Consider the following 57671-nt stretch of genomic DNA (forward strand, 5'->3'; position numbering starts at 1 on the left):
TTCCCACGCAGTAATGCTGGTAAGCGGCAATGCTGCGGCTTCGCCATACGAAAGCGAACTTGGCATATGGCCAACAATACGCTCGTCAACTAACTGAAACTGCGCGTTACTGCCTGAGCGCGTAATGTCGCCTGCGTACCATACTTTGTCGCCTGGCTTAAAAAGCGATACGTTTTCGCCAACCGATTTAACAACCCCAGTTGCATCCCAACCAATTACTTTATACTCGCCCTCAGCTGCTGGCATTGCTTGGCGAATTTTAAAATCAACCGGATTAACCGATACCGCTTTAACTTCTACTAAAATATCGTGGCCGTGTGCTGTTGGCGTTTCAAGTTCAATGTCTTGTAATGATAATTCGTTTTCGATAGGTAAACTTTTTTGATATCCAATTGCTTTCATGGGAGTTGCCTCGTTAGCTAGTTAATACTCTGTGTTGATGACGCTATTTTGGCTTTATCAAGAGTATTAAAAAAGAGACAAAACACCCAATTATTATGGAAATAAAACTCCATAATAAAATAGGTAAATAATTAAAATTCCATTGCACATAGCTGTTATCGTTTTAAATTAGAAACGCCTCTTTAACTGTAACGGGGGTTTACAGTTAGCTTATATTTAGCTCAGTTAGTTTATTCCACACACTTTCGCCACCGGGGTGCAAAGCCGCATGGTATCTATACGCATAGTAAGTTATTGGCACGCAGTGGTGCTCACTCCCTACAACTACCAAGGTATTATTTTTAAGCTCGTTTGATATAACGTAGTCGGGCAGCCAGGCAATACCATTGCCCGCTACAGCGTGCACTTTTAAAAGCTCAGTCATGGATGAAACAAACACCTTTTTAAGCTTAGCGCCCGATATAATAGGCTCTAACTGCCGGCCCATGTAGGAGTCGAGGCTGTAGGCTAAATGCGGTATAGGCGCTGCGCTTTCTAGGTTATATAAGGCTTTGCCTTGCTCGTCACAGGCGCTAACAGGTAACAACTTAGCATTACCTATTTTTTGATGACTAAACGGCGGCAGTTTAAGGCGTTCGTTATCAAAGGCAATAAGTAAGTCGCATTCACCTTGCTCCAGCGCTTCGGTGGCTTTATCTACGTCTATAGCCTCTAAATTAAGTACAATGTCGCGCTCATCTTGCGTTTGAAAGTTAGCGAGTTGTAAGGTTAAAAAACTCGCTAAAGAATGTGCGGCCGCAACCTTTACAGAATAATTTTGCTGCACCGACAACTCCTCAAGCATGCTAACCGAGGTATTCATTTGGTTAACTAAATTACGCGCCGTTATATGAAATATTTTACCGCTTGGGGTAAGAGTAATAGGCAAGTTTTCTCGGTCGATTAAGGCTGCGCCAAGGGCATCTTCAAGGGCTTTTATACGCCGACTAAATGCAGGTTGCGTAATATGCCTAAGCTTTGCCGCTTGCGAAAAGCTTTTTGTGTGCGAGAGCGTTAAAAAATCTTCTAACCATTTACTTTCAATATTCATAGCGACCACTTAGTTATGCAATTTGTGCATGGGTGGTAAAATAATAGCATTATTCAAACTAAATAAAACACTATAAATTACGCCTATAAACTCAATAACCGGAATGCAATCATGCTTAGAACTCTTGGCGTATTAGGTGGAATGGGGCCTTTGGCTACCGCCTCATTTATGAATCAGGTAATTGCGCTATCGCCCGCTAAAAATGATCAAGAGCATATACCTATGTTTATAAGGAATATCCCGCAAATTCCTGACAGAACAAAATTTTTAATGGGTCTTGAAGATGAAAACCCATTTTTTGAGCTTAAAAAAGGCTTTAAAGAGCTAACAAGCTTAGGTGTAAGTTGTATTGTTATTCCGTGTAATACCGCGCATTACTGGTACGACGCGCTCACTAAAAATGCCGATGTACACACCATTAGCATTGTAAAAAGCGTTATAAAACAAGTAAAAGCCACGGGCAAACAAAAGGTTGGCATTTTAGCCACTACCGCTACGCTTAATATGGGCATTTACCAAAATGCGTTTAAGCATCACAATATTGATTTTGTTGAACCAAACACTCAGCAACAAGCAGCCATAATGGATGGCATAACCGCCGTAAAAGCGGGCGATTTAAATAAAGGTCGCCACTTGTTAAGCAAGGCATACGACTTAATGCTTGCTCAAGGTGCTGACTGCGTGTTGTTTGGCTGTACAGAAATACCGCTTGTGTTAAATGAACAAGCCAAACACTCGCCAGACACCTGCCTAGATACCATCGCTATTTTAGCGCAAGAGTGCGTTAATTGGGCATATGCAAACGCCCTTCAATCAACGCTTTCAAGTGTGGCATAGAAAATATCAGTTTAAACTAGAGCTAATTAATTTAGCTCTTTTGCAAAGCGTTTTCGATAGCGCTTTGTAAGCTTTGCAGCGCGTATTTGGTCACTTATTAAAGTAAAAATAGCCGAGGCATTTGCTTTAACGCGTTTGCCTTGGCCCACTCGGCGAATTTGCCTTTTTACCAGCGCCATAGTGGCAAGCCCTGCAAGGGTTTTGTCTTTAAAGGTAACACGCGGCATTAACAGCGGCTGCACTGAATTACTTTGCCACGCATTAACTAAATTAGGCTGATAAGCCAGTGCCGTGGCCATACCAACGAGCGCTACGCCTGAGCTAATTACTTTATTTGCCACATCTAATCGGCTAATGCCACCGGTGGTCATAATGGGTATGGTTGATTGCTCGCTAATAGCTTTGGCAAATTCCAAAAAGTACGCCTCACGTGCAAGTGTACGTTCATCACCCGTTGTTCCTTGCATTGCGGGTGCTTCGTAACTGCCGCCCGAAAGCTCTACAAAATCAAGCTTTAATGCACTAAGCATATTAACAACTGCTTGCGCATCATGCGGTTCAAAGCCGCCGCGCTGAAAATCGGCTGAGTTTAACTTAACCGATACCGAAAAACCGGCGCTGCATTGCGCTTTAATACTGCGTGTTATTTCAAGTAATAATCGCGCGCGATTCTCAAGGCTACCGCCCCATTCGTCATCACGCTTATTAGTTAGTGGAGATAAAAACTGCGCTAATAAATAGCCATGTGCAGCGTGTATTTGCACGCCATTAAAACCTGCTTTTTCGGCCTGTTGCGCGGTATGGGTAAAACGAGCGATAACATCACTAATCTCGCTTTTATCCATAGCTGTAGGCTGGGTAAATAAGTGAGAGTGCTTACCCATATTAAGCGCAATATCAGAGGCACTTAGCGCTTTACCACCCATTTTTTTAAATACTTGGCGGCCAGGGTGATTTATTTGCATTACAATTTTACAGTCGTTTTGCTGCCCTAAACGAGCAAGCTCTGCAAAAGGCGCTATATCGGTTTGCTGCTCAAGGGCAAGGCCGCCTGGCCCTGTCATTGCAAGGTGGTCAACCATAACATTGCCAGTAATAATTAACCCGCACCCGCCTTTTGCCCATTCATTGTATACATTTTTAAGCACTTGCGATGGCGTTAGGTCGGCCTCTGCGAGGTTCTCTTCCATAGCGGCTTTTACTACTCGGTTTTTAAGCGTTAAACCGCTTGGTAGGGTAAAGGGCGTAAATACAGCAGATTGTTCAAACTCAGACATAAATATAAACCATAAATTGACATTACAGGCACTATAACCTTAAAGTCAGCTTTAAGGTCAACCCGCTTTTTTATAGTAGAGGCAATAATGAAAATAGGTGAACTGGCGAAGCACTCGGGTATTGCAGCAAGCACCATACGGTATTACGAAAGTATAGGGCTGCTGCCACACGGTACACGAAATAACAACGGGTATAGACAATACGACAAAGCCAGTGTAGAGCAGCTTAAAATGATTAAGTTTGCACAAAGTTTAGGGTTTTCGCTTGAAGAAATCCCCTCCCTGCGTAAGCCTAATGAGGAGCTAGATCACAACGCCATTATTGAGCGCCTCACTCAAAAACAACATGAAGCTAATGCACTAATTGAGCAGCTACAGCGTAAGTCAGAGCGTATTGGTAATTTAATTACACTACTTAATGCAAGCTGGTCTAATGGAGAATGTATTGGCGATGAAAAAATAAATGAGTTATTAAATGAGGTGGAGTATTAAAGGCGTAAGCGAGTACATGTGAGCTTTAGTTGTTTTAGCTTTGCGGCGCTTTACCATGAAAATTGGTATAAAGCTTTGTAAGTTGCCAGGCACTAGAGGCAAACCAACCGCAATAGTATGAGAACTTGTGCCCAAAAATAATGTTTCTACGTAATATACGTCTATGTATTCAATTACTTTTGCCTCAGCGTTTGCTAGCTTTTCAGCCATAAAACTTAAATAACGCTATTTTTGCTCCACAGTACCAAGAGCAAAAATAGCGTCTCTATCCTCATAATTAATAGGGGTTAACGCTAACCTTTGCGAATTGAGTAATGGAGAAACCATTAACCTTCCTTTTAATGTATAAAACAGTAGAGATAAATCGAATTTAATCTAGCTCTAATTGGGCTTTTTCTACGCTTTCGTTTGGTAGCTCTTTTTGAACCGATACACCTAGCTCTTTAAATTCTGAAGCTTGTTTAATTAAGTTGCCTTTACCACGGTAAAGCTGTGAAAAGGCTTTATCGTAGCTTTCTTTGGCGCGGTCTAGTTGTTTGCCAACACCTTCCATACTCGTTAAAAAGCCATTGAGCTTGTTGTAAAAGCGCTCTGCACGATTCGCCAGCTCTTTAGAGTATTTGGTTTGCTCTTCGAAGCGCCACAGCTGTTTAACAATATTAAGGCTTGTAAGCAGAGTAGTTGGTGTAGCAACTAAAATGTTTTTTTCGATAGCTTGTTGGTAAATATCGCTTTGATATTTAAGCGCCTCTACAAATGCAGATTCTATAGGCACAAACATAATAACTACTTCAGGCGAATTTATACCAGGGAGACGATCGTACGATTTACTGGCAAGCTCGTTAATACGCGCGGTAACAGCATTTACATGCTCTTTAATTGCTTGGCTAGCCTCTAGCTCGTTTCCGGCATTAACGTAGCGGGTATAAGCATTTAGCGATGTTTTAGCGTCAATCACTAAGTGGCGGCCCTGAGGTAAATACACCACTACGTCGGGGCGCAGTCGACCGTCTTCGGTATTAAACGATACTTCGCGTTTGTAGTCAGTACCCGCGCGAAGGCCTGCGCTGTCGAGTACGTTTTCGAGCATTAGTTCGCCCCAATTACCTTGGGTCTTTTTTTGCCCTTGTAAGGCATTACTAAGTTTATCGGCTTGCTCGGTAATAGCTTGGCTTTTAGCTTGCAAGTGCAGTAGCTCAGTTTTAAGGGCAGCACGTTGTTTTAAGTCTTCAACGTGAATCGATTCCATTTTATCTCTAAAGCCTTTTAGCTCCCCTTGAACTGGCTTTAATAGTTGCTCAATGCTTTCTTGGTTTAGCGTTTTAAAGCTTTGCGATTTTTCTTCTAAAATTTTATTAGCTAGGTTTTCAAACTCTTTTTTAAGCACATTTTTGCTTTGCTCTATTTGTGCAAGCTGCTCGGTAAAGTTTTGCTGCTTTTGCTCAAGCGTAGTTCGCATATTATTAAGCTCAATATCGCGCTGGTTATATTGCTCTCGCAAGGCACTAAGTTCGCCTTCGGCTTTACGCCAAAAATGGTTGTATTGAACACTTTGTTTTTCTTGCTCGCTAAAGCGAGTTTTAAAATGCTGCGCTTCATCGCGTTGCTCTTGATGTGATTGCTCGAGCAGCTCGTGCTCATCAAATAAGGCGGTGTATTGCAGCTGTTTATTGTCGTACTGGTTTTGTAATAACGATAACTGTTGCTGTTGCTCGCTAATGTGCTGTTTTAATTTATTACGAGAAGGGAGCGACACTAGGCCATATAGTACGAGCCCTGTTGCAAGCCCTGCGCTGGCACTTAACCAATCTATATGCGTTAATAACTGAGTAAACATAAAATAAACTTATAAAATTTAGAGACATGCCATCATAACGAATAAAGGTAGTGGGGGGTAGGGCGTAACATTTACTAAAGGCATAAAAAAAGCCAGCTAAAAGGGCTGGCTCAATCATTACTAAATTTAGTAACCAATCAGGGAAATCAACATGAAGCTTGTGATAACTGCAATTAATCAACAAGCGTAATAGTAGACGCCACTCATTAAATTAAGTTCACATAAAAATATAAATAATTATAAAAACTAAAATGTGGGCATAAAAAAAGCCAGCTTAAAAGGAGCTGGCTCAATCATTACTAAAATTAGTAATTAAACGGGGTAAATCAACATGAAGCTTGTGTTAACTGCAATTAATCAACAAGCATAATAGTAGACGCCGCACACAAAATTAAGTTCACATAAAAATATAAATAATTTAAAAATTAAAATGTGGGCATAAAAAAAGCCAGCTTAAAAGGAGCTGGCTCAATCATTACTAAATTTAGTAACCAATCAGGGAAATCAACATGAAGCTTGTGATAACTGCAATTATTCAACAAGCATAATAGTAGACGCGCCCTTTTAAATTTAGTTCAAACAATTTATAAAAATGTATTTTAAGGTGTTAAATACAGGCATAAAAAAAGCCAGCTAAAAGGGCTGGCTCAATCATTACTAAATTTAGTAACCAATCAGGGAAATCAACATGAAGCTTGTGATAACTGCAATTATTCAACAAGCATAATAGTAGACGCGTGTTTTTAAATTTAGTTCAAACTATTTATAAAAAATGCAATTTAAGGTGTTAATTACAGGCATAAAAAAAGCCAGCTAAAAGGGCTGGCTCAATCATTACTAAATTTAGTAACCAATCAGGGGAAATCAACATGAAGCTTGTGATAACTGCAATTATTCAACAAGCAATATAATAGACGCCATTTGGTTAAATTAGTTCACATGCTAAGTAAAAAAATTAGCTTTTTATAAGTGATAACATTTGCTGCTCATCAAACGAAGTAAAGCTCATTGATTTATCGGTAAATAATGCATCAACAAGCGCTTGCTTATCTTGCTGCATTTTAAATACCTTTTGCTCAATTGAGTTACTCATAATTAATTTATAAACAAACACTGGATTTGTTTGGCCAATTCGATAAGCACGATCGGTGGCTTGTTTTTCAACAGCCGGGTTCCACCATGGATCAAAGTGAATAACGGTATCGGCTTGAGTTAAGTTAAGCCCAGTACCGCCTGCTTTTAAACTGATTAAAAACACCGAGGTTTTGCCACTGGTAAACTCGTCAATAACTTTGTCGCGATGACGCGTTTGCCCAGTTAGCATACTAAAGTTGATATTTATATCGTTTAAACGCTCTGCAATTAAATCGAGCGCAGAGGTAAATTGACTAAAAATAATCACTTTACGACCAAGGCTTAGCATTAACGGCAAATGCGTAGTTAGCCATTCTAATTTTGCTGAACCTGCTTGTGTTTCTGGCTCAATTAATTTTGGATGACAACAAATTTGCCTTAGCTTTAGTAGCGCTTCTAAAAATGCGAGCTTACTTTTTTGTGCGCCTTGCTCAGCAAATAAGTCGATGAGCTTTTCTTCTAAGGCGCGCGTAATACCTTGGTACATATCTTTTTGCTTAGGTTCAAACTCAAACTCTTTTAACAGCTCTGTTTTTTGTGGCAGCTCTTGAGCTACCTGCGCTTTTGTGCGGCGTAATATAAACGGCATAATAAGCGCTTTTAGTTGCTCAGCTCGCTCTGAATCGGCTTCGCGCTCAATAGGTGTTTGAAAGTGCTGTTTAAAGTGCGCTTGCGAGCCAAGTAATGAAGGCATTGCAAAGTCGAGTAACGATTTAAGCTCAAACAAATTATTTTCGATTGGCGTGCCGCTTAAACATAACTTAAAGTCGGCATTTAAACGCTTAACTAAGCGCGAGACTTGTGCAGTATCGTTTTTAATATATTGCGCTTCATCTAAAATAATATTTTCAAAATAAAGTGGCGAGTAATAAGCAATATCACGCTTTAATAATGGGTAAGTAGTTAAAATACATTGCGCTTGCGCTAAATGTTGTAAAGGCTCATTACGTTGTGAGCCAAAAATAGTGGTTACTTTAAGACTTTTAGCAAATTTGGTGATTTCGTTTTGCCAATTACTTACCAAACTTGTAGGGCACACTATAAGGGTAGGGCCCGCTTGCGGGCGATTAAAACTGCTGGCTAAAAAGGCGATAACTTGTAGCGTTTTGCCAAGCCCCATGTCATCAGCAAGTATGCCACCTAATTGGTGGCGCTTTAAAAAGCTAAGCCAATCAACGCCTTGTTGCTGGTATTCACGTAGTGTTACCGACTCATTTAAACCGTGTAAGGGCACCACTGGCATTGCCTGCTCGGTGTTGTTTAACTCATCAAGATAACGCTCAAGAGAGTCATCATGAAGGTCTATAGTAACTGCGGTATGCTTTACCAGCTCAGGTAAATAAGAAAGCGGGATATTAAATTCATCGCGTGTTTTTACAAATTCAAAGCGTTGTTTAAATTCGGTCAGTAAATTAATGGCGGCTTTACTAATAACACCAAATTGACGCCCAACAGGATAGTAATAAAACAGCTCACTTTGACGATTTAACGATTGATACGTGGCATCATCGGTATTAAAAAGTACAGCGGCTTTGGCATCGCTTAATTGCACTTTACAATGCATTTGGTGACCTGCAGCACGGTTTACATCGAGTGTAACGTGCCCTTGGGGGTCGGCTACATTTACTTTAGTTTGAGTTACCTGCCAGCCACGCTTTTTAAAGCCAGAGAATACTTCGTAAACAAGCCAATGTAGATGTATAGGTGATTGTTTATTAAATATAAACTCACTTTGTAAACCCCCTTTACAAAACTCAAAACCTAAATTTACTAACTCATTTGTTACTGTGTTTTCAAATGCACTATTTATTAAACTCGCGGGTGCTGTTCCCGCTAAATAATTTTTATTTTTATATTTAAATAATAGCGAAACTTTAAGCCCTTGCTCATCCATAGTGGCTTTTAAAACAGCATTACCAAGTTGCTTAACATTGACTTGTTCGTTATTCGGATGCGGAATAACACCGGCGCCAAAATTGTCGGCAAGTTGTTTATAAATGCGATCAAAATTAGCATCGTGAAGTGCGGGAATTGATTGTAAATGTGCTATTTCGTCGGCGCTAAGCTGTGTTCTGATCCGGCCTACTTTAAAGTGATCGAGGTCTAAATAAGCGGGCGGCGTGGTCTTTATCAATGCCCAATTTTTACTGTGTTCAAGCTCAATAATTAATTGCGATAACTCGTTTTGTTGCTGCCAATTAAAGTTAAGCGATTGCCCAGTTTGCGCTTTAATAGCAACACGAGAGCGTTGTAAAAATAATCGGTCGGTGGCAATTAATTGTTGTAAAGCGCTAAAGCCCCATTGACCTTTTAGCTCTAAATTACCCACTGCATTTTGTGAGCGAATCCAACTAAAGAGTCTAAAGTCGCTTTCGAGCAAATCGTTTGGCGTTACAAAGCTATTTAATTGTTGCTCAGTTAAATTGCGCCCAAGCGTGTAATTATTATTTTTGTCGTAATTGGCAATTTTTGGCGTTAAAAATACTTTATTGTTTTCAATGTCTAATACAAATAAAAGAACTTGCGAAGGAGCTTTAGCATCAACACTTTTAAGTGCTGTCAGCTCACTAAACCAATCGTTAATAAAATAGTCTTCTCCGTATTCACCTGAGTGCTCTATTTTAAGTTTAAATAATACAGCGGCTAAGTGCCTACATTTGGTTTTAGCATTACAGGTACAATGCGTATCAACAGAGTAACCAGTAGGTACTTTACTGATCTCAATGCGTTGGTTAAATGCTGATCCGGTGTCGCCTTGTACCGTTGAATCAATAACAGCAAAATCACTGCTGTGTTCTAACCAACTAATTTGGCCGTTTTTATAATACTCTTTGCCTTTATCGAGCACGTTTGGCCTAAACAGCTTTTTTATAAAGCGCTCAGAAAGAGGGAACAAGGTTGCCTGCTCATTTTTTATTTCTTCAAAAATAGCCAGTAAATCATTTTTTGATAAGTTAGCAGACATGTCACTCTAAGTATTAAATTTTTAAAATAATTCTGCCAGTATATTCTTTAACTGCGCACAGCAAAAGCAATATTAACGTTATATAAACTGGTTGGAGCTGCTAGGTTAGTAAAAAATCGGTTTATACGTACTTTATGGCACTTTATCTGCCCAAATGAGAATAGGTAAACAGCAAACACACATGTTACAAACAATTTATTAACAACACAGGGGCTTTACAGATCAGTTTTTTACTAACAAATTAAGATCCAGCATCAAATAGTCGTAAAAACTAAATTCAGTTAGTAAAAATGTGATCTTTAGAGCAAAAATGAGGGATTTATGGGTTATAAATAGCAAAAAAGATCAGGATTTTACTAAGTAAAAAGCCCATCAGATCAGAATTTAACTAACCTAACAGGCTTTTAAGATCACTATTTTACTAAGTAATACGGGCTAATTAAACGCGCTTAACAGCTTAGTAAGTTGTTCTAAGCGTTTGTCAGTCAACACTTTATTATCTATTTTAATAGATACGTCACCACTTTTTAAATTGCGTTGTACGTTTATAAAGTTGTTTTCAAATACAGCTTCACGTTTAGCAACCACGCTAGGCTCGGTAGTTAAACGTTTAGTAATTGCCATAGCGCGTTTGTCGTCGCTTGTAATGGCGTTAATCTCATCGTCTGTATGTAATTCGCTAACTAGGGCATTAAACGCCTGCTCGTCGCGCTCCTTTGCACTAACAAGCTTTTTAGCGACTTCTCTGCCTACGTGATTAGCCGTGGGGTAAAGTGAAATTACATCAGCGGGAATTTGCTCGTACGCTTTAATGGCATCTGCTATTGCGGTGTGCGATACACCTTCAATAGCGGCAATTTCGCGATAAGAGCCTTTTTTACCTTGCTCAATAAGATCGTTTTTAGTTTGTTGATAAGCTTGCCCTAGCTCCCAAAGGCTTGGGGCTATGTACTGATCTGAAGATACAGCTAAAATTTTAGCGTCTTGATCGGTAAAATCTGGAGAGCTTAAAACTAAATAATCGGCATTACCTAAAATACATGCCTTTCGACGACGTGAACCGGCAAGTACTAAGTTAGTATTTCCCTGATCCCAAAGTAAAGCAGGGTGTTGATTACGTCCATCTTCACTGATTGCAGGTAAAATATCAGAAACCGACTTTTCGTTTAATAGCGCTTGTACACGGCGATTTTTACCGTAAACCGTGGTGCTAGATTCAATATCTGCATGAGCAATAACTTTACACACTAAGGTTATTTCGCGTGTAGGGTCGCTTGGCGCTGGCATTCTTATTACATCACCAGCGCTTGCTTGCTCAAGTAATGCATCAAGGTTGCTATTGCCTACGGCAGTTGCAAATGGATCTAAGCGGGTGTCGTTTTTACGTTTTGTAGCCATTTTTATGTAACATCCTTACTTAGTGTTGTTAAGTGATGATTGGGTTGACTCCCAATTAGAACGAATAAGCATTTCTAATTCGTCCACAACATCTTTAATATTTTCTTGCGCGCGTAATAAAGACTCGCGACTTGCTAAACTATCCGATGCTTTTTGATCAAATATGGTATTAAAAGACGATGAACTAGCCGTAATTGCCGAGCTGTGATTAATTGGGTAGCTCATTACTTGGCGGCCAAACGCACTACGTACATCTTTAACAATATCGCGCTGTGAATGATTACCCTTAACGTAATTGGTCACTAAAAACTGCATAAAGTCCCAACCTTCATGACCAAGTGCCGCTACTGTGTGATAAATCTCACCTAAACGCTTTAAATATTTATTGTTAGCATCAAAATCTACAGCTTCTGGATGAACCGGGATAAGCATTGCCGTAGAGGCCATTAAAGCATTATAAAACATAAAGTTAAGTGTAGGAGCTGTATCGATTAAAATAATATCAAATTCGTCTTTAACCGGCTCAATAACCTTTTCTAAAAGCTTATGATAATGACGTGTTTGTTCGTAATTAGAGGTGTCTTTTAAAAGTGTTGCAGTCTCGTGTTCAAAGTAAAAGTCATCCATACCTGAGGGTAAAACACGAATATTTGGAATATGCGTAGTCACAAAAGCACTAGAAACAAACTCTGGCCAGGTTTCGCCTTCGTCTAAATCAATACAATCACGCATTAAGTCGCCTACCGTAACAGGGTCGTGATCGTTAGAAGGGAAAAAGCTAGAAGACGAACCTTGAGGATCTAAATCAATAATACCAATACGATAACGTTTGATATTAGTCGTCGCCAACGCAGCAGCAATATTAACCATACTGGTTGTTTTACCACAGCCACCTTTAAGTGAATTAATAACAATAACTTGGAGTTTATCGTTAGCAGTGCGGTGATCTGGCTGAATATCCATGATATCGGCCATCGCAAAAATATTAACTAACGTGTACGCATAGTGCCCATTTGCACCACGCTTAATATTTAAATCATCAAAGTCACCATTGTCATGACGACGTTTTAAGGTACGATTATTACACCCTAATAAATCTGCTGCCGCTTTTTGGGTGTAAGTTCTTAATTCTTTTTCTTCTGATTTAAGATGAGCGCGATAGTGTTGTATGCGTCCTTTTAAAGATTTTTCAGCAACTTCGGCTGTTGCTTTTAAAAGCCGGTAAGTACTTAGCGCGTTATTATTGATAGACATACTTTCTTCCTCAAAGTTAGGCAGTTAGTATAATGTCCATTCAAATAGCTGTAAACAACTATTTAAGGCGACATGCATTTTAATAACAAGACATTTAAAAATATTTTTACACCTTTAAGATTGCTTAGTATAAATAAAGAAGTTTAAAGGTGGTTAAATATATAAGGTAATAAAGGTTAAGGGTGTATAATGGCTATATAACTATATGATATTTATAAATAATGTTTAAAAAAGCAGATCACCTTTATACTTGGTTAAGATCAGATCTTTATCTACATGCAGATCAGCTTTTTACTAAGCCTTATTTAATTATTAGAGTTATACACAACTTACTCAATAAGTTATGTACAAAATGACTGTGTGAGATCAGTTTTTTACTAAGTAAATTATAAAGTTATACACTTAAGCTTACGAAGAACAGGGCGTTTTATTGGTATAGATCTGATCTGTAGTAAGTACAGATCAGATCTATGCTAACTCGAAGTACTGTTATCCACAGCAGGTATTTATTTTACTAACGTTTGTCGTGTAAAAAGTTTAAAAATAGCGCTTTTAATGGACAAAAAATAAATTGAGTTAGTAAAAATTTAGCTTGAGAAGCTTATCTTAGTAAAATAGTGATCTGAAATTAAGCTTATCACTCCCTACTTAGTATAATAATGATCCGTTACGTTTATTTATGCTCGGATCAGTTTTATACTAACTTAAACATTTAACTTTTGTTGCTTAATGTGTTGTTATTAGCTGTCGCAATAAAAAATGGAAATCAGAACAATGAGCCGAAAGGTCAACATCTCGGTAGATAACTTGCCCGATACACTTAGGGGCCAAATACACGGGGTGGAAAGTGCAATAGATAACGAAAGTTTAGCACTATTTACAGATAACAAAGATGTGCGAATTTCTATCGAAAATGCCGCTCATGGGTTACGTGCTTATTCAAACACGTTTAACCACTATGATTTATGGGGGCGTTTTGTACGTTCTGGGCATAAAAAATTGCCATTGGAAGAAGCACCTAAAAAAACAATTATTACGCGTAAAATATCCGAAAAAGTAGATGGTATTTTATATGACGGCGAAATAAAAATTACACCGGCCGTTGTAAGCACGCGTAAAGATGGCGAAGACGTAGAATATTTAGTGTGGCCATCGGATAGAGAAGAAAAAGTTGAGCGCGCGTTAATTCGCCTTGCATCGAAAGGTAAAATCGTAAAAATCAATTTTAAGTCCGGTATTCAATATGCCGTGGTTTTTTCGATGAACGAATTAGCCCAAGAACTTAAAGCGGTTGGCCAATCAATGCCATACCCACAAATTAAAGAATCACTTGAAGCACTTCAAGGTTCTAAACTTTCATTTAAATACTCGGCTACTGATACTAAAAATACAGATATTGATGACTCTTTTTATGAGTCAAACATGAACTTTTTATCATCTCTTCATTTTAGTGGTAAAAAAGGCCAAGGCGGCAACGTTAAATGTGTTGCATGTTTAAATGCATTTGTTCATAACATGATTGATAACCTTGAATACAAAGGGTATTACTTTAACAGTGCGCAAGAGCTAAAACGTGGTTTATCGCGTTGGATGATGCTGCGTTTATACCACCTTTGGCGTTATGCCGCGCCTGGTAAAACGTATCATTTTAGATTGCTATCTATTATGGAAAAATACGGCTCTATTTATTCAACCGACGATATCACAGAAAACAAATTAAAAGCATTACGCCGTGATATGACCACAACAATGAAAGATTTGATTGAAAAAGGGGCTATTTCAGAATACAGCATTACTAATGTAAAAGATGATAAAACCGGTAATATTATTGATTACACCTATGAAATGCATCCTTCTGATCAGTTTTGTGATGAGATACTCACGCTCAATAAGCACAATAAGCGTATTGAGATTCAAGGTGGTAAACGAATTGTCGAAAACGCAGTTTTAATTGATGAAGATAAAATAGAAGAAATAGTCGAAAAATAACAACGGTTAAAATAATAGACTACTTACCAAAAAGGCCACACTATGTGGCCTTTTTAACATAATTATTTATCTACTTGTTCTAAATAAAGTCTATCCACTAAAAAGTCATACTCTTTTTTTCTCGGGTGAGACTCTGGTTTTTGATAATCTGGCAAAGTACCTAACTTAACATCGGGCTGTGGGTTAATTAAAATAAACGGCAATGCTGCACTTACGTGATACCTATTTTCTGCGGTATACCTAACATTAACTTGGGGACTTACTCGGGTAGGGCGGCGAATTCTTAACTTTTCTTTTTCACCTAAACTAGCTACTCGCATTTGCTCTTGTGCAACAAGGGACTGCCATTTTTGTTGGTCTATCATTCTTGGGTTTCTATAACCTGCGGATTTATCGAGCATTTCAAGCGCCATTTTTTTAGTTAGAGTTTTAGTCGCATGCTTATGCATCCAAGTAAATCGCACTGAAAAAGGGGACTCACTTTGAAAGTGAATTTTTCGATAAGCTGCAAGAGTGATTAAATTTGGAACCGCGTTATGAACAGCTTCAAATCGAGCATCGTTATTATCGATAGCCAAAACACACTCCTTAAAAGCAGCCTTAGCTTTATTAACTTGTTGTATTCGGCTAGTTAATGCTGCGACCTCTGCATTTTTTAGAACCAAAAGCCCAGGATGACGCTTTAGTACTCTACTACTTAAACTTTCTTTTTTATAAATATCAGTAAATGAGTTTAAAATTGCCCTATGAGCAATTTCGCCGGTTAATTTTTTTACAGGAATTGACTCGGGAATTATATTTTCATCAACACTATTTATATCTGGTAGCTGATAATACTCAGCCTTTGAATATTCACAGACACGTAATTCATCAATCAACAACGACGTTAATTCATTCATTAAATCAAACTGACTTCTTATTTGTACTTTAGAAACCATAACCACCTTAAGAACACATCTTACTTATCTAATTATCAAGTTTAACCTTTTGCTCTGGTTCTTTAAAGTTAATTTATTTTATTAAAGCTAAGATTACCATTAAATCAAATTAAGTATGATGTGTTCTTTAATGCTGTTTACTTATGCTAGTGAGATTCGGTGCTTGAATATTTGCATATAACATAAAGAATTAGTGAACCCAGGCGTGATCAATACACTTATGTTTATTTAAAAATTTGTTGTAACGCAGGTAATTGTCAGGGCGGTTTATGCTTTTATATATTATCGCTCTGTGTAAAATAGTTATTGAGCCTTTAGTTTAAGGCCAGAAATCAATTTTTTGGTTCGCCACTTTAGATAGTGTTGGGCACTCATTGTATAATGCTTATAAGTGATACTTGTAATACAGCGCTAGGCCCCTGTGATGGGGAAGGCTGCTCTGTCAAGATGAAACTTAGTATTTAAAGTAGTCGTTCATACAGACTGTTTTTAGTAGCCCTAATTAGAGTACTGGCATCGTCTAACAACCTGATCACAGCTGTACAGAATAAAGTGGACTTATTACTATAGCCTTACATAACCCTGAATCACTTACCACACACTCAAGATAAATTCTAGCCACTTGATTGATTTAATTGAATCACCACTGTAAAGCTAAGATTACATTTAACCCACTTTAAGTATGATGTGTTCCTAATAAAACTGTTAACTTTAAGGCTTTGAATTCAATTTGGTTTGGGATGGTTAAAAAAACGCCTTCATATATTTAACTTATTGTATTTAAATAAAAATAGTAAAATTAAAACGCGCTTAAAACTAAGCATGAACAGCCTTAAAATCACAAATAACCTTATATATATTTAACTCATAACAAATTAGTTGGTAAATAGTGAATATAGTCCTTGAACTTAGGGCCATGCATACGTTAATTTCTTTATATCAGGTAAAGTAGGAATGAGGAAAGAACATGCAATCGTGGAACCCAAATAGCTGGAGAGAACTGCCAATACTGCAGCAGCCACAGTACCCAGATCAAGAAGAACTGAAAACAGTAGAAAGCCAGTTAAAGAGTGCTCCGCCACTTGTTTTTGCAGAAGAAACAAGAAGCCTCTTTAAGCAATTAGAAGATGTATGTGAAGGTCGTGCATTTTTACTTCAAGGTGGCGACTGTGCCGAATCATTTAGCGACTTTAATGCCGCTAATATTCGCGATACATTTAAAACCATTTTACAAATGGCTGTAGTTTTAACATACGGCGGTAAATGCCCAGTTGTTAAAATTGCACGTATGGCAGGTCAATACGCTAAACCACGCTCTGCAGATTTAGAAACTATTGACGGTGTATCTTTACCATCTTACCGTGGTGATATTGTAAATAGCTTTGAGTTTACAGAAGAAGCACGTATTCCCGATCCACAACGTTTAATGAAGGCATACCACAACAGTGCTGCTACATTAAACTTACTTCGTGCATTTGCACAAGGTGGCTTAGCAGATTTACACCAAGTGAATCGCTGGAACATGGGCTTTGTAGCCGCTAATCCGCAAAAAGAGCGATTCCAACAGCTTGCTGACAAAATTCAAGACGCACTTGAATTTATGGAAGTATGTGGCATTAATTCTACTATTGCGCCAAGCCTTAAAGAAACCGACTTATACACGTCTCACGAAGCGTTATTGCTAGGCTATGAAGAAGCACTAACTCGTCGCGATCACCTTTCAGGTGACTGGTACGACTGTTCTGCGCACTTTGTGTGGATTGGTGAGCGTACTCGTCAATTAGACCATGCACATATTGAGTTTTTCAAAGGCATTAAAAACCCTATTGGTGTTAAAGTTGGCCCAGGAATGGACCCAGATGACCTAATTCGTTTAATTGATGCAGTAAACCCAGATAACATTCCGGGTCGTTTAACGCTAATTACACGTATGGGTGCCGACGTACTGCCGGAAAAACTTCCAGCACTTGTAAGACGTGTTCAGCAAGAAGGCCGTAAAGTTATTTGGAGCTCGGATCCAATGCACGGTAACACTGAAAAAGCGACATCAGGCTATAAAACGCGTAGCTTCGATAATATCATGCGCGAAATTAGCCAGTTTTTTGCTGTACACAAAGCTGAAGGTTCATACGCAGGTGGTATCCACTTAGAAATGACTGGCCAGCACGTTACAGAGTGTACCGGTGGTGCATACGGTTTATCTGATGATGACCTAGCGCAACGTTACAAAACACAATGTGACCCGCGTCTAAATGCAGACCAAGTATTAGAAGTAGGCTTTTTAGTAGCTGATTTATTAAAAGACGCTCGTAAGTAATAAATATAAACTAAAGCCGCATATAGCGGCTTTTTTTAGCAAAACAGTAAATTAGTTGGTTAGTACTTACGTCGCTCAAGGTTACTGTCAATTAAGATTTTTGCAGATATTTCTTCTACAGAATGATGGGTAGAATTAAAGTATGCAATTTTATGTCGCTTATAAAGCATTTCAACTTCACGTACTTCAATTCGGCATTGTCTTATTGATGCGTATTTAGAATTTGCCATACGGCGATGCCTAATTGCAGCCAAACGCTCAGGGTCAATAGTTAACCCAAATAACTTATGTTTGTAAGGGAGTAAACATTTAGGTAGCCCCTCACTCTCTAAGTCGTCTTCAGTTATTGGGTAATTTGCAGCCTTAATGCCGTACTGTAAGGCTAAGTACAAGCTTGTTGGTGTTTTACCGCTTCTGCTAACACCTACTAAAATAATATCGGCTTCAGAAAAGTTTTTAATATTTCCGCCATCATCATTCATAAGGGCATAGTTAACCGCATCTATTCTAAAGTCATAACTTTTTTCATGAATAGAGTGGGTACGATGCATTTTTGGCACTGGCGCAACATTAAGCTCTTTTTCTATTTTTTCACTGTAAGTAGACAAAAAATCATACGCGATTGCATCGGCCGATTTAATAATTTCACTTAAGTTGTGATTTACGAAGGTAAAGAATACAAATGGCTTCTCACCTTCTTTTGCAGCAGTTGCGTTTATTAACGCTTTAATTTCATTTGCTTTTTCTTCTGTTTCTACAAAAGGAATAGTTTTATGATTAAATTCAACCGGAAATAACGACAAAGTCGCGTGACCAAACACTTCGGAGGTAATAGCAGTGCCGTCTGATATATAAAAAGCAGTTCTCATAGTTAACCTTTTTATTACGTTTAATCCCTAAAATGGCTTACTCACGGTTTACGTGAGGTCTAATGCCAGTGTAGAATGAAGGTGACCTTTATAAAAGGTTTTCTTTCTTAACTCTCACAGTTACAACTACAATTTGTTTTTTGGAGAAAGACCCGTGCAAGAATACGTTCTCTGGTATCAAGAGCTTGGTATGCAAGATGTTCCTCGTGTTGGCGGCAAAAATGCCTCACTGGGTGAAATGATTTCAAACCTCGCTAACGCAGGTGTACAGGTTCCGGGTGGTTTTGCCACTACAGCCGACGCTTTCAATGAGTTTTTAGAGCAATCTGGACTCAATGCAAAAATTCACGACATTTTAGATACGCTTGATGTTGATGATGTAAATACACTCGCTAAAGTCGGTGCCGATATCCGTCAATGGATTATCGATACCCCATTCCAACCTAACCTAGACCAAGCCATTCGCGACGCATACAGCCAACTTCATGGCGATACATCAGCCGATGTATCATTTGCAGTACGCTCATCAGCCACCGCTGAAGATATGCCAGATGCATCATTCGCAGGCCAACAAGAAACCTTCCTTAACGTTCGTGGTATCGACTCAGTGATGGTCGCTATTAAACACGTATTTGCTTCTTTATTTAACGACCGCGCCATATCGTACCGTGTTCACCAAGGTTACGATCACCGTGGTGTTGCACTATCTGCTGGTATTCAGCGTATGGTACGTTCAGATAAATCAGCATCAGGCGTTATGTTTAGTATTGATACAGAGTCTGGTTTTGAAGACGTTGTATTTGTTACTTCAAGCTACGGTTTAGGTGAAATGGTTGTACAGGGCGCAGTAAACCCTGATGAATTTTATGTTCATAAACCAACATTACAAAAAGGGTTGCCATCAGTAGTACGTCGTAATATTGGCTCAAAAGCCATTCAAATGATTTACTCAACAGATGAGGCACACGGCAAACAAGTAGAAATTGTTGACGTAGAGCCAAGCCTTTCAAACAAATTTTCAATTACAGATGAAGAAGTGCAAGAACTTGCAAAACAAGCTGTAATAATCGAAAAGCACTACGGTCGTCCTATGGACATCGAATGGGCAAAAGACGGAAACGATGGCAAATTGTACATAGTACAAGCGCGCCCAGAAACCGTTCGCTCAAACGAAGATGCCAATATTATGGAGCGTTTTCAATTAAATGGCACAAGCAATGTCATTGCTGAAGGCCGCGCAATTGGTCATAAAATTGGTAGTGGTGTTGTTCGTGTACTTGATTCAATTAAAGAAATGGACCAAGTACAAGAAGGCGACATTTTAGTTACCGACATGACCGACCCAGATTGGGAACCTATCATGAAGCGCGCCGCGGCTATTGTTACAAACCGTGGTGGGCGTACGTGTCACGCAGCAATCATAGCCCGTGAACTCGGTATTCCTGCGGTAGTTGGCTGTGGTAACGCAACCGATTTAATTAAAGCAGGCCAAGAAGTAACGGTATCATGTGCTGAAGGCGATACAGGTTACATCTACGAAGGTATTTTAGATTTTGAAATACTGACGTCGCGCGTTGATAAAATGCCAGAACTGCCAATGAAAGTGATGATGAACGTAGGTAATCCAGACCGCGCGTTTGACTTTGCACGTTTACCACATGCAGGTGTTGGCCTTGCCCGTGTTGAATTTGTAATTAACCGCATGATTGGTGTTCACCCTAAAGCGCTATTAAATTTTGATGCCCAATCACCTGCGTTACAAGCAGAAATTACCGACATTATTGCCGGATACGAATCACCGGTAGAGTTTTATATCTCTAAATTAGTAGAAGGTATTTCAACGCTAGGCTGTGCCTTTGCACCAGAGCGTGTAATTGTTCGTATGTCTGATTTTAAATCAAACGAATATGCAAACTTAGTAGGTGGTGAGCAGTACGAACCTGAAGAAGAAAACCCAATGATTGGTTTTCGTGGTGCTGCACGTTATATCTCTGAAGACTTCCGTGATTGTTTTGCCCTTGAGTGTGAAGCAATTAAACGCGTAAGAAACACGATGGGTATGACCAACATTGAAATCATGATCCCATTCGTACGTACCCTTGAAGAAGGTAAACGTGTTATCGAATTACTAGAAGAGCATGGCCTTAAACGTGGTGAAAATGGTCTAAAAGTAATCATGATGTGTGAGCTTCCTTCAAATGCATTACTTGCCGATGAATTTTTAGAGATGTTTGATGGTTTTTCTATCGGCTCTAACGATTTAACTCAGCTAACACTTGGCCTTGACCGTGACTCAGGCCTAATCGCACATCTATTTGATGAGCGTAATCCTGCGATTAAAAAGCTACTTTCTATGGCAATTAAAACCGCTAAAGAAAAGGGCAAGTATGTAGGTATTTGTGGTCAAGGTCCTTCAGATCATGAAGACTTTGCAGCATGGTTAGTAGAGCAGGGCATTGATTCTGTTTCACTAAATCCAGATACAGTACTAGAAACATGGTTATACCTAGCAGACAAACTTGCTAAGTAATCATCAATATCCGTAACAAATAAAAATGCCAGCTATTAAGCTGGCATTTTTGTATGTGGCATAATTTAGCGTGCTAATTTTTTATCTAAATAATTACACGATTTAGTTAAGGCTTTTTGGCAAAGCTTTAAATAATGCCTGGCTTTTGGGTAATAAAACGAAAAACACAGTAACCCCGCCATAAAAAATATCAGGGAGGGGCCTGGCACCAGAGAGAAAAACAACCCCAGCAAAATAAACAACACACCTATGATCTGTAATAGTAATTTTTTCATATAAACCTCTACACATTGGTTTAACTTGATTATAAATACAGAACCTCAAATTACGATAAAAAGAGTGTTACAAACTGTAAAATCTTCAATTTCTATTAGCCATCACCATGATATAATTACACAAATGCCTTAAATTATCGCCGTCATGATAGCAACAATTACACAGCAAGATGCAGCGACAGAGCTTGTCGCAAACTACTTAAGTACACTTAAAAATCAGGGATTTAGTGGAGACACCGATGCAAGCTATGCAACACGTTTAACCGCCTCTACTGATAACAGTATTTATCAGCAAATCCCACAAGGTGTTATTTTTCCTAAAACCGAAAAAGACATTCAACTGGCATTGCAAACAGCATCTCGCGACCCATTTTTGTCGCTTACTTTTGGCCCTCGTGGTGGTGGTACAGGTACTAATGGGCAATCACTCACACCAGGAATAGTGGTTGATTTGTCTCGCTACATGCGTGAAATACTCGAAATTAACGTTGAAGAAGGTTGGGTTAGAGTACAAACAGGTGTAATTAAAGATCAATTAAACGACTTTTTAAAACCGTACGGCTTTTTCTTCTCACCCGACTTATCGACCAGTAACCGAGCAACCATTGGCGGAATGATCAGTACAGATGCATCAGGTCAAGGTTCATTAGTGTACGGTAAAACCAGCGACCATGTTTTAGGACTTACTACCTATTTAGTCGATGGCAGCCCAATGGTGACATCACCAATAGACATAGAAAAAGCCAAAGTAATAGCCGAGCAAGAATCATTAATCGGTAGCCTTTACAAAACAGTATTGGAGATTTCTTTAAATGAGCGCCAAGCTATTTTAGACAAGTTTCCTCGCTTAAATCGCTTTTTAACAGGCTACGACCTAGAGCATGTGCTAAGTGATGACTTACAAACTTTTGATATGAGTAGGCTAATTACCGGTTCAGAAGGCTCACTTGGTATAGTTACTGAAGCTAAATTAAACTTAACTCCCATAGCCGAATTCAAAACACTGATAAATATTAAATACGACAGTTTTGATTCGGCACTTCGCCACTCTCCATTTTTAGTTGATGCGCGTGCAACATCGGTAGAAACAGTCGATAGCAAAGTATTAAACCTGGCTCGCGAAGATATTATTTGGCATTCAGTATCGGACTTAATAACCGATGTACCAAATAAAGATATGCAAGGACTCAACATGGTTGAGTTTAATGCAGTATCACCTGAAGATATAAAAGACAAAGTAAACACACTTTGCACATTATTAGATGAATGCGTAGCAAATCAAACCAATGGTGTCATTGGCTATCAATTAACCAGCAGTAAAAGTGACATTTTAAAAATTTATGCAATGCGTAAAAAATCTGTCGGATTACTCGGTAATGTTAAAGGCAGCCAAAAGCCATTGGCCTTTGCTGAGGATACCGCTGTACCGCCAGAAAACTTAGCCGACTACATTGTAGAATTTAGAGCATTACTCGATAGCCATAATTTACAATACGGTATGTTCGGCCATGTTGATGCGGGTGTTTTACATGTACGCCCGGCGCTAGATATGTGCGACCCAGAACAAGAAAAACTGCTTCGTAAAATTTCAGACGAAGTTGTAAAACTCACCGCTAAATACGGCGGCTTAATGTGGGGAGAACATGGTAAAGGTTACCGCAGTGAATACGGCCCTGAGTTTTTTGGCGAGCATTTATTTAAACAACTACGTAAAATAAAAACAGCGTTCGACCCTAATAACAGAATAAACCCTGGGAAAATATGTACTCCCATTGAAAGTGAGGACTCACTAGTTAGTGTAGATGGGCAAAAACGTTCGTACTTCGATAAGCAAATTTCTATCGATGTAAAAACAAGTTTTAACAATGCAATGACCTGTAATGGTAACGGGATTTGTTTTAACTACGACGAAAATTCTCCCATGTGTCCTTCATATAAAGTAACCGGCGATCGCAGGCATTCGCCAAAAGGCCGCGCAACATTAATGCGAGAATGGTTACGACTTCAAGAGTCAAAAAATGTAGATTTGCTCGAAGTAGAAAAAGAGCTTAACAAAGGCGAAGTTATTACCTGGTGGGAGCGTTTTGTTCATAGTCGTGAAAAAAATAAAGGTGTTTACGATTTTTCTCACGAAGTAAAAGAGTCAATGGATGAATGTTTAGCGTGTAAAGCGTGTACAACATCTTGCCCAATAAAAGTGGATGTACCTACTTTTAAAGCACGCTTTTTAAATTATTATCACAGTTATTACGCGCGCCCACTTAAAGATTATTTAGTCGCAAACATTGAAAGTTCGGCGCCTGTAATGTCTAAATTTGCACGCGTGATCAACCCAATTGTTAAAACAAACTTAGTAAGTAGTTTAATTAAAAAAACAGTAGGGTATGTGGATACACCCCAATTAAGTGTGCCTTCACTTGAAAAGCGCGTAGCAAAAGCACATAAATTTAATTTTGAATTATTAAATTCACTTTCAAGTGATGAACAAAATGACTATGTGCTAATAGTGCAAGACCCGTTTACCAGCTTTTACGAAGCCGAGTTAGTGCTAAGTTTTATAACACTTATCACCGCGCTGGGCAAAAAGCCGATGCTATTACCGTTTAAACCTAATGGTAAAGCCCAACACGTAAAAGGGTTTTTGCATGAGTTTAAAGTAACGGCAAAAAATGGCGCAGATTTTTTAAATAAACTCGCTGATATTAATTCGCCTTTGGTTGGTTTAGATGCATCGTTAGTTATGTGTTATCGCGATGAATACAATACCATTTTAGAAAATAATCGCGGCGAGTTTCATGTTCAACTTGCCCATGAATGGTTACAAACTCAATCGTTTAAATCTCTATCGGCTAAACAAAAAACTGATACTGAATTTACATTACTAAGCCACTGTACAGAAACAACCGCTTTACCAAAAGCGGCAAGTGTATGGAAAACAATTTTTACTGATATTGGTTTAACCCTAAATACAACCAATACCGGGTGTTGTGGCATGGCCGGTACTTATGGCCATGAAGCACAAAACCAAGAAAATTCCCGTGCACTGTACGAAATGAGTTGGAAACCAATAGTAGATAAAAATAAACCAGAGCAACTTTTATCTACCGGTTTTTCGTGTCGCAGCCAAGTAAAACGTTTTGAGCAATTTAAACCAAAGCACCCAATAGAGTTGCTCGCTCAGGTACTTAGCTAGTAAAAGTTAAAAATAAAAAAGGTGTAACTTAAAAATAAGTTACGCCTTTTTTATTAATACCAATTCGCTTAGTTAAGTGATTTATTTTAAAGCTAAAAAACGTGTTGATAGCAAAGCAATAAATTCGCTAATTTTTATAAACGCTATTTAGATTTTTTAACGAAGCTATCTGCAATTGGCTTTGTACTTATACCATGTATAAACACGCTAAATAAAATAGTGGTCATTGCAATAGTGGCAATATCGTATTTATTTTCTATTTGCGTGTCTATTACCATTAAAGTAAAAACAATAGATGCCAAACCACGTGGCCCAAACCATGCAAAAGTAAAACGTTCCTTCCAATTAAGTGCTGTAAATTGTAACGATAACATAACCGGAATTATTCTAATTAATGTAGTGCTTAGTAAGGCATACACAATTATATTTGTATTTAATTTGGGTATTACTAAATACGCACAAACAAATCCAAATAAACACCAAATCATTAACGATGTAAAATCAGCAATGTGCTCTGAATCTTCTATTAACTCAGCGCGAATGTCAGTTTTAGAAAATTTATCAAATAACAAACCCGCAATAAACACCGCTATAAACCCGCTGCCATGAAAATACTGTGTGATAGAAAACACCGCCATCGCAAAACCTAAAAGTAAAAATGGGCTGGTGCTTTTTGCAAAGTAATGGCGCTGCATTGCAAAATTTAATGCCGGAATAAATATCGCTATAGAAAAACCAGCAATCAATAATGCTAAGCCAAGCTCTCTTGAAAACACACCTAATGTATGTGAAGCAGTAATAGCAGAGTCAGGGTTTTTAGCTAATAAAATAAAAATTAAAAATATGGGTACACATAAGCCATCGTTTAATCCGCTTTCGGTATTTATACCTTCCCTGATTTTTTCGGGCACTTGTGTACTTTGCAATAACCCTTTACTCAAAGCTGCATCGGTTGGTGTAAGTATAATTGCCAGCAGTGCCGATTGAATTAACGACAACTCTGCAAATAAAAATAAGCTAACACCAATACCGCACAATAAAGTTAAGGGTAGGGCAACGAATAGTAATAGGCTAGGGTATTGAAAACTATGCCTCAATACACCTAACTTAGATTTAGCCGCATCAGAAAATAAAAATATACTTAGTGTTAGCTCTATCAGTGGTAATAAATAATCTATTCCTGTTTTTAGTTTTTCGCCTTCATTAGGAAGTAAAAACGCCAAAAACATGCCGCCAATAACAAAAAACATAGAGCCTGTTATTTCTGTGCGCTCTAACTGCCTTATTGAAATTGAATAAACTAAAAATAAAAAACCAATAAATGCTATTACTAAGTATTCCATTAAATTTTCCTTTTAACGCCTGATTTTGCTCGCTCTTTAATATTTGTTTGAATGTAAATTTGATCAGTTGTCGCAATTTTAGAATGGCCTAAATCTTCCGATAAATGTTTTAGCGGTCGAGTTTGCGCATCATGTGTTGCACCCGTGTGGCGAAGCCAATGGGCAGTGGCTGCTTCAAGTTGTTCAGCATCATCTTTAAACCCGTCATCAAGTAACGATTGCTGAGCTAAATCAAAACTTTGCTGCACTAAACGCCTAATTTGCCTAACCGTCATCCCACCTTGGCCACGAATTTTATGCACCAATGGCTCAGATTCATCAACGCGTGGTAGGGCGGGTAACCCTCTGTATAATCGGTAACGTTTTAAATACTCAACAAAATCATCACTTAACGTAACATCTCGCAGCTTATTACCTTTGCCCATAATACGTAAAAACCAAAAGCCGTCATTATCTTGCCAAAAGTGCGACATAACTGGCGACCACTGCGGGCGCTCTGATAATTCTGATATACGTAAATATAGCCCTTTTAAACACGCGAGCGTAAATAGGTTACGTTCAAGCTCTGGTTTTTTTTCACATAAATCGCGTGTTACGCCAAATACATATTCCCATTGTATGTCACTTAAAGTGTCTGGGATCTGAATTTGAGATTGAACTACTAAATAGGGGCTATTTTTTTTCACTACAGGCACAAAGTTAGCAAACGTTTTTTCTTCTAAAATAGAAAACTTATAAAATACATTTAGCGCAGTAAACATAGCCGCTAATGTTTGCTGGCTCGCGATTGACTCTTTTAATATAAAAGGGCGCCAATTTTGATTTAATCGACGAATACCTTGTTCATCTTTGTAACGCCATTGCACCGAAGTTGAAGCCCATTTTTTATCTGGCTCAGCCATAAAATCAACATACGCTTCAATGTCTTCGCGCTTTAAACTAAATACAGATTTTTCGGCAATTAGCCAAGACCACAAATAAAATCGTTCAAGCTCATTACGAAAACGATTAAATGTTGCCTCAGATTTTCGGCCGTACACATATAAAAATTGGTATAAAAATTTAAGATCGTCCTTTGATTCAGTTACAGTCAAGCCAACTTGCTGTATAAAGGATGCAAGTTCTGGGTATTCTGAGTTTAGAGTACCGTCGTCAAGATGAGCAATTTGGTATCTTAATTGTTTTAACGTATCAACTAAAGCAACAAGCATAATGTATAAATATTCAATAAAATAATAGACTTACAGCTTAACGTTAAAGTCCGATACTGTCTAGTATTGGACATAGTGAAAGTATATTTATTTATACATAGTTGTGTATTGGTATAAATCTTATTAAGGAAAGTTATATGAAAAAATTTATAGTGTTAGGCCTAGTTACAATAAGTGTATTACTAACAGGTTGTGCTACTACAGGTAGTGCTTCACCTAGCGAAAAACGTGCTTTAGTACAAAGCATGAAAAACAATACCCTCGACAAATTATACGCACAAAAACCCGATGTTAGAAAACAAATTGCCAATTCTGCCGGTTACGCCGTATTTGATAACGCAAACGTAAATGTAGTTTTAGCTAGTTTTGGTGGCGGGTACGGTGTAGTAAAAAATAACTTAACGGGTAAATCAACCTACATGAATATGGGTGAAGCCGGTTTAGGGCTTGGTTTAGGCGTTAAAGATTTTAACGTTGTTATGGTTTTTCATAACCAAGCGGCAGTAAATAGATTTATTGAACACGGTTGGGCCTTTGGCGGAAATGCAGATGCAGCAGCAAAATACGAAGATAAAGGTGGAGCACTGGTTGCAGAAGCCATTGCCGACCAAGTTACCGTATATTCTTTAACCGAAAATGGCCTTGCACTTCAAGCAGTACTAAAAGGCACTAAATTTTGGGTAGATTCTGAGCTAAATTAACACCTAATTACTCTCCTAAAAGCGGGCTGGTTTGTATAATCACGCTCGCTTTCTTATAAACCAGTTAATTTAACATAACGTAATTTATGGGTTGTTACTTAACATAGACTTCTTTCTCAATTCCTATAATATAATACTAATTAAATCGCCTTCTAACTCCTGTAGCCATATGACTCTAATTGATAAAAGTAAAAAGCATCACTTTATATCTCAAGCTGAGCAAAAGTTAAATGCTATTAACCCTAATGCTTGTAATAATTCAAATATGAAAATTTACAGTTTTAGTATTAAAGATAGAAATAATTATGAGCTTTCTCTAGGGAATAAAAAAGGTATAAAGATAAGCAACAACTTAAAAGATATAGATATTTTCAGCTTTGATATTTTGGATAATTCTCTTAGGTACAATTTCGAATCTTTATTTTATAAATACGAATCAGAGATACTGCAAAATACAAATTCATTACTTAAAAAGATATCTGAGGGTAATAGAAACGTCTCTATAGAAATTACTAACATATTTTTTACCAAATTTTTAAACTTCATAAGAAACCCACATTCAATCAAAAAAGTTCTTAATACTTTTTCTGATTTAAAATACCTTCAACCTCTAGACCCAGTAGAAAATTCAAAGTTTCAAAAAATACTTACCGGTAACCAACCTCATTCAACATATATCTGTAATTTATATAGCATAACTAATAAAGAATATCAGGATTGGCTTTCAATCATTTTTCTTTTACTAAACCCTGTTAATAATTCTGGCAGAGTTTTAATTGAAGATGTTGTTAAAGACTTGTTCGAAAGTAAAAATAACTTTTTATTCGTTTATGTTTACACTTATTCAGAAAAGACTTGTGCCTTATCTGATCGAGGCTTTAGTGAGCCTATTGCTAATAAAAAATCAATAAATTTTGATTTCAACTTAAGTTCAAATAGCTTTATTCGCTATATTTTTTCAGACATAGATATTTTAACCTCGAAAGACATTATTGATGTTCATAAGCGTATGAAAAAGACTGTGATATATAGTCCAATCCATAATGATTTGAATATACTGAAAAATTATAATCAATGTGTCGCTTATCAATGTTTTAATAGGATATATAATTCTGAAAGAGAATGTTATGGTTTAACTATTACCTAATATTGCCTTTATTTAGCTTGTTATCAAACGCTTCAGCCAACTTTTCAGTTTCACTGAAAACGGTATTCCAATATTTAATACGTGTGTCTGCATCAAGATCTGTAAAGTCGTTTCTGTCTGGAATTTTTCCGTAAGGTAAACCGGCTATAAATTCTTTTGATGGGGTGATCATCACCACGTTATCGTAATTTTGTGCTGCTACTTTACGTTTTAAATTTTTATCAAACCACCCTGCTTTTGGCTCGCTATTAAAATGCGGATATAAAATTAAGCCTGGGTTATTAATTTTTAAATCAAAGTGGTAGTCAATTATTCCGCCATCGCGATAAATACCGGGTGGCGAGCCTGCAATATTTTTTATGCCTTGCATAACAAGGGGTATAGAGCCTGATGCAAGTAAGGCATCTTTTAAATTTGTTTGGCTAAGTGGTATGTTTTGGGTTTTAAAATTATAACTGTCGGTTATTGATAAATTGCTGTTGGGTGCGCCAAAAATAAATCGCTCGTATTGCGAGCCTAATAATTTTCGGTTAACCCGATTAAGCATATAGCTTTTTGATAAACCTAAAAGCTGTATTAATTTATTTTCACTGGCAATAAAGCCATTCGATTTAGCCACTATAAAATGCGCTTTAAAAATAGGGTTATTTAAAATTTCGGTTACGCCGTGCTCACCAAATACATCATCTAATAATGCGCGGGCTTTTAGTGTAATTTCAGCAGGTGTTGGTTTATTACTAGAATAGCGCGTTTGCGAATACGATTTTGCTAAACGCTCAATGGCAGCAACGGGGTCGTTTTGTGCAAAACAGGCTGATCGAAATGCGCCAGCAGAAGAACCAATTAAGTTAAGTGGTTGGGTTCGGTTTTTAAAAAATTCACCAAAAATATATTTGTCTAAGCCAAATAATGTAAACCATTTAGGCCCGCCACTTGCCCCTAAAAAAGAAGTAAATAACTCGGGTTTAAAGCCCTGCTCGTTAATAATTTTTGCTGCTGTTTTACCTGCGTGAATGTTGATCATTAAATCAATTTACCTTGTTATTCTTATATTTTAGTGCTGTTCACACAATCTAAATTTGAATAATTATGCAAAATTAAAAAGCGGTTTTATGTTGCCATAAAACCGCTTTTTATCGTTAAAATTGCTTAAAATACGGGAATCAACCCCAAATGCCGCTTTCGCATTTACCCTGTACTTTAACGTCTTTTACTTTAAATTCGGGCTCTATGCCTTTTTCTCTTTGTGTGTTGTAGTCGCTATTAACAGACAAAATAGTTGGCGTGAGCAATATAATAGCGATTACGTTAACCACTGTCATTAACCCTAATGCTATATCAGCTAAATCCCAGACTTCTTTTAGAGACGCAGATGCGCCCCACAGCATCATTGATAAATAAAGTAATGTATAAATTGTGCGCCCTACTTTGTTATCGAGCTTAAATAAATGCAGGTTACTTTCGGCATAAGCATAGTTTGCCACCACCGAGGTAAAAGCAAATAAGGTTATGGCTGCTGCAACAAAATACACACCGCCTTGTGCTAAATGTGCGGTCATGGCGCTTTGGGTTAAACGTATGCCTTCCATTTCGCCGCTTATATCTACATCGGCTAATAAAATAACTACCGCGGTACAGCTACAAAGTACAATTGTATCGAAAAACACGCCAAGCATTTGTATATACCCTTGTGTAACTGGGTGATTAGGCATTGGGCTAGCGCTTGCTGCAGCATGCGGCACACTACCTGCGCCGGCTTCGTTAGAATATAATCCGCGTTGTATACCGTTTTTAATGGCAGCGCCCATTGCTCCTGCGCCGGCTTCTTGTAAACCAAAGGCAGATAAAAACACATCTTTAAGCATGGCAGGCACTTGCGGTAAATTCATAATCGTAATAATAACCGCCGCGGCTACAAATAATATGCCCATTAGTGGCACTACTCGCTCGGCAAAGCGGGCAATGGCTTTAAAGCCACCTAATATAATTGAGCCTGCTAATACGGTAATAACTAATCCAGAATAAAAGGTAGGTACTTGAAAAGCATAGTTAAGGGCGTCGGTTATGGTATTGGTTTGCATAGCACTAAAAGTAAAGCCATAACCTAAAAATAAACACGCGGCAAACACAATAGCAAAGGCACGGCTGCCCAAACCTTGTTGAATATAATAGGCGGGGCCGCCTCTAAATTCGCCACTACTATCGCGTACTTTATACACTTGCCCTAATACACTTTCGGCAAAGCCGGTTGCCATGCCTAGTATGGCTATAACCCACATCCAAAATATGGCGCCGCTTCCGCCTAGCGAAATTGCAACAGCGACCCCAGCTAAGTTACCTGTACCTACACGGGCACACAAGCCAGTACACAATGCTTGAAATGATGAAATGTCGTCTTTTTTACACTTGCTACTGCCTTTTAACAGGCTAAACATGTGTTTAAATTTTACTATTTGAATTGCTTTTAAACGTACCGAAAACCAAATACCTGCAAACAGTAGTATGTAGATTAGTATTTGGCCTTCTCCCCATAATAGGCCATTTACACTTTTTACTACGGTATCGAACATGGGCTAATCCTTTTGTATTTATTATGTTTTTACTCAGCGCGTAGTTGAGTAATTGGCATTTAATAATGCATGTTAGCCATAGATTAAGGCAGCTAAGCTGCCTTAGGATGTTGACTTAGTGGTAGGTTATTTACTTTGCAGGTGTATGCCAGCAATCATGCATCTAACCGAACCTCCCGCCGACTCTATGGTTGGTATAGGTAACGGAACAAGTTTAGCTGTTTTTTGTATTGCTGCTTTTTGCTCGGTTGTAAGTGCATTAAACGCCGTTTGTGAGAGTGCTAAAATACGACCATTTGTACCTTGTAACTCTATTGCGTTGCCGCAAAAGCTACTTATTTGCTCATTAGATAAGTTTATTACTTCTAAATGGCTTTGTATAAAATGGCTAGTTAATTGTTTGTGCTGACTATTTGGCACCATATTTAAGCTGATCATGGCAAACTCTGTGGCTACACACATTAATACATTAGTATGATAAACCGCAGTGCCTTGCTCATCGTAGGCGTTAAATACAACAGGTTTTAGCTTTAATTGCTCGCACACTGTATTAACCACGGTTTTAGTAGTGCGCTTAGATTCTACTGCATAAGCAAGCTTATGCGGGTGGTCAATAACAAGCGATCCTGTGCCTTCTAAAAATGCATTTTCTTTCGCTAAAAATGAATAATCAGTCACAGACAACACTTTATAGTGATTAGTCAAAAAATCAATAATATCTTTTCGATATTCTAACCTTCTGTTTTCTGCGTACATTGGGTACATAACTAGTTCGCCACTTTGATGGGTAGAAAACCAATTATTTGGAAACACAGAATCGGGCGTGTGTGTATGTTCGTCTTCAAAAAGATGAACCGTTACGCCCTCGTTTTGTAATAATTTAACCGCATTAGTGACTTCGTCAAAGGCAAGCTGACTCTGATTTTGTGAGTTACAAGTACTTTGAAACGTGTTGTCTAACATGGTTTGTGGGTTAGATGTAAAGTGATGCGGGCGCACCATCACCACCGCTGTTGGTGCTTGCTTTATGTGGCTCATGCGACTTGCTCTTGCTTAGGTGTTTTTGATGGTTGTGTACTATTAAGTACCGAAAATAAATTACGTGGATCGGCTTGTTGTGTAATTAAATCAAGTAGTTCAAACTCACCCGCAGCCACCAGCGCGTCTTTAATATACACCAGCGCGGTAAAGTCTTCGCTTGCAAAGCCTACCCCATCAAAAATAGTAAGCTCGTTGTTACTTGTACGCCCAGGTGTTTGTTTATTAATTACTTTATGAAACTCTGTTACGGCAAAGGTTTTGCTCATTTGCTGTATTTCGCCCTCTATTCTGGTTTGCGGTTCGTACTCTACAAACACATTTGCGCGCGTTAATAATTGTGAATCAAGCTCTGTTTTACCAGGGCAATCCCCACCAATGGCATTTAAATGCACGCCCTGGGGGATCATATCGCTGGTTAAAATAGTGGCATTTTTTTTATCGGCTGTGCAGGTGGTAATAATGTGCGCGCCTTGTACGGCTTCTTCTGCGCTATTGCATAGAGTTACATTTAAGCCGTAACCACTTAAGTTGTTGTAGGCTTTTTGTGAGGCATTTTTATCAATATCGTATAAACGAATGTGAGTAATGCCTAATACGGCTTTAAAAGCCAATGCCTGAAACTCAGACTGTGCACCATTACCAATTAATGTAAGCGTTGTTGAGTGCTTAGGCGCTAAATACTTTGCCACAAGCGCCGATGTAGCCGCTGTACGTAAGGCTGTTAGTAAGCACATTTCGCTGATCATGACCGGATAACCGCTATCAACATCCGACAAAATACCAAACGCGGCCACGGTTTGAAGTTCCTTAAAGGTGTTTTTTGGATGACCATTTACATATTTACAGCTAAACATTTTACCGTCGCTTACGGGCATAAGCTCTATTACGCCATCAGGAGAGTGCGCTGCATAACGTGGCGATTTATCAAATTCGTCCCAGCGAGCAAAGTCGTGTTCTAATCTATGGGTAAGCTCAAGCAATACGTTTTCTATTCCGACTTTATTTATAAGTTTGGCCATTGCCTGTACGCTAACAAATGGAACACCTTGTTTAGGTTGTGCGATAAAATGACTCATAAATACCTCTTTAATGACTAAATAAATTAATTGAAATAAGTTTATAGGCCAGAGGTGTTACTTAAAATGCCAAAAGTTTATACAAATAATATTATTTTTTAGCAAATTGCTATGCATTAAAGTACAAATTTAGTAATTTGTAATAAACACATAACCCAAGGCGTTTTATGACCCCTTACATTTACGACTCATTAGATAACGCATTAATAGCCGAATTACGAAAAGATGGCCGCGCTTCTATTTCAGCCCTAGCCGATGTTTTAAAAGTGTCGCGCGGGACAGTGCAAAACCGCTTAGACCGTTTAGTCTCATCGGGCGCTATATTAGGCTTTACGGTGCGTGTACACGAACACATAGAAACCGAAGCTGTAAGAGCAATAATGATGGTGGAAGTGGTGGGTAAATCTACATCGCAGGTAATTAAAACCATGCGCGGCATACCTGAGCTAACAAAGTTACATACAACCAACGGCGCTTGGGATCTAGTGGCTGAAATACAGGCGGCAAATTTAAGTGAGTTTGATGGCGTACTCAGGCAAGTACGCGAAATAGAAGGCATTTTAAATAGCGAAACCAGTATATTATTGTCATCTACTTAGGTTTAATCAACGCCATGTTTTACTTAAAGTATGTTAGGCAATACTCGGTTTATGTATTAGGTATTGGAGTAGGCAATGAATAAGCTTTCTATTCGGTATTATTCGCAAGATATAAAGCGCCACCAGCACAATTACCATCAACTCGTTTTACCCCTACACGGGGAAATTTTTATAACGTTAAATAATGACTTTAAAACAACGGTGAGTACGGGCAGTTGTATCGTTATAGAGAAAAACGTAGTGCATGCCTTTACGGCCGATGAAGCCGCGCGTTTTATTGTGGCAGATTTAGACGCGCTCCCTGAAAACCTTATTAACCTTTTATGCCCTAAAATCTCAATAGATGGCCGTTTATTAAGTTACTTACAGTTTATAGAGCAGCAACTGCTCGTTGTTAGCGGTGAAAAGCTTACTAATTCAACTTTTGATTTATTTTACTTATTACTTTGTGAGCAAAGCAGCCACAGTAATACTGATAAACGAATAGATAATGTAATAACCACTGTTAAGCAAAATTTAGCCTACCCCTACACGTTAAAAGAGCTGGCCGATATAGCCTGTTTAAGCGTTACACAATTTAAAACTGTGTTTAAAAAAAGTACCACTATGAGTGCGCTGCAATATTTAACTATGTTGCGAATGCAGCACGCGCGCGCTCTTTTAACCCATTCAGATTTACCGATTGCTTTAGTAGGCGAGCGCATTGGTTATAACGATGCCTCTGCGTTTAGCCGCCGGTTTAATTTATATTTTGGGCAGCCTCCTAAAGCGTTTGCAAAGCAGTAATATAGATAACCTAAACACGAGATAATAAAGCAAGCTCAAGCAGAGCGTAGGTTAAATAGCGTCAGAGCAAACAATAACACCGTCTTTTTAGCACATTTTTAAAAACCTATATTGATACACTCAGTACCTAGTATTTACGGAGGGTAATTAATGGCAACACACATAGGGTTTTTAGCAATATTTTCGTGGGGGCTTTTAGCATTACTAGGTAATTTAACCAAAGCACTCCCGGCTTTTCAGTTACTTTTTATGTGCTTTGCACTTTCTTTTATTATTTTATTAGTAAAACGTTTTGCTACAAAACAGCCATTATTAACCCCTCCAAAGCTTTCTAAAAAACAAATGATAATAGGTGTGACTGGCTTATTTGGTTTTCACTTTTGTTATTTTATGGCTTTAAAATACGGCCCTTTAATAGAGGTAAGTTTAATTGTGTACCTTTGGCCATTATTACTGGGTGTATTTGTGGCTACCCCTGGGTCTAAATTTAAAGCAATATTGGGCGGATTACTGGGGTTTTTAGGCACGCTTAGTTTAATTACCGATGGCAGTGGGTTATCTATCAATAGTGAGTATTACTTAGGGTATTTTTTTGCAGGATGCTGCGCAGTATTGTGGTCTAGTTATTCTTATTTAATGTCGCAATTTAATAGCCAAGTAGATGACATAGGCTGGCTTTCGCTTATTGTAGCTGTGCTTGCCCTTTGTGCACATTTTTATTTTGAAACAACCGTTACTAGTTTGTCTGTTTCACAATGGCTAGGCGCTATTTTATTAGGGTTAGGCCCAGTGGGAGGTGCATTTTATTTATGGGATTATGGTTTAAAATTTGGTAACCGCTCGCTATTAGCCTCGTTAAGTTTTTTAACGCCAGTGCTTTCTACTTTTATTTTAATACTCGCTTCGCAGGCTCCTTTTAGTTGGTCAGTATTTATTGCTTTAGCGCTTATTTTATTAGGCGCGGTAATTAGCAATAAAAAGCCATCGATAAGTTTAAAAAAAGCAGAGCTTTAATTTTGCCACGGCACTTTACCAACGCTTAAACTTAAGTGGTAATTTAAGTTTAAGCGTTAATATACAGCTACATAGCGTAGCTGTGTGCGTAATCTACTATACGTGCGTTTTGGCTTTTTAAATAAGCGCGGCCTGCTTTTACACCTAGCTTATGATCAAAGCGTAAATCATCATTCGAGCTACCTAATAATTTACTGTGTAGCTTTTCGTCTGCAAAAATTTGTATAATTTCTACATCACTAGGCGGGTTGGCAATAAACGTTAGCTCGTCTAGGTATGCTTGCTCGTGTTGAATCAAGTAATCAAGTGTTTTTGGGCAGTAGCCTGATGCACATGCAAATGTTCTAAGCTTTTGAACCCATGCAGTTTGCGCCTGAAAATGCTCATCAACGGTTCTAATTACCACGATTTTTCGTGCGCCACGGTTATAAGCTTCGCGTACAGGCAGTGGCGCAGCTAAGCCGCCATCTAAATAAAAATCTTCACTCGATTGCTCTGCAGCTAAATGTGCTTCGTTTGCCGCTTTTGTACCTAACCAAGGAGTAAGTTTAACGCCTTGTTTATACAAAAAAGGTAACGCGCTCGATGCTTTTAACAAATCGCGCCATTGCTTACCCTCGCCTGTAGGTGAAAGGTAATAGGCTTTTCTGTCGCGTGCATTGGTTGCCGTTATAAGCAGCTCTCGCTCGCCTAAGCTGGTTTTTGCTGTTTTAAAATCAAGAGCTCTGTTTACTTCGGTGGTTTTTTCAAAGTACCAGTCTAAATCAACAATGTGCTTGCCCATTAAACCACGCCCTAATTGAAAAAAGCGTTTGTTACGCGAAAGCCCTCTAATTAAGCGTTTAGCGTAACCTTTTTGACGTGCTAAATAGCTTGTTAAATTTTGCGAGCCGGCAGAGGTGCCAATAAATAAATCAAATGGGTCGTAGTTTTGCTCTAACCATGCATCTAATACACCGGCTGTGAATATCCCTCGTTGTCCGCCACCTTCAGCTATCAGAGCAACTTTTGGCTGCGCTGTATGAGTAACTGAATTAGCCGATGCGGTTGTTAGAGCGTTCACGGTGTACCTTCCTTTAATTTAATGATGTTTGGTTAATAACTACATTATAAAAAATAAAAGTGATGTCTTAAAATTGATTGTTTAAATCAGTTTGATTGAAAAAACAGAACGATAAATAATGCAAAATGGGCCTTATCCTTGGCAACCTAAGTATGTTTAATTATCGAAAGTGTTTGTTCAGACATCACTTAAAGTTAATAAGTTTGTATTCACTTTTAATGATGTCTACATAGTAGCAAGGCTTGTGTGTACGCTTGCTTAACTAAACACTTCCTTTTTTAATTAATGCTTTATTTCCATTAAAATTTCTAGAGCTCGGTGGCGTTTTTCGCTGTCGTAAACATCGTTGGTAAATATAAACTCATTCACTTCTAGCTCTTTCGCTATCATTTGTAATTTATGTTTTATACTCACATGCCCGCCAACAACGCTTAAGCTTAAAAAGTTTTCTACGTGGGCGCGCTCTTGCTCACTCCATAAACCTTCCATACTCTCTACCGGTGGCTTTAGCCATAGCTCTTTGCCGCGTATTAATTCAAGCACGCGTTGCTTTGAGGTGGTAGATAGGTACTGCGCTTCTTCATCGGTTTCTGCTGCTACCAGCGGTAAGGCAAGCATTACATAGGGTTTATCGAGTACATTTGAGGCTTTAAATTCTCGCTTATATAGTGCGATGGCATCGTGTACAAAACGCGGTGCAAAGTGCCCTGCAAATACATAAGGCAACCCTTTTTGCGCGGCCAATTGGGCGCTAAACAAACTTGAGCCTAATAACCAAAGCGGTACGTTTGTGTCCTCCCCCGGAATAGCACGTATAGGATGTGTGCCATTGTATGGGCCTAATAATGTTTGCAGCTCTGTTACCTCCCCCGGGAAGTTTTCTGCGCGGCTCATATCATTATTTAGCGCACGGCTGGTTACTGGATCACTACCTGGAGCGCGGCCAAGGCCTAAATCTATTCGTCCAGGGTATAAACTCTCTAACGTACCAAATTGCTCAGCCACAACTAAGGGGGAATGATTCGGCAGCATTATTCCGCCAGAGCCAACCCGTATACGCTGAGTTTTACCTGCAATGTGACCTACTAATATTGAGGTGGCAGCACAAATTATACCGGGCATATTGTGATGCTCGGCTAGCCAAAAGCGATTAAACCCTAATTGGTCGGCACGCTGGGCGTATTTAGTGGTTTTATTGAGCGTATGAGAAACGCTGTCCCCTTTGATCATGGGGGCAAGCTCTAATAACGAAAAGGGAATGGAAGATAACAAAATAGCAGCTCCTTAAAATGCATGCTAACAATGGGCTTCATCATCAGCATAAAACACTTAAATGGGTCTGCTATTTATTCAATTCAAGTTAGGTAACGGATAAAAGCAAAATAGCGTTAGGCTGTTTTGCTCTAAGGTATTTATGCAAGCTCAGGGCTTTGCTGGCGCTCTTTTTTATAACCCTCTGAGTCTACGTCTTTTTTCCAATAACCAGAGGAAACTATATTACTGCGCGGTATATTACAATCCTGGGTAAGTAAGGTTTTTGCTTTACGTACTAACCCTGCCTCTAATGCCATAAATACAATAGGTGGCTCGTTTGTGTGTGGCAAATTGTTAAGCGCGCTGAGCATATCGGTATCTGGGGTATCTGTAATTAACCAATTAACATCGCGCTGCGTGTTTAAATCAATAATGTCTTGCTCAGTAGGGGCATGCACAAACGCGTCAATTTTTGCGCTGGCGGGTAACTGCTGCATGTACCCTTTTATTGCATTAACTGAGGTTAAATCGCCTAGCAATACATAATGCGGATGCTGGTAATTATCAAGCTTTTTAGGGCCTGGGCCCGCTATGCCAACCTCGTCACCTACTTTTGCAGTTATAGCCCATTGCGTAGCCGGACCTTGGTGCATGTTTATTACAAAGTCGAGCGTTAACGCGCCCGTTGCATCATCAACGTCTCTTATTGTGTAAGAGCGCATGCACGCGGTTTTTAAATTAAAATCAACTTTGCCATTTTGGGGAATAAGCACTTTTACATAGCTGCCAATATGCGCTTGCGTTAAATCCGAAAACTCATCTGAGCCTACAACAATGCGCTGTAAATGCGGTGTTATTTGTTCAGTACTTAGTACCGTAGCTTTGCGAACTTGTTTACCCATTTAAAATCACCTCGTTTAACAAAATAGTTAACTGCTTTTTAAAGCAAGCATTGCACAACGCCCCATTGGTTGATAAAATCAACTATAACAAACTAATTGATATTGTCAACCATTAGAGAGCTTATGAACACGCTTTTATCAAATACCCTATTTGAGCTGATGCAAAATTACCGCGTAACAATACGCGAGGCTATTAACGCAGGCGACCTTGGTATTAATGCTATGCACGTGCGTTGTATACACATTATTGCCAGTACATCTAACTGTACCGCTAACGACATTGTGACTAAAACACAGCGCGACAAAGCCCAAATTGCCCGCTTAATTAAAGATCTTATTGCGTTAAACCTTATTAATAAGCAAGCAAGTGAGCACGACAAACGCTGCTTTATTTTGTCGCTCACCGAACAAGGCAACACACTTTTTGATAAGTTATTAGCCTCTGAGCAGCAAATAAATGATCAAATGTGTAAAAACTTAAACCCGCAGCAAATCAAAGACTTTTTAGATACCGCGCAACAAATGATCAAAAACATGGCGTGATCTGTCTTTCATTTCTTGGCATAACTTACACAAAACGCATATACTGTACACTTATACAGTATATGCGTTTTAGGTTGTGTTATGTTTGTTATTCCCGTTTATATAGAAGCCGGTGTGTGTGGGTTTGAATCGCCCGCGGCGCAATACGCCGAGCTCGGTGTTTCTCTTGATGAGCTATTAATAAAGCACCCCGACGCCACCTTTATTGGTATTGCCTCGGGTAATTCCATGCAAGAGGTGGGGATTTTTGAAGGCGACTTACTGCTTGTAGACCGTGCTGAGCAAGCCGATAACGGCGATGTTATTGTTGCTAACTTAAATGGCTTATTTGTGTGTAAGCTATTAGATAAAACCAATGCACGGTTACTCTCTGCATCGCCTTTACATAAGCCGGTACAACTAACCTCAGCTGATGAGTTTCAGTTAGAGGGAGTGGTTACACTATCGATGAGAATGCACCGCCCAAGCCCTGAGCTATTAAAATGTACGCCTTAGTCGATGCCGTTGCATTTTATGCCAGTGCCGAAAAAGTGTTCGACCCCGCTATTCGCTCTAAACCTGTGGTGGTTTTAACTAATAACGATGGCTGCGTATGTGCGGTATGCCCGATAGCTCGGCGCTTAAACATTCCTAAATTTGGCCCTTACTTTAAAGTTAAGCACCTGCTTGAACAACACAAGGTGGTTGTACGTTCGAGTAACTATGAGTTGTACGCCGATTTAAGCGCCAAAATGATGAACGTAATTGGCCGCTTTTGCGACACACAATACATATACAGTATTGATGAATCGTTTTTGCACTTTAATGGCTATACACCCCTTATACAAAACTGGCACGAGTACGGGCATACAATAAGGCGTACCGTTTGGCGCGAAACTAAACTCCCTGTGGGTGTTGGTTTTGGCCCAACCCCTACTTTGGCAAAAGCCGCTAACCATGCAGCTAAAAAGCTAAGCGGGTTTGATGGGGTGGCCGTTATAAATAACGAGCAAAGCCGCCAAGCCATTTTACAAAGAATGAGCTGCGCCGATGTATGGGGCATAGGTAAGCGCCTAGCTAAAAAGCTTAATATAATGAACATACATACCGCGTGGGATCTGGCACAGCAAAACCCTAAAACCATGCGCCGCGCGTTTAGTGTGGTAGTAGAGCGTACCGTAAGTGAGCTAAATGGTATTGCGTGCTTAACATGGGACGATGTACGCCAAGATAAGCGAGAAATATATTCTACTCGCAGCTTTGGTGAGCGGATCAGTGAGCCTACTGCACTTAAAACCGCCCTTACTAACCACGTAACCACGGTTGCCAGTAAACTACGAGGGCAGCGCTCATTAGCAAAACAGCTTTATATATTTGCCGCCACTGGCAAACACGAAGACCGCTATTGTAAAAAGTCGTTTATATATAAATTTGCCACTCCCACTAACGATACCTGCGTAATGGCCAATGCTGTATCAGAAGTATTTACTCATATTTACCAACCCGGTGTACGGTTTTATAAATGTGGTGTAGGCGCTTTAGAGCTTACCTCGGTGCAGTATCAGCAAACTGATTTATTTAACCAAAGTGCCGATAACCCTAAATTAATGCAGTGTCTTGATACAATAAACAACCGCTACGGAAAAGGCATACTCACCCTAGCCAGCAGCAAACTAAATCAAGACTGGCATATGAACAGAGATTACTTATCGCCCCAATACACAACGCGCTGGCACGATATACCGCAAATTCATTGTAAGTAAGTTAATCAACCTGCCTTGCAAATGTGCACTCTACTGCAGGGGTATTCTGCGTATATTTGAGCGTTGTAACACTGGTAAACTTAATGCTTTGTCTGATGGTTTTTTCATTATTGGGGTCAATACAGCGGCTCATTTTTAAGCTGTTATCAACACCATCACTTTTGTATTTATACGAGCTAGTTACAAAACAAAAATTTGGCTTTTTAGTTGTACGGGTGCCGTTGTGTAAACTTTCAAACGCAATATGCTCGCCTAATTTAAAACCCGCGTCTGGGTAAACTGGGTTAATTAAACTCAACTGACTATCCACACACAGTGGGGAGTTAGCAGTTACCACCTGGTAATCGCCAAGCATTGTTTTTAATAACGGTATAAAACGGCTTTTATTACTCGGCGTAACAGTTTTAGCAAAAAGTACATTACTTAGAAATAAACAGCTCATACATAATAAAATTTTACGATAACTCATTAAAATTCCAACTCATTACTAATAAAAATAGCATAACACACTCAACTCTATACTTACTTAAAATACATTTGGTTCATAAAAGAAAAAGCCCCTTGAATACATCAAGGGGCTTTTATCAATATAAGAATATATTTATTAGTAAGTGTTACTTAAAGCACTGCGCTCTTGTGTACACAACAGAAAATGCTAAAAGCAGCAAAATGAAGGCTAATGAACCACCGCCACTGCCCTTTTCACTACTTGTGCCAGATGCATTAGTGACAGTCACAGCTAAACTTTGCTCAATCTCACCTTCACCATCAGATACAATAAGCTTAAAGCCCAGCTCTGTAGTTTGCGACACACTCGGCGCTGTAAACTTAAGTGTGCTGGAGTCAACATCGCTTAGCGCCACTTCTACACCCATTGTTTGAACCCACTTAAAAGAAAGCTCTGAGGATTCTTTATCAGTTGCAGACGCTGTCACTGAAACTTCCTGACCTTCTTTAACCGAAACCGCAGATGTACTTAATTCTACACTTGGAAGCTGATTAACATGTAAAAAGCTAACGGTGTATACTTGCGTAAATTGCTCATAGCCATCTGATACCACTAACGTAATATCCGCATCAACCGTTTGCTCAAGCTCACCCACGGTAAGTACCGCTTTACCTTGAGTATCCTCAGCTGTAATAGATAACTGAGAGTGTTCAACACGCCATTCGTAAGATAACGTATCTCCATCAGGGTCAGTAGAGCCAGAAGCATCAAGCTCAATAGTAGCAAGCTCTTCTATTGTGGCCGGCATATCTACATCTAATACTGGCGCCTGATTTAGACTCTCCTGCGCTAGTTTTGCCACAACTTCAATAACCCCATTAACCTCTCCATCAAGGTCGAATGCGCTACCATCTGCGACTGCAAAGCTAAAGCAGCGTGAACACACTTGCTCATATACATTACCTGATAATACAGTGGCCGACTGCCAACCAGCAGCGGTTAGTACTCTTACTTGCATGTCTGAGCTTAAAATTGCATTTACATACTCAGGTAGTGCAATTTCTGCGGTGCTTGATGAATTAGATAACGTAACACGAAGGTTAATTACATCACTTTTAGCTTGGAAGTGAGGTTCTATTATATCTAAATCTGAGAAATAAGTGCTTAGTGCTTGTTCAGAAATAGACATATCAGCAATATAACCCGCTGCGAGAGCCTCTTTAATGCTACCTACAGCTAAGTGATTAAACTCATCAATACTGTGAGCACTATCACCTGAAGCTAAGATAGCTGTATTAGTAGTAGAAGTGCTATCTAGGTAATCAGCAATACCATCTTTATCACTATCACCTACCCCTTCCTCAATATCAGGTATACCGTCGCCATCAGTATCTAGCTCAGGGTCATCAAATATAACGCTATCAACAATACGTAAACTAGTTTGCTTAGTTGCTAGTAGTTCATCACCTTGTTTTACACGTAAAGTTAAATCTATATTATTGGTTTGCTCAGAAAGATTTGCGCTAAATGAAACATCCCACTGTGAATCAGCTGTTTTATAAATGTAAAAATCAACACCTGCGGGGCCAATAAGCTCAAGTGATACATCACTACCTGTACTAGGTAAATTTACTAACTTAATGGTGGCATTAAAGTCAGGTAAAGAACGCTGAATAGTTTTATTAACTGCTTTACCATTTTGATAAAAATCAGTAATAAACTGCGCCTGTGCCGCTTCACTTAAGTACACTAGCTGGCTGTTATCATTTTTGTCTATAAACGCATTACCATTAGATAGGACACTAATACTTGCTGCGCTACCTACAAATTCTCGCGCTAACTCAAGCTTAATAGGTCCATACTGATTAGTAGTAAAATACTGGGTGCTATTATTAGCTTGTAAATGAAAGCTAGAGTAACCGTATGGGTTAGCGCCGCTAATAAAAACATCTACAAGCACATTACCATTTTGATACACATACGTAGTAGGCTGAATACTGATTTCAGGGAAAATCATAGCCCTTACGTCGCCTGATACATGATTTCCAGCTTCATCAACAGCAGATACAGGAATAGATACATCACCCGTTCTAAATACAAAGCTATCATCAATTTCCAGAAGCGTTATAGCTGAAACACTATCGTAAATAACACGATTATCTACAAGTGCATTTTTTATAGCCGTGATCGTGCTGCCATAAACACTAAAAGTATACGGTTGGATAATCGGGGCAGTTGTATCAACAAGTGTGACTGTTTGTATCGCCGATGTTTCGTTACCAACATTATCTCGTGCAATCCATGTAATCTGGTGCTCACCAAGGGGCAAGTAAGACCCTGAGCTTGTGTATACTTGAGGCTCTAAATGACCGTTATCTCTAGCCTCTGGAATATATAGACGGGTAATATTAGTAATTTGTGAAGTCGCTTCAAGCGTAACCGGCTCAAGACTCGATATAAACTCAGGCGGACTATTTTCACCGCGGCTTGCATCATCTGGGTGGCTATCTTCACTGTCTTGAACACCATCACCATCTGAATCTGAGCTAAGCGGATTACCCGAAAGTTGATACTCTTGTAAATTAGTCAAACCATCATAGTCGGCGTCATAATTAGCGTCGTAGGGTTCTAAAGCATTTAGCCCATATTCAACTTCCCAAAAATCAGGAATACCGTCCGAATCATAGTCGCTGGTGAGGTCTATATCTGCAGACCAGGTAATGTTATCAACTGATAACGGTTGCTGCTGAAGGTATAAGTCCTCATATTTAACTTTAATAATGTTAAAACCATCATCTACCGGTAACAATAAACGAGACTGGCTACCACGATTTACATCTATAGGGCTACCATTTAAGCTTATTTGCAGCGCTGGAGAGCCATAAACCAAATAGTCTAAATTAATAAAACCGGCTTCAAATAACCCCGCAATGGCAAACCCCCCAACCTTGCTAGTAGGCGTTAATGCTAAGCTAAGGCTTGCATCGCCCAAAGTTGACCAACTTGTATTAGCTTGCCAACCCCAAGAGTTAACGGCAAGTTCGGTAAACTTAGTCGGAAGAAGGCCATCTTCAAAGCTTTCATTTAATTGCGTAAAAGATTGCACTAATGATGAAGCATCGTTAGCTAGACTCTGAGAGTAAAACTCCTGAATATTTGTATAACCATCTTCATCGTAATCTAAATTAGCATCTGCAGCATCTAAAGGTAAAAGATCATTACTTACCTCATAGCCATCACTTAGTTCATCACCATCTGTATCTGCTGAGGTTGGATTTGTTCCTAGGTTAAATTCTTCTAGGGCTGAAAGACCGTCAGTATCAGCATCAGATGCAGCATCACTTGCATCAAGGCGATTTAATCCATTAACTAATTCCCAGTAATCTGGCAGTTGATCGTTATCAGTATCTGTTAAATCAGTTGGAGAAAATAAAGCAAAGTTATCAAGCCATACAGTATCGGCACCGAATGAGACAGAACCGTCTTTATAATATTTAAATTCAATATTATGAAGCCCTTCGCTTAGGTTAAGCACAATAGACGTTGCTTCTGTGGTATTTGAATTACCTCGGTCATTACGCTCAAAAACGGGTTGTCCATCAATAGTAATACTTAAAAAATCGCAGCAAGACTCTGATTCAATTTTATAATCGAATGCTAATACACTCTCTTCAAATAAACCTGTTACGGTGAAGCTGCTAAACTGTGAGTGACTAATAACGCCTGAGCGAATACTTTGTATACCGTCGGTCGCAAAATCATTCGTAATAAACCAAGGAGCACTAGAACCTTCGGCTTCAACCATCCAACTAGGTAGTGCAGAGCCTTCAAAAGAGGTAGTGAGGTTTAAAGCAACAGGGAAAGAAGTATCTGACTGCGGATCAGTGTTTGCTAAATACTCGGTTAGATTTGAAAATCCATCATTATCTGCATCTTCTGCTGCATCAAACGAGCTGGTTAAATCTAAACTATTATTGTACTCCCAGCCATCAGGGATAGTATCGCCATCTGTATCAGGGTTATTTGGTAAACCCGCGTTTAAAAACTCTAAAAGGTTAGATAAGCCATCCGCGTCAGCATCAAGTGATGCATCTTCACTATTATTTATATCAAGACCATGCTGTAATTCCCAAGAATCAGACATACCGTCATTATCAGCATCAGGAAAGTTAGGCCCTATATATAAATTATCTATATATACAGCATCTGCAGGAGTAGAAACGGACAAATCTTTAGAATAAGTAAACTTAACAGTATTTAGTCCAGCAGGAACTTGGAAAGACGCGTCCTTCCACTCGCTTATTCCTGACTCATCTAAAACAATTGAACCATTAATATAAACAGTAAAATAGTCATAACCAACTTCTGTGTCTAATGCGTAGTTAAAGTTTACATAGCCTTGCTCGCTATTTAAAAAGCTAAACTCAACACTGGTTGATTGGTTGTCTGTAATGTCGTTATTAGTCAACACAAAGCCAGAATCTTCATTAATTTGAGTTGTTACCCAAGGCGTTTGTAAATTTGACGAAATAAGCAAATCTGGAACAGCTGCATCATCGAAGTCAAAGGTTGTTTCAGGAAAAACGACCGGCTCAGAGCTTGCGTCTGAAGGGTCACTGTTACCAAAGAACTCGATTACATTACTCCAGGTGTCTGAATCTAAATCAAGTTGAGCATCATCTGCATTTAATGGGTTTAATGAAAACGAAACTTCCCAGCCATCAGACATGCGGTCAAAGTCAGAGTCTGCATTGTTAGGTTCCGTAAGGTATACATTAACTTCATCATAATCTGATAGATCATCTGAGTCGGTATCCGTTACATTAGGGAAAGTATTCGCTAAGTATTCTTCAAGGTTTGTTAAACCATCTTGGTCTAAATCAAGTCCAGCGTCATCACCATTACTAGGATCTAATCCGTAAAACAGCTCCCAGTTATCATCCATTAAGTCGCCATCGGCATCTATAAACTGAATGTTATCGCAAGTAACACCTACTTCATTAAATGCTGCAATGACATCGTTAGCTTCATACCTTAAATCAATAGCAGAATTTATAGCACCACAGGCACCATCAATAAAATCACTAGAGTTAACCCAATAGTTTTGATTTGCAAAAAGCATTATCTCGAACGCTTTTTTAGGGTCCCAACCATCAGTGTTCGAAAGAAGGAAGAAAGCACGATTAAAAACACCACTACTAAAGTGAACATCCATACCTGAGTAATATTCACTTGCGTGGTCAATCGAAAGCCCATCTAGTGATGGCGTTTCAAAATAACGAAGTGCGGGGCTAGTTTTTGAAATATCAGCGCCAGATAACCAATCAGTCTCTGCGCGTAAAAAATACTCGGCTGTTTCACCCGCCATATCAGAGAAAGATTCGTTTATACCACCAGATTGTTCTGCATAAATTAAATTAGAGTTTTGACTAGTAAAACCATGGCTTACCTCATGAGATACGATATCAAGTGAAACCAACGGGTAAAACCTATCAGCGCCATCACCAAAGGTCATAGCCTGACCATTCCACGTTGCATTTTCCCAGTTGTTACCACTGTGAACACGCATCAATAATTGAAAAGTAAGCGGAGCCGTGTTGTACCACTGTTGATACATATCAAATACCGCAGTACCAAATGCATGGGCATCATTTAGCGGGGAGTAAGCTCCATTTACTTCTTTGTAAGTATTCCTATCACAGGCAAAAGAGTAAGCTTCACTTGGCTCAAAACCCGACTCCATGGTGACAGTTTTAACTTTCTCGTTTTCTAAAAAACACATCTCACCACGCTGTGTCACATCCAGTGCTTCAACGTCAGTGCCGTATTCATACTGCCCTATTTTTGTATTACCGCCAGGGCCTGTACCTTGGGCACTTTTAATATTATTCCACTGTTTGAATACACTGTAATCAGATTCACTTACTAAACCTATTGGCTTTTTTTCAACGCCATTTTCAAATACATTTAATTCAATTAAGCGAGCAAAATGTGCGACTCCGTTATCAATATAAACATAACGTTTGTTGTTTAATACTTGATAAGCGGTAGATTCATCAAGTTTAGCGTTTACTAAAATAGATTTAACCGCAGAAAATTCGTCAAACTGATTATTAGCCGTTTTATTTAAAGATATAGCATCGATATTTTTCGCAAAAAAACCACTTATGTGTTGATTGCTAGGTTGCACTCGTATTTGCTGCCCCCAAATAGGCACACCTGCAAAAAACTGCTGCATCTTTTTAGCTGATGACCGAGTTTGTTTTGCATTTAAGGCTTGAGGCGTATCTAACTCAATAAAGTAAGAATGGGTGGATGCCTGATTAGTTAAACCTACGCTTTGATTTAAAAGTAAGTTAACTTCTGATAAAGATGATTTGTTTACTCGTTGCGAAACCGCCGCGTGTGCACTTAGCGAATTTAAAAAGCAAAACGCTATCAATCCTGATGTGAGTGTTTTATACATAACATTCCTATGTCGTATATTGTTATTATTCAGTGTTTGTTCATTTAAAAACACATTAATGTAACATAACTATTAACATAGAGTCATTAAAAAGTGAATAAATGGGTACGATTGTGAACAACTGTGAAAGGAAAATTCAAGATGGTGGCGTTAAATGCAACCATCTTGAATGTAAATAACGTTGAGTATTACTGCCAGTATTTTGCAAATAATTGCGGATAGCTTTGTTTTAAAAACTTGGGTTTGTCTTTAAAGCGTTTACCTGCCGGTTGCTCGCCTGAGGGTACAAAAGGTAATTCGTCGTCATTACGCTCTTCAAATAATAAACCGGCTATTAAGTCGTATTCATCAATATAAGGATAAGGTTGCTCATTTAAATAATACACAGGGGAGCACTGTGCTAGTGAGTCGGCATTGCTTAATGCGTTATTAAATACCGTCTCCCCGCGGGAGATGAGCCAGCACCTAAATTCGCTAAAACCGTATTCGTCGTTACAGCCAGCCATAACAAATGCAGCACCAAATAAATCCCAGGTAAAACATTTGCGCATGTGAATACCAAAAAATTTATCAAAAGCAATGAGCTGCTCGTCGGTTAAATCGCTCAATTTAGCTTTTAAGTTGTCGCTTACGCTTTGTGGGTCGAGCCCTAACTCAGGCGTGGTCACTAAATCCCAAAATTCCTGCTCTGTTAACGCTGTCATTATAAAATCTCTTTTACTCGGCCGACTTGACCATCTTCTAGGCGTACTTTAATACCATGCGGGTGATTAGGTGATTTAGTTAATAAACGCTCAACTACACCTTGAGTTAATGTGCCGCTGCGTTGGTCTTCTTTTAATACAATATTTACGGTTGTACCGGGTGTGATTTGCGAGCGCGATGGAACAGCCATGCTTTACATCCTAAAAATAATTTTGGTAATTATAACGTCCATAGCTAGTCAAACCAATGTTAATCAACTAAAAACGCTATTTGCTTAGCCGCTACCGGTAAGCTTATTTTGCTAAGCTCAGCGTTAATAATATCGACTAGCTGAGAAAAATGCGCTTCGGTGTCGTTATAGGCTATATCATCTTCAAAATAGCAGCTTATGTTTAGTGACTTTGCTTCATTTTTTAAATCAATGGTGTGAGTTAAATAAGCAAAACCATCATGAGTCGCTTTTATTTGCTCACAGGCGTTGGTGAGGGCTTGGCGTATTTGTTTATCACGCAATTTTTGTGTTTTAGTCATAAATTATTGTGTTTGTTCACTTTGCTGTTTTTTATACTCTTCAAAATTTTTATCTTGATTTTCAAGGCACTCGTAATACTCTTTATCAGCTTTATAGTTACATTCATCTAAACGTGCTGATTGAATTTCGTGAAAGCGAGCGTCGGAGCTGCACCCTGCAAGTAGCGAAAATCCCACAAACAGCAATGCGCTTTTAGTTATTTGACTGATTAACATTAGAATTCCTTACACTTTCGTTATCGAAAGCAACAATATTATTGTATATTAGCGTCATAAAAACCTGACTTTGCATAGGACCCATAATTATGATGTCGCAGTTACAAAAGCTGTTTCAGCGTATAGACAAAAGCAAGATATTTCAATCATTTGTTATAGCTGTCATTGTTGTTTCTGCCCTCACCGTAGGTGCTCATACATATTCTCTTCACCCCACTGTAGAATTCATTCTAAATTGGATGGATGTAGGGATCACAGCTTTCTTTTTAATCGAACTCATTATTCGCTTTATTGCAAGTAAAGGAATAAAAGACTTCTTTTCAAAGGGCTGGAATATATTCGATACCATTATTGTACTTGGCAGCTTATACCCAGCTGCAGGCTCAACCATGTTACTTGCCCGATTGCTGCGTATATTTAGGGTACTGCGTTTAGTATCTATGATCCCAGAGCTGCGTTTGCTTGTAAATTCGTTGCTTAAAGCCATTCCGCAAATGGGCTATATAGCACTGCTTATGTTTGTTATTTTTTATATTTACGCAGCCATGGGCAGTATGATGTTTGCCGATATTAACCCGGTACTTTGGCAAGATGTATCCATTTCAATGTTAACGCTATTTAGGATAGCTACCTTTGAAGATTGGACCGACATTATGTACGAAACCATGGCGGTGTACGAGCTAAGCTGGATTTACTACCTCACGTTTATCTTTTTAACTGCGTTTGTGTTTTTAAACATGATGGTAGGTGCCATTTTAGAAGTAATGAGCGAGGAGCATCGAAATGCCCGTGAGCTAAAAGCGGATAATAACTCACTTCCTGCAACGCAAGGACAAGTGGTTGAACTACAAGCGCAAATAGCTGAGCTGAAAACGTTATTAAGTAAAACCTCAGATATTACCAACTCCAATAAATAGCTGATCTATTTTACTTGCTAAAACTTAAAAAGCCCTTTGTATTGAGTTAATACAAAGGGCTTTTAGTTACTCACCTTGTTGTTCTTGCGTGCTTTCAAACGAAATAACATTATCAACCTTCATTTTAAATGCTTCAAAAAACGCATTTTTTAATACAGAAACCACGGCTTCAAAAGTAGATACATCAGCGTTATCTAACTGCCCGTCTATGGGCACCCGAGCAGCCACCAGCTTTGACTCGTCGTTTTCTAATAACGAGCTGAGTAAATCAATACTGCCTTCAAAAATAGCGGTAAATAGACCGTCATCATCTTTTTCTATATCTTCGCGCCACGAAAAAACACTTAAATCGTGCACACCCGCTTTTACATATCCATTTAAGTTATTATTGTTAGCGGCCAATTCCATTGCGCCATCTATTCCGCCGGCTTCAATGTCAAATGGGGTATACACTTTAAAAACAGTTTCGAGATTTTTAACCGAAAAACGCTGCACTTCAACATTAAAATCAAAATTAGCTTCATCACTAAAGGGGTCTAATTTACCATTTAAAGACAGCTTAGCTTCGCCCATTAGCTGCCCCTCTACTTTTAAACTCGTGACTAAGGTTTTAGAGAGGTTTTGTGCATTAGTAATATTGTTAATGTTAGCGTTTATATTTGATACGTAAGTAGGCTGCTCTCCTTCGCTGGTGGCGTTAACTAAGGTTACTTTACCATTGTCTATACGTAGCGTATCGATAGAAAAAGGCACGAGATCATTAGCAAGGCCTACCCAGGTGGTTTCATCTTTCACCTGTTGATTTTGTTCAGCGGTAGTTGGGTCTTTATCGTAAATAACAATTTCTGGGCGGGTAAAAGCCATGTTGGTGACAAAATTACCGTTTAATAAAGCAGACCACGCAAGCGAAAAATCAAGTGTATCAATAGACAGTAACGGCTTAGGCACCTGCGTGGCATCTACCGCGTAAATTTCTACCTCATCAACAGCGTAAGCGCCTCGGTATAAGTACAAATCAACATCACCCACATGCCCTGTTATGCCTTGGGTTTGTTCAAGCTGCTGATTTACATAATATTGAACCGCATAAGGGGCTAAAGCTCTGAGTAAAATTAACCCCAAGGCTGTAACCACTAAAGCATAAAACCATTTTTTGCGTGTATTTTTAAAAGTAGAAGCCATTATCTATCCTTATGTGAAGGCTTAGCATCTCGGCATAAGTAAAAAATACCTGCATAAGTGAATTAAGTACCCACAAAGCAGCGAAAACCGAGCGAATAAAGGTGTAATAGATTAGTACGAGCAAAAGCTATACCAAAAAATGCAATTCATAGGAGTTGTGGGTACACACAATACATAAATATTTACAAATAGAATTTTTAAATACATAGCTTTACTCGAATTCCCAAGCAACCTCAACTACAGTAAAAAGTAACTAACACAAGAACATATAACCTATGAGCCCAGTCTTTTTTATTTTAATTACTCTTTTACTAACCAGTATTGTTTGGTCAGTTATATTTTTAATGGCGTGGTATACGTTAGGGAAAAAATCATATTCGTTATTTTGGGCCTGCGCATTTATGTGCTCTGCGTGTCAATGGGGTACAATATTATTGCGGCCCTACTTCGAATCAGAAACCTTCTATTGGCTACTGGCTGTTAGCTTTTCTATGGGGTCTGTTATTTTGGGAACATGGGGACACAGTATACGTGCCCGAAGCCCTATCAAAATCGATTATTTGTTAGCTTTAGCCGTGATTACGTTAGCTGCAGTTTATTATTATAAAGCCGTGAACGTTCATGTTGGTTTGTTTATGTCTTTATATATTTATTACGATATTTTACTGCTGCTAATAAACGCCGTCATTATAATAAAACATAAACCTAAGTCGCTACCCGCTGAAATTGGGGCTGCCATTACTTACACTTTGTGCGGCGTATGTTTATTTATTGCGGCCACTATCGCACTAATGCAAGGCAGCCAGGTTAACCAAGCTTACTTAGATTTATATACACTCATTAATTTTATAACAGTCCCAACTGCACATGTTGGTATGGCTGTATTTATTATTTTTATAATGGCCTCAGATTTAGCGCAAGAAATGCAAAAACTCGCCATGACCGACGTACTCACACAATGTATAAACAGACGTGGTTTTTACGACGTTGGCCAGAAAAAGCTTGAAAATAAATTAAGCTGCGAACAACACGTATCACTTATATATTGGGATATAGACTCGTTTAAAAATATAAATGATGAATACGGCCATGCAGGTGGAGATGAAGTACTAATCCAAGCAACAAAACGGGTAAGAGCGTGTTTAAATAAAGAAGATATATTTGCCCGTATAGGCGGAGAAGAATTTGTAATACTGATAGCCAGAGATTCAGAGCTAAAAGCAAAGCAATTTGCTGATACTCTACGTACTACTCTTGCAAGTAAGCCCATTGAATACAAACAACAATTTATAAATGTTACAGCAAGCTTTGGCGTTATAGGCATTAAATGTGCAACTATTCAAATAGACAAAGCGATAGATTTAGCAGATAAAGCATTATACATAGCAAAACACGAAGGAAAAAATAAAGTAGCGTATGCAATGCCGCTTAACTAAAAAAGGGGTTAGCAATACGCTAACCCCTTTTAATATACACTTTTAAATGCAGAAATTATTCACCGTCTACAATGATGCGAAGCATACGACGAAGTGGCTCTGCTGCGCCCCATAACAGCTGATCGCCCACGGTAAATGCGCTAATGTATTTAGGGCCCATGGCTAATTTACGAATACGACCAACAGGAATACTTAAAGTACCTGTTACTTTTACTGGGGTTAAGTCAGTTGCACTAATTTCGCGCTCATTAGGGATAACTTTAACCCACTCGTTGTGCGAAGCTAAAATTTCTTCAATTTTTTCTATGCTAATGTCTTCACGTAATTTAATGGTCATCGCTTGGCTATGACAACGCATTGCACCAATACGTACACATAAACCATCAATTGGCACAGGCTGTTTAGAAGAGCCTAAAATTTTGTTCGCTTCAACCTGAGCTTTCCACTCTTCTTTAGACTGGCCACTTGGCATTGGTACGTCAATCCAAGGAATTAAGCTACCGGCTAGCGGCACGCCAAATTGGTCTTGTGGTAAATCGCTTGAAGCCATTTTTTCGCTCACTATTTTATCAATTTCTAAAATAGCTGAACTTGGGTTATCTAGTTGCTCGGCAACACTTGAATGAATAGCGCCCATTTGTGCTATAAGCTCTTTCATATTACGAGCGCCGGCACCAGAGGCCGCTTGGTAAGTCATTGGGCTTACCCACTCTATTAGGTCTTGCTCAAACAAGCCACCTAAAGCAAGTAGCATTAACGATACGGTACAGTTACCGCCTACAAAAGTTTTTACGCCTTGCTCTAAACCTTGTTCAATGACATCTTTATTTACAGGGTCAAGTACAATAATGCTGTCATCAACCATACGAAGTGCAGAAGCTGCATCAATCCAGTAGCCATCCCAACCCGATTCGCGTAATTTAGGGTAAACCGCTTTGGTATAATCACCACCTTGACAGGTAACAATAATATCCATTTTAGCAAGTTCATTTACATCACTTGCATCTAATAACGGTTTTGCGTCGCCAGCAATATCAGGGCCGAGTTGCCCAACTTGTGAGGTGGTGAAAAAGGTGGTGTCGATATGTGCAAAATCACTTTGCTGTTGCATACGTTCTAATAACACAGAGCCAACCATGCCACGCCAACCGACTAATCCTACTTTTTTCATTGTTTTTTCCACTGTTTGATTCATAAAAGATGCCTTAATACATTAAAAATTAAAATTCATTGCGTGAGAATTAATTTTTATTAAAACCAATCATATTAAGTTATTAATCATTTATAGCGGCAAATTAATAGCGAGATAACAAGCCATAAATTTTTATATGTAGCTGTTCTGCATCAAAAATTTATAACGCCGTTCGCGCTTTATTGAGCACACTAGAATGACTAGTTATTTAAGTTAATTAGTATAAAGCTAACCTAACACCCCAAGCGCCCTAAAACTAGTGAATAAAGCGAAACTTAAATATTTTTCATAGTCATAAAAAAGCCCTGTATTAAATACAGGGCTAATCGGTAGTTAGGTTTTATTATATCCCCCTTCCTTGGGAAGAAAATTAAAACTCGTAGCTGTAACTTAAATCAAACGTTACACCTTGCTCTTTAGAGCGCACTATAATGTCTGATTGTGTTACCTCTTGATCTTCATCGAGTAAGTTTTTAACTTTAAACTTAATCTTAGAATTAAAATCAGGGTAATAAGTATAAACTAAATCAAGTGAGTGAAATGGTTGCTCATACGCGTCATCTCTATTAGCAACACCCGCTGCTAAAATTCGCTCACCAAATACGTTATAAACTAATGAACTGCTGTGCATGCCATCTAACGAATCGTAGTTTAATTGTAAATTAACTACATACTCAGAGTGGCCTGTCATACGTTTTTTAGGATTAGTTAATGTACCCGCAAGTGCTGGGTCAATAGACGCTTCAGAATCACTTAATGTGATATTACCGCTAGTAAATAGGCCTTCACTTACAAATGTTAAGTCTTGTAGCCATTCAGCTTCAATACCATAAACTTCTGCTGTTTCACCATTGATAAACGATGCTGAGTAATCTTCATCGCCAATGTTTAAAACTGTTTCTATTGGCGCTGTAATATCTTTATAAAACGCCGCTACGCTAAATGAATTACCGGCTTGTCCGTAATATTCATAACGTAAGTCGTAGTTTTTAATTGGGCTACTTTTTATACCTGTACGACCAAACGTTCTAATGTCGGTCAAAGGGTCGTAATACGTAACAGGCACTACTTCACGAAAATCAGGGCGTACTACTGTTTCACCATAACCTAAGCGCACTTGGTAGTCATCGCCACCTACATAGGTAACAGACAGTGCCGGATACCAATCATCGGTAATAACAGAGCCTGCTTGAATTTTATCTGGATCGTAAAAGGTATTTAAATCGTCTTCATCAAAAATAAGGCTCGATGTACCGATAGAAGATTGTTTAAATTCTTCATAACGAATACCACCGCTTATTCTTATCCATTGATCATAAAACACATCGAAAGACGCATAACCTGCATCCACCTTTTGCGCAGCAATGTAATCATCGGCATCAGGGGCTGTTGGCTCATTAAAGTCAACTAACACAGCGTTATTATCAATAAAGTCGTCAGTTAAAAAGCCACTATTATTAAGCGCATCAGTGCTACCGTCGTTTATTGAAATACCTGAGCCACCACTATTGTTTATAGCAAAGCTTGAGGTATTAAATATTCGGGCTCTGTCAGAAAAATCGTAACCCACTTTAAACTCAACTTCCATAGACTCAAAGCTAAGCGGAAGCGTTAAGTTACCACCGTACGATTTAACACGCTCTTCCATATTGGTGTATGACATAATTACACGGTTATCATCGCCTGTAATAGTTGAGCCGGCATAGTTGCCATCACTATTATAAGTGTCACGAAACTCAAAATCGGCACTGGTAGGTATATCAGTCGTTGCTTTAGCTTCGGTGTACTGCCAATCGGCACCAATACCAAAATAATCTAAAAAGGTATGTTGGCCCATAACTTGAGTAATGTTTAATTGGCGTTCTTCGTAATTAAACTCATGATTACGGTTTGCAATCCCATCACCCGCAATACTAAACGTAGAACTCCCCGCAGGGCTTTGCGAAATAGCAATTTCAGACTCATCTTCATTATCAATAATGTAAAGCTGTTGAGCAGAAATACTGTGCGTACCTAAACGGTATGACAAGCTTAATGAACCGTTATAACTTTCGGTTTCAGTGGTCACTTGCGAATTTTTGACTGTGTTGTAACACGAGTTACTCACATCTTCACTGGTCGCTAACGACGTTGTACAATCAACATTGCCTTCTTCGTTTTCTAAATCTTGGGTGATAACTGAGCTAAAACGTTCTTCAAAATCCCATTCGTTTTTGTAAGCACCTGCCAGTAAAAACCCAACCTTGCCGCCAAAATAGCTCTCTTCAAAACTATCACCATAGTGGGCTTTAATATTATAACGCGGGTCTAACGACTCTTCTTTTAATTCATAATCGCGAGGAAGCGACTTTAAAAGTGCGTTATTAACAGCGGTTGCTTGTTCTGCACGCGTTAAATCGCCATCTTCAAAGCCTTCACTACTAACAATATTGCCAATACTAAAATCACCACGGTATGTTGAAATAGCCTGTGATAACTCACTTGGAATGCCATTTTCGTTACGATTGTAGGTAAAGCCATCACTTGATGCCGTATCGTAACCTGCACCCACTTCAATGCCTGCTGTAAATTCACTCGGTGCGGTTTTAGTTCTAATATCTATATTACCGCCACCAAACGCTGCTGGCATGTCTGGAGAGTAAGCTTTTTGAACGGCCATACTTTCAATTATACTTGCAGGGAAAATATCCAGCGGAATAACGTTACGGGTTAAATCTGGGCTTGGGATGTAAGCGCCATTTAAACGCGCACTAGAGTAACGCTCACCAAGGCCCCTAACGTAAATAAAT

General features: G+C 38.8%; 44 protein-coding genes (2 of these 44 running past the window's edge). 16 read left to right on the top strand and 28 right to left on the bottom strand.

Annotation, left to right across the window (positions count from 1 at the left end; all coding sequences use genetic code 11):
- Both PSH48_RS05290 and PSH48_RS05295 read right to left on the bottom strand, forming a co-directional pair.
- Positions 1–402, bottom strand: the 5' portion of a protein-coding gene (locus PSH48_RS05290; RefSeq protein WP_273611056.1) for a zinc-binding alcohol dehydrogenase family protein. Its footprint begins 606 nt before the window's first position; only the first 402 of its 1008 coding nucleotides appear in the window; the start codon lies at positions 400–402; the stop codon falls past the left edge of the window.
- Between the two features lie 205 nt (positions 403–607).
- Complete coding sequence (locus tag PSH48_RS05295; protein WP_058550380.1) at positions 608–1492, bottom strand: LysR family transcriptional regulator; 885 nt, start codon at positions 1490–1492, stop codon at positions 608–610.
- A gap of 111 nt (positions 1493–1603) precedes the next feature.
- Here PSH48_RS05295 and PSH48_RS05300 point away from each other — a divergent pair, with 111 nt between their 5' ends.
- A complete protein-coding gene (locus tag PSH48_RS05300; protein ID WP_273611057.1) occupies positions 1604–2329 on the top strand; it encodes an aspartate/glutamate racemase family protein in 726 nt (241 codons plus the stop codon).
- Positions 2330–2355: 26 nt separating this feature from the next.
- On the opposite strand, the gene PSH48_RS05305 is transcribed toward PSH48_RS05300, so the two are convergent.
- On the bottom strand, positions 2356–3606 hold the full coding sequence (locus PSH48_RS05305; RefSeq protein ID WP_273611058.1) for an NADH:flavin oxidoreductase/NADH oxidase family protein: 1251 nt from the start codon (positions 3604–3606) through the stop codon (positions 2356–2358).
- Between the two features lie 87 nt (positions 3607–3693).
- Between PSH48_RS05305 and PSH48_RS05310 the strand changes: the two genes are divergently transcribed.
- Positions 3694–4098, top strand: a complete 405-nt coding sequence (locus tag PSH48_RS05310) for a MerR family transcriptional regulator (protein WP_138685408.1) — start codon at positions 3694–3696, stop codon at positions 4096–4098.
- A 370-nt stretch (positions 4099–4468) separates the two neighbouring features.
- Here the strand turns inward: PSH48_RS05310 and rmuC are convergent, their stop codons facing one another.
- The 4 genes from rmuC to PSH48_RS05330 form a co-directional block, all read right to left on the bottom strand.
- Positions 4469–5935: a DNA recombination protein RmuC gene (gene rmuC / locus PSH48_RS05315; protein WP_273611059.1), complete on the bottom strand. Its 1467-nt coding sequence runs from the start codon at positions 5933–5935 to the stop codon at positions 4469–4471.
- A 955-nt stretch (positions 5936–6890) separates the two neighbouring features.
- Positions 6891–10034, bottom strand: a complete 3144-nt coding sequence (locus PSH48_RS05320) for a DEAD/DEAH box helicase (RefSeq protein WP_273611060.1) — start codon at positions 10032–10034, stop codon at positions 6891–6893.
- Between the two features lie 435 nt (positions 10035–10469).
- A complete protein-coding gene (locus PSH48_RS05325; protein ID WP_273611061.1) occupies positions 10470–11432 on the bottom strand; it encodes a transcriptional regulator in 963 nt (320 codons plus the stop codon).
- A gap of 15 nt (positions 11433–11447) precedes the next feature.
- Positions 11448–12686: an AAA family ATPase gene (locus PSH48_RS05330; RefSeq protein WP_004586301.1), complete on the bottom strand. Its 1239-nt coding sequence runs from the start codon at positions 12684–12686 to the stop codon at positions 11448–11450.
- Positions 12687–13460: 774 nt separating this feature from the next.
- Between PSH48_RS05330 and PSH48_RS05335 the strand changes: the two genes are divergently transcribed.
- Positions 13461–14675 carry a hypothetical protein gene (locus PSH48_RS05335; protein WP_004586302.1) on the top strand — a complete coding sequence of 405 codons (1215 nt, stop codon included), beginning with the start codon at positions 13461–13463 and terminating at the stop codon, positions 14673–14675.
- 62 nt (positions 14676–14737) lie between these two features.
- Here the strand turns inward: PSH48_RS05335 and PSH48_RS05340 are convergent, their stop codons facing one another.
- Positions 14738–15613 (bottom strand): DNA replication terminus site-binding protein, encoded by an 876-nt coding sequence (locus PSH48_RS05340; protein WP_273605126.1) that lies wholly within the window; start codon positions 15611–15613, stop codon positions 14738–14740.
- A 967-nt stretch (positions 15614–16580) separates the two neighbouring features.
- Between PSH48_RS05340 and PSH48_RS05345 the strand changes: the two genes are divergently transcribed.
- A complete protein-coding gene (locus tag PSH48_RS05345) occupies positions 16581–17930 on the top strand; it encodes a class II 3-deoxy-7-phosphoheptulonate synthase (protein ID WP_024032363.1) in 1350 nt (449 codons plus the stop codon).
- 59 nt (positions 17931–17989) lie between these two features.
- Here the strand turns inward: PSH48_RS05345 and ppsR are convergent, their stop codons facing one another.
- Positions 17990–18799, bottom strand: a complete 810-nt coding sequence (gene ppsR, locus PSH48_RS05350; protein ID WP_004586305.1) for a posphoenolpyruvate synthetase regulatory kinase/phosphorylase PpsR — start codon at positions 18797–18799, stop codon at positions 17990–17992.
- Positions 18800–18953: 154 nt separating this feature from the next.
- Here ppsR and ppsA point away from each other — a divergent pair, with 154 nt between their 5' ends.
- Positions 18954–21329: a phosphoenolpyruvate synthase gene (gene ppsA, locus PSH48_RS05355; protein WP_054981983.1), complete on the top strand. Its 2376-nt coding sequence runs from the start codon at positions 18954–18956 to the stop codon at positions 21327–21329.
- A gap of 65 nt (positions 21330–21394) precedes the next feature.
- Here the strand turns inward: ppsA and PSH48_RS05360 are convergent, their stop codons facing one another.
- Positions 21395–21604 (bottom strand): PGPGW domain-containing protein, encoded by a 210-nt coding sequence (locus PSH48_RS05360; protein ID WP_104644158.1) that lies wholly within the window; start codon positions 21602–21604, stop codon positions 21395–21397.
- 145 nt (positions 21605–21749) lie between these two features.
- Between PSH48_RS05360 and ydiJ the strand changes: the two genes are divergently transcribed.
- On the top strand, positions 21750–24797 hold the full coding sequence (gene ydiJ / locus PSH48_RS05365) for a D-2-hydroxyglutarate dehydrogenase YdiJ (protein WP_273611062.1): 3048 nt from the start codon (positions 21750–21752) through the stop codon (positions 24795–24797).
- Between the two features lie 143 nt (positions 24798–24940).
- Here ydiJ and PSH48_RS05370 read toward each other — a convergent pair whose 3' ends face one another.
- Both PSH48_RS05370 and PSH48_RS05375 read right to left on the bottom strand, forming a co-directional pair.
- Positions 24941–26140, bottom strand: coding sequence for a cation:proton antiporter (locus PSH48_RS05370; protein ID WP_273611063.1), 1200 nt, complete (start codon positions 26138–26140; stop codon positions 24941–24943).
- The gene (locus PSH48_RS05375; RefSeq protein ID WP_054981980.1) at positions 26140–27351 is read right to left on the bottom strand and encodes a tyrosine-type recombinase/integrase; all 1212 of its coding nucleotides are present in this window, start codon (positions 27349–27351) and stop codon (positions 26140–26142) included. Before PSH48_RS05375 ends, PSH48_RS05370 begins: the two co-directional genes overlap by 1 nt.
- 137 nt (positions 27352–27488) lie before the next feature.
- On the opposite strand from PSH48_RS05375, the gene PSH48_RS05380 reads away from it, so the two are divergent.
- Positions 27489–28052, top strand: a complete 564-nt coding sequence (locus PSH48_RS05380) for a YSC84-related protein (RefSeq protein WP_273611064.1) — start codon at positions 27489–27491, stop codon at positions 28050–28052.
- 169 nt (positions 28053–28221) lie between these two features.
- Positions 28222–29199, top strand: coding sequence for a hypothetical protein (locus PSH48_RS05385; protein WP_273611065.1), 978 nt, complete (start codon positions 28222–28224; stop codon positions 29197–29199).
- Here the strand turns inward: PSH48_RS05385 and PSH48_RS05390 are convergent.
- The 4 genes from PSH48_RS05390 to PSH48_RS05405 all read right to left on the bottom strand — a co-directional run bounded on the left by PSH48_RS05390 (position 29192) and on the right by PSH48_RS05405 (position 33886).
- On the bottom strand, positions 29192–30223 hold the full coding sequence (locus PSH48_RS05390) for a patatin-like phospholipase family protein (RefSeq protein ID WP_273611066.1): 1032 nt from the start codon (positions 30221–30223) through the stop codon (positions 29192–29194). The two genes, PSH48_RS05385 and PSH48_RS05390, sit on opposite strands and share 8 nt — an antisense overlap.
- Positions 30224–30362: 139 nt before the next feature.
- A complete protein-coding gene (locus PSH48_RS05395) occupies positions 30363–31769 on the bottom strand; it encodes an alanine/glycine:cation symporter family protein (RefSeq protein WP_273611067.1) in 1407 nt (468 codons plus the stop codon).
- 126 nt (positions 31770–31895) lie between these two features.
- Positions 31896–32807: a citrulline utilization hydrolase CtlX gene (gene ctlX / locus PSH48_RS05400; RefSeq protein WP_004586318.1), complete on the bottom strand. Its 912-nt coding sequence runs from the start codon at positions 32805–32807 to the stop codon at positions 31896–31898.
- The gene (locus PSH48_RS05405) at positions 32804–33886 is read right to left on the bottom strand and encodes an ornithine cyclodeaminase (protein ID WP_273611068.1); all 1083 of its coding nucleotides are present in this window, start codon (positions 33884–33886) and stop codon (positions 32804–32806) included. Before PSH48_RS05405 ends, ctlX begins: the two co-directional genes overlap by 4 nt.
- 167 nt (positions 33887–34053) lie before the next feature.
- Here PSH48_RS05405 and PSH48_RS05410 point away from each other — a divergent pair, with 167 nt between their 5' ends.
- The 3 genes from PSH48_RS05410 (at position 34054) to PSH48_RS05420 (ending at position 36285) form a co-directional block, all read left to right on the top strand.
- A complete protein-coding gene (locus PSH48_RS05410; RefSeq protein WP_055254207.1) occupies positions 34054–34485 on the top strand; it encodes an Lrp/AsnC family transcriptional regulator in 432 nt (143 codons plus the stop codon).
- A gap of 75 nt (positions 34486–34560) precedes the next feature.
- Positions 34561–35271 carry an AraC family transcriptional regulator gene (locus PSH48_RS05415; RefSeq protein WP_273611069.1) on the top strand — a complete coding sequence of 237 codons (711 nt, stop codon included), beginning with the start codon at positions 34561–34563 and terminating at the stop codon, positions 35269–35271.
- Between the two features lie 150 nt (positions 35272–35421).
- Positions 35422–36285 (top strand): DMT family transporter, encoded by an 864-nt coding sequence (locus PSH48_RS05420; RefSeq protein ID WP_273611070.1) that lies wholly within the window; start codon positions 35422–35424, stop codon positions 36283–36285.
- A 67-nt stretch (positions 36286–36352) separates the two neighbouring features.
- Here the strand turns inward: PSH48_RS05420 and PSH48_RS05425 are convergent, their stop codons facing one another.
- From PSH48_RS05425 to PSH48_RS05435, 3 genes are all read right to left on the bottom strand, one after another.
- Positions 36353–37348 carry a patatin-like phospholipase family protein gene (locus PSH48_RS05425; protein ID WP_029772994.1) on the bottom strand — a complete coding sequence of 332 codons (996 nt, stop codon included), beginning with the start codon at positions 37346–37348 and terminating at the stop codon, positions 36353–36355.
- A 282-nt stretch (positions 37349–37630) separates the two neighbouring features.
- On the bottom strand, positions 37631–38620 hold the full coding sequence (locus PSH48_RS05430; protein WP_264389924.1) for an LLM class flavin-dependent oxidoreductase: 990 nt from the start codon (positions 38618–38620) through the stop codon (positions 37631–37633).
- A gap of 140 nt (positions 38621–38760) precedes the next feature.
- A complete protein-coding gene (locus PSH48_RS05435) occupies positions 38761–39504 on the bottom strand; it encodes a siderophore-interacting protein (protein WP_273611071.1) in 744 nt (247 codons plus the stop codon).
- Between the two features lie 123 nt (positions 39505–39627).
- Here PSH48_RS05435 and PSH48_RS05440 point away from each other — a divergent pair, with 123 nt between their 5' ends.
- The 3 genes from PSH48_RS05440 to PSH48_RS05450 all read left to right on the top strand — a co-directional run bounded on the left by PSH48_RS05440 (position 39628) and on the right by PSH48_RS05450 (position 41789).
- Entirely contained in the window at positions 39628–40047 is a 420-nt protein-coding gene (locus PSH48_RS05440) for a MarR family winged helix-turn-helix transcriptional regulator (RefSeq protein ID WP_004586326.1), read from the top strand.
- Between the two features lie 81 nt (positions 40048–40128).
- On the top strand, positions 40129–40542 hold the full coding sequence (locus PSH48_RS05445) for a S24 family peptidase (RefSeq protein WP_055254194.1): 414 nt from the start codon (positions 40129–40131) through the stop codon (positions 40540–40542).
- Positions 40530–41789, top strand: coding sequence for a Y-family DNA polymerase (locus tag PSH48_RS05450; RefSeq protein WP_273611072.1), 1260 nt, complete (start codon positions 40530–40532; stop codon positions 41787–41789). The genes PSH48_RS05445 and PSH48_RS05450 overlap by 13 nt, the downstream gene beginning before the upstream one ends.
- A gap of 1 nt (position 41790) precedes the next feature.
- Here the strand turns inward: PSH48_RS05450 and PSH48_RS05455 are convergent, their stop codons facing one another.
- The 6 genes from PSH48_RS05455 to PSH48_RS05480 form a co-directional block, all read right to left on the bottom strand.
- The gene (locus tag PSH48_RS05455) at positions 41791–42258 is read right to left on the bottom strand and encodes a hypothetical protein (protein ID WP_004586329.1); all 468 of its coding nucleotides are present in this window, start codon (positions 42256–42258) and stop codon (positions 41791–41793) included.
- Between the two features lie 145 nt (positions 42259–42403).
- Entirely contained in the window at positions 42404–48703 is a 6300-nt protein-coding gene (locus PSH48_RS05460; protein ID WP_273611073.1) for a M4 family metallopeptidase, read from the bottom strand.
- A 188-nt stretch (positions 48704–48891) separates the two neighbouring features.
- Positions 48892–49407: a DUF4240 domain-containing protein gene (locus PSH48_RS05465; protein WP_096043004.1), complete on the bottom strand. Its 516-nt coding sequence runs from the start codon at positions 49405–49407 to the stop codon at positions 48892–48894.
- On the bottom strand, positions 49407–49598 hold the full coding sequence (locus PSH48_RS05470) for a YwbE family protein (protein WP_004586332.1): 192 nt from the start codon (positions 49596–49598) through the stop codon (positions 49407–49409). Before PSH48_RS05470 ends, PSH48_RS05465 begins: the two co-directional genes overlap by 1 nt.
- Before the next feature lie 59 nt (positions 49599–49657).
- The gene (locus PSH48_RS05475) at positions 49658–49939 is read right to left on the bottom strand and encodes a hypothetical protein (RefSeq protein ID WP_064387269.1); all 282 of its coding nucleotides are present in this window, start codon (positions 49937–49939) and stop codon (positions 49658–49660) included.
- A gap of 3 nt (positions 49940–49942) precedes the next feature.
- Positions 49943–50155, bottom strand: a complete 213-nt coding sequence (locus tag PSH48_RS05480) for a hypothetical protein (protein WP_273611074.1) — start codon at positions 50153–50155, stop codon at positions 49943–49945.
- A gap of 89 nt (positions 50156–50244) precedes the next feature.
- On the opposite strand from PSH48_RS05480, the gene PSH48_RS05485 reads away from it, so the two are divergent.
- Positions 50245–51072, top strand: coding sequence for an ion transporter (locus tag PSH48_RS05485; RefSeq protein ID WP_004586335.1), 828 nt, complete (start codon positions 50245–50247; stop codon positions 51070–51072).
- Positions 51073–51138: 66 nt separating this feature from the next.
- Here the strand turns inward: PSH48_RS05485 and PSH48_RS05490 are convergent, their stop codons facing one another.
- A complete protein-coding gene (locus PSH48_RS05490) occupies positions 51139–52254 on the bottom strand; it encodes a DUF748 domain-containing protein (protein WP_121638539.1) in 1116 nt (371 codons plus the stop codon).
- A 635-nt stretch (positions 52255–52889) separates the two neighbouring features.
- Between PSH48_RS05490 and PSH48_RS05495 the strand changes: the two genes are divergently transcribed.
- Positions 52890–53690, top strand: a complete 801-nt coding sequence (locus PSH48_RS05495; RefSeq protein WP_273606977.1) for a GGDEF domain-containing protein — start codon at positions 52890–52892, stop codon at positions 53688–53690.
- A 55-nt stretch (positions 53691–53745) separates the two neighbouring features.
- Here PSH48_RS05495 and asd read toward each other — a convergent pair whose 3' ends face one another.
- Both asd and PSH48_RS05505 read right to left on the bottom strand, forming a co-directional pair.
- Positions 53746–54885: an aspartate-semialdehyde dehydrogenase gene (asd, locus tag PSH48_RS05500; protein WP_273611075.1), complete on the bottom strand. Its 1140-nt coding sequence runs from the start codon at positions 54883–54885 to the stop codon at positions 53746–53748.
- Positions 54886–55252: 367 nt separating this feature from the next.
- Positions 55253–57671 carry the 3' portion of a TonB-dependent receptor plug domain-containing protein gene (locus tag PSH48_RS05505; RefSeq protein WP_273611076.1) on the bottom strand. It continues 299 nt past the right edge of the window, so 2419 of the gene's 2718 nt are visible here — the last part of the coding sequence; its start codon lies beyond the right edge, outside the window; its stop codon occupies positions 55253–55255.

It is taken from the genome of Pseudoalteromonas sp. Angola-4, from assembly GCF_028599265.1.
Taxonomy (GTDB): domain Bacteria; phylum Pseudomonadota; class Gammaproteobacteria; order Enterobacterales; family Alteromonadaceae; genus Pseudoalteromonas; species Pseudoalteromonas atlantica.

Bases quoted from the DNA above. Each gene is read 5' to 3' on its own strand.
- PSH48_RS05295 (WP_058550380.1), bottom strand. From the start codon at position 1,492: ATGAATATTGAAAGTAAATGGTTAGAAGATTTTTTAACGCTCTCGCAC.
- PSH48_RS05300 (WP_273611057.1), top strand. From the start codon at position 1,604: ATGCTTAGAACTCTTGGCGTATTAGGTGGAATGGGGCCTTTGGCTACC.
- PSH48_RS05305 (WP_273611058.1), bottom strand. From the start codon at position 3,606: ATGTCTGAGTTTGAACAATCTGCTGTATTTACGCCCTTTACCCTACCA.
- PSH48_RS05310 (WP_138685408.1), top strand. From the start codon at position 3,694: ATGAAAATAGGTGAACTGGCGAAGCACTCGGGTATTGCAGCAAGCACC.
- rmuC (WP_273611059.1), bottom strand. From the start codon at position 5,935: ATGTTTACTCAGTTATTAACGCATATAGATTGGTTAAGTGCCAGCGCA.
- PSH48_RS05320 (WP_273611060.1), bottom strand. From the start codon at position 10,034: ATGTCTGCTAACTTATCAAAAAATGATTTACTGGCTATTTTTGAAGAA.
- PSH48_RS05325 (WP_273611061.1), bottom strand. From the start codon at position 11,432: ATGGCTACAAAACGTAAAAACGACACCCGCTTAGATCCATTTGCAACT.
- PSH48_RS05330 (WP_004586301.1), bottom strand. From the start codon at position 12,686: ATGTCTATCAATAATAACGCGCTAAGTACTTACCGGCTTTTAAAAGCA.
- PSH48_RS05335 (WP_004586302.1), top strand. From the start codon at position 13,461: ATGAGCCGAAAGGTCAACATCTCGGTAGATAACTTGCCCGATACACTT.
- PSH48_RS05340 (WP_273605126.1), bottom strand. From the start codon at position 15,613: ATGGTTTCTAAAGTACAAATAAGAAGTCAGTTTGATTTAATGAATGAA.
- PSH48_RS05345 (WP_024032363.1), top strand. From the start codon at position 16,581: ATGCAATCGTGGAACCCAAATAGCTGGAGAGAACTGCCAATACTGCAG.
- ppsR (WP_004586305.1), bottom strand. From the start codon at position 18,799: ATGAGAACTGCTTTTTATATATCAGACGGCACTGCTATTACCTCCGAA.
- PSH48_RS05360 (WP_104644158.1), bottom strand. From the start codon at position 21,604: ATGAAAAAATTACTATTACAGATCATAGGTGTGTTGTTTATTTTGCTG.
- ydiJ (WP_273611062.1), top strand. From the start codon at position 21,750: ATGATAGCAACAATTACACAGCAAGATGCAGCGACAGAGCTTGTCGCA.
- PSH48_RS05370 (WP_273611063.1), bottom strand. From the start codon at position 26,140: ATGGAATACTTAGTAATAGCATTTATTGGTTTTTTATTTTTAGTTTAT.
- PSH48_RS05375 (WP_054981980.1), bottom strand. From the start codon at position 27,351: ATGCTTGTTGCTTTAGTTGATACGTTAAAACAATTAAGATACCAAATT.
- PSH48_RS05380 (WP_273611064.1), top strand. From the start codon at position 27,489: ATGAAAAAATTTATAGTGTTAGGCCTAGTTACAATAAGTGTATTACTA.
- PSH48_RS05385 (WP_273611065.1), top strand. From the start codon at position 28,222: ATGACTCTAATTGATAAAAGTAAAAAGCATCACTTTATATCTCAAGCT.
- PSH48_RS05390 (WP_273611066.1), bottom strand. From the start codon at position 30,223: ATGATCAACATTCACGCAGGTAAAACAGCAGCAAAAATTATTAACGAG.
- PSH48_RS05395 (WP_273611067.1), bottom strand. From the start codon at position 31,769: ATGTTCGATACCGTAGTAAAAAGTGTAAATGGCCTATTATGGGGAGAA.
- ctlX (WP_004586318.1), bottom strand. From the start codon at position 32,807: ATGAGCCACATAAAGCAAGCACCAACAGCGGTGGTGATGGTGCGCCCG.
- PSH48_RS05405 (WP_273611068.1), bottom strand. From the start codon at position 33,886: ATGAGTCATTTTATCGCACAACCTAAACAAGGTGTTCCATTTGTTAGC.
- PSH48_RS05410 (WP_055254207.1), top strand. From the start codon at position 34,054: ATGACCCCTTACATTTACGACTCATTAGATAACGCATTAATAGCCGAA.
- PSH48_RS05415 (WP_273611069.1), top strand. From the start codon at position 34,561: ATGAATAAGCTTTCTATTCGGTATTATTCGCAAGATATAAAGCGCCAC.
- PSH48_RS05420 (WP_273611070.1), top strand. From the start codon at position 35,422: ATGGCAACACACATAGGGTTTTTAGCAATATTTTCGTGGGGGCTTTTA.
- PSH48_RS05435 (WP_273611071.1), bottom strand. From the start codon at position 39,504: ATGGGTAAACAAGTTCGCAAAGCTACGGTACTAAGTACTGAACAAATA.
- PSH48_RS05440 (WP_004586326.1), top strand. From the start codon at position 39,628: ATGAACACGCTTTTATCAAATACCCTATTTGAGCTGATGCAAAATTAC.
- PSH48_RS05445 (WP_055254194.1), top strand. From the start codon at position 40,129: ATGTTTGTTATTCCCGTTTATATAGAAGCCGGTGTGTGTGGGTTTGAA.
- PSH48_RS05450 (WP_273611072.1), top strand. From the start codon at position 40,530: ATGTACGCCTTAGTCGATGCCGTTGCATTTTATGCCAGTGCCGAAAAA.
- PSH48_RS05455 (WP_004586329.1), bottom strand. From the start codon at position 42,258: ATGAGTTATCGTAAAATTTTATTATGTATGAGCTGTTTATTTCTAAGT.
- PSH48_RS05460 (WP_273611073.1), bottom strand. From the start codon at position 48,703: ATGTATAAAACACTCACATCAGGATTGATAGCGTTTTGCTTTTTAAAT.
- PSH48_RS05465 (WP_096043004.1), bottom strand. From the start codon at position 49,407: ATGACAGCGTTAACAGAGCAGGAATTTTGGGATTTAGTGACCACGCCT.
- PSH48_RS05470 (WP_004586332.1), bottom strand. From the start codon at position 49,598: ATGGCTGTTCCATCGCGCTCGCAAATCACACCCGGTACAACCGTAAAT.
- PSH48_RS05475 (WP_064387269.1), bottom strand. From the start codon at position 49,939: ATGACTAAAACACAAAAATTGCGTGATAAACAAATACGCCAAGCCCTC.
- PSH48_RS05480 (WP_273611074.1), bottom strand. From the start codon at position 50,155: ATGTTAATCAGTCAAATAACTAAAAGCGCATTGCTGTTTGTGGGATTT.
- PSH48_RS05485 (WP_004586335.1), top strand. From the start codon at position 50,245: ATGATGTCGCAGTTACAAAAGCTGTTTCAGCGTATAGACAAAAGCAAG.
- PSH48_RS05490 (WP_121638539.1), bottom strand. From the start codon at position 52,254: ATGGCTTCTACTTTTAAAAATACACGCAAAAAATGGTTTTATGCTTTA.
- PSH48_RS05495 (WP_273606977.1), top strand. From the start codon at position 52,890: ATGTCTTTATATATTTATTACGATATTTTACTGCTGCTAATAAACGCC.
- asd (WP_273611075.1), bottom strand. From the start codon at position 54,885: ATGAATCAAACAGTGGAAAAAACAATGAAAAAAGTAGGATTAGTCGGT.